The sequence below is a fragment of the Bradyrhizobium sp. CCGUVB14 genome (assembly GCF_024199935.1).
GTDB lineage: Bacteria > Pseudomonadota > Alphaproteobacteria > Rhizobiales > Xanthobacteraceae > Bradyrhizobium.
Genome location: NZ_JANADS010000001.1, coordinates 4,882,756 through 4,938,624 on the forward strand (window position 1 = coordinate 4,882,756; position 55,869 = coordinate 4,938,624).

Consider the following 55,869-nt stretch of genomic DNA (forward strand, 5'->3'; position numbering starts at 1 on the left):
GCTCAACCAGGAGCACACGCCGGCGAAGGGCGACAATCCCGTGTTCGGCGGCTACGAGGTCGGGATCGGTTTTTCGGGGACCTGCACGGAAGACAGCGGCGAGCTCGAGGGTATCGCACTCGCCGGCAAGCGCAGTCTGCGGCTGGCGGCCTCGCTCAGGCTCATGCGGCGGGCGTAGGGCGTCTCATCGGCTGTCGCGTCTGCTCTGCTAGAGCAAGGCGACGTTCGAGCCGTGCGTTTGGATGTTGGCCTTGGGCCAGACGCCGACCCCGCAACGGTGCGGGCGACGTTCTGTGGCCCCATGTCGATGGCGCAGATCGTCCTGCACCCTCCGAATTGCCGGTATCTGTATGCCGTGGTACAACCCTTAGCTGTAGGGACGGCATTTCCGTCCCGAATTTGGGAGGTACCCTATGCGACCGTCATTTGGCTTCGCCGTGCCGTCCGCCATCGTTACCTTGTCAGCTGTCTTGCTGTGCAGCAGCACGGCAATGTCACAACCCACACCAAGCTCCTCACTTCCCACCGTCTCGGTCGAAGCGCCGAAGGCAAGAACGACTGTTGTGCCGAGGCAGGGGCGAACGACCGTGACTTCCCACCACCACCGGGCAACCGGCTCATCGACCGCTCAAGGGCCGGTATTCGGACCGAATACGGTCTTGGGGAAGATCGCCAGGCTGGAGCGATCTGCCAGCAGCTGTAACGGTGGCTGCGAAACCAGTTACAGGGTCGGCAACGCTCCCTGGGTTGGATGTAGCATGGCTGCCGGAGGCGGGACGGGGGGAGCGATTGACGGCAGCAATTTCTCGTCAACGTGCACGGACACGCTCAGCTACAACACTTACGCGCAGTGCGTAGAGACCAAGGCTCTTCTTGGCGCGCAACCCAGAGAATCCCGGTGGATTTGCACCAGCCTGCTGGCCGGAGGCAAGTTGCCCGGCGAAAAGCGAGTCGCCGAAAGCCGCCACTAGTCGACGCCGCCCACTGACTGCATAGAGACACAGGACAGCATGGCTCGAAACCTTGAGCCATGCTCGTTGTCCGCTTCGGGTCACAAGCCGCCGACGACCACTAGACGCGGCGACTGCCGCTCTAGGCCCCGAAGCGGACGTTCGCGCGTACTTACCCTCGCGCCTCATCGGTGTGCGAGCAGGGGGCTCAAGTGACCGGGCGCACGCGTTCATGGGGGGAGGCCTGCGATGTGGCAAGCCCGATTGACCCGTTCGAGGTGTTCCGGGATGTAAAATTGGGCGAGCTTGGGAATGAGTGTGGAGATGCGCAGCGCCGGCCTCGCTTCGACTAGGCGTGCACTGATCATCCGGGCTTCCTCGACCCGTCCGGACATTGCGTGGCATGCCGCCAGAATAAATTGTGCGTTTAGATAGTTAGGGCGGTGCAACACAGCCGACTTGGCCCATGATGTCCCGTCCTCGTATCGATCTGCCAAGAAATGCGCGAACGCTATTCCGGTCTGCATCAAGAAAATAAACGGATCCATGGGGCTTAAGCGCCCCCCGGCATGGAATTGCTTAAGTGCCGCGTCTAGGTTGCCGCGGCGAATGTGCTCCCAGCCGATCGTATACTGTGCGAGAGCCAGGCTTGGGTTAAGTTCATGCGCTCGGAAGACGAGGGCAACGCCTTCGTCGATCTCATATAGTACGGCGGCAATTGCCTGCCCAACCCTCACGAGTACGGTTGGATCGTCCTTATCGAGTTCAATCGCGCGCCTTGCAAACAGTCGGGTATCATTTCGTTCCTGATCCGCATCAACCGTCCAGCCGAAGACCTTGCGTTGCAGGTAGCAATAAGCACCAAGCGCGTATGCTACCGCCAATCCGGGATCGATCTTGACTGCAAGCCGGGTCAGTCTGAGGGCTTCAATGTTTTGCTCGCGGGTGAATTGATAGAAGCTCGAGAGTGCACGAAGATAGTAGTCGTAGGCCTGAAGATTTTCGGTTGGCTTGCGCTTTGCGCGCTCTATCTCGGCACGCTCCAAGTGAGGAAAAAGTGCGCTAATCACGCTGCTCGTCACTTGGTCCTGTAGATCGAAGATGTCGTTGAGTTGGCTGTCGAAGCGGTCTGCCCAAAGATGGGCACCCGTCGTGGCCTCGATCAGCTGCCCGATAATGCGAACTCGGTCGTTGGATTTGCGCACACTGCCTTCGAGTACATATCGAACCCCTAGCTCGCGTCCGACCTGCCTGACGTCGACAGTCTTGCCCTTGTAGGTAAAAGTGGATTGTCGCGCGATGACGAACAGCGATTTGGATCGTGAGAGGCCGGTAATGATGTCCTCGACCATGCCTTCGGCGAAATACTCCTGCTCTGGATCGGAACTCAGGTTAATAAACGGGAGAACGGCTAGCGACGGTATGTCGGGAAGCGTGAGGGCACCCTTGGCCGTTTCTCCTTGGATTTCGGTTACTACCCCTGTGGAAGCGTTGTGAGCTTCTTGCACAGTGCCGATAAAGCGATAGCCTTTCCTCGGCAGCGTCTTGATCAACCGCTGCTTCTCCCCGGAATCGCCAATCGCGGAGCGAGCGGCATTCAGCCGGGTCGTCAGCGCGGCATCCGACACGCATCGCCCCTTCCAAATGGCTGCGATAAGATCGTCCTTGCAGACGACGCGCTCGCGGTTGCGGATGAGGTAGTCAAGCAGGTCAAAGGCTTGTGGCGTCAGGGCGACGACTTTTGTATCGCGGTATAGCTCGCGGCGGCCGGAATCCAGTTCGTAGTCTTCGAAGAGATAGCGCACGACGCGAAATCCCTTAAGCCGTCCCCGGTTAGGCTCGGCAACATTTGGAGGACGGAGAATAAGCTGCCCGTAAGGAAAATGTAAGCGACAGATTAAGCGTTCCGGGTCGGATCCTGGCAGCTTGCCTGGGTGGAAACAAGGCACCCGAGGATGCTGCAATGAACACGTTTTACCAGACAGCGGGCTTGGTCCAGACGACAGCGCAGCGAGGCAATGTCAGCGCTCTCAAGAATTGTTGGGACGCTTTTCAAGAGTGGCGGAAATGGGAGCGGCTGCGGCACGATCTTTATAATCTAAGTGATCGAGAGCTTATGGATATCGGGATCTCGTATGGCGAGATCGACTACGTTGCCTCGAATCGAAATACTGACCCGCGAGGAATACGTTCCGGATCATAAGCCGTTGATGCTGCGATTTTCACGTGGCCTCTAGGAAGCCGACGCATGGTGACTCGCCGCCGCGCCCCCATCACGGCGCCGGGCACGCCGCTCCCGTCTTCACCCAGCTCGTAGGATGGGTTGAGCCCTTGCGAAACCCATCGCCAACCTGACGCCTCTCGCCATGGCGAAGACCGCCTTCAGGCTGATCGCCCGCCCAGTCCATCGGATCGTGACCAAGTTCGGCGCGACGGTGAAACGAAGAGTATGCTTGACCGGGGTGGTACGCGGTCATGACGGAATGCCATCACAAGACGATAGCGATGGGTTTCGCAAGGGCTCAACCCATCCTACGAACTATCCTCCCTGTCGCAGCGCCTCGACGGGGTCGAGCCGCGCAGCGCGCCACGATGGGTAGAGCGTCGCGAGAAACGACAGGGTCAGTGCCATGGTCACGACTGCTGCGGTCTCGACGAGATCGATTTCCGCCGGCAGCTTCGACAGAAAGTAAAGCTTCGGCGGAAACAGGTCGGTGCGCGTCAGCCATGACAGGAGTTGTCGGATCTGTTCGATATTGGCGCAGACGAGGAGTCCGACGGCGAAGCCGACCAGCGTTCCCGCCACCCCGATCGAAGCGCCTGTTATCATGAAGGTCCGCATGATCGCGCCTTGCGAGGCGCCCATGGTCCTGAGGATGGCGATGTCGCTGTCCTTGTCTTTCACCAGCATGATGAGGCCGGACACGATGTTCAGTGCGGCCACCAGAACGATCAGGCTGAGGATCAGAAACATCACGTTGCGCTCGACCTCGAGCGCACCAAAGAAGGTCGCATTGCGCTGCCGCCAGTCGACCAGGAAGACCGGTCGACCAGCCGCTTCCGCGACCGTCTTGCGAAACAGGTCGATCCGATCGGGATTGGCCGTAAACACCTCGATCGCAGTGACATCCTGATTGCGATTGAAGAAAGCCTGCGCTTCCGTGATCGGCATGAAGATGACACCTGCGTCGTATTCGGACATCCCAACCTCGAATATCGCCGCCACTTGATATTTCTTGACGCGCGGCATCATGCCCATCGGGGTGACTGCGCCGCGCTGTGCAACGATCGTGATGCTGTCACGGACATGGGCGGAGAGTTGATCGGCAAGGCCCTGACCGATGGCGACGCCCTGGCCCTCGTCAAAATGCTCAAGCGACCCATGCTTGATGCCGCCGGCGATCGAGGGCAGCTCGTTGAGGTCAGCCGCCCGAATGCCGCGCACCAGGACGCCGGAGGCGTTGGACGACGATGCCAGCGCAGGGCCGTCGACGACCGGGACCGCCAACCGGACACCCTGCGCCTGGCTGATGCGCTCGGCGACATCCTTCCAGTCCGTCAACGGCGTTTCCAGCGGCTGCACCACAAGATGCCCGTTGAACCCGAGAATCTTGCCGAGAAGTTCTGTGCGAAAGCCGTTCATCACCGCCATGACGATGATCAGGGTGGCGACCCCGAGCATGATGCCCAGAAACGAAAACCCGGCGATGACCGAGACAAAGCCTTCCTTGCGGCGGGCCCGCAGATAGCGTGCAGAAAGCATCCACTCGAATGGTGCGAAGGGTCCTGCTTGTGGCGAATCCATCACCCTCTCATCCGTCATTCCATAGGATGGTCATTCTCTCCCGTTGCGGCCGGATTGGCCATAGGGAGGTATAGCTCCATGGCCGGCGTTGGCCGTTGATGGATGCCAACGTCGGCACGTCTGCAGGTCGGCCTTGGGCGGGAGGATTGAGATATGGGCCTCAGATTTGGTCTAGGAGAAGATCTTCATAGCGGTGGATACTCAATCGTCGATCGTCTATTTCTTGCCAAATAGATGGAGAAAGACTGAATGCGAGCGGAGGCATGGAGTGACATCGTTCAAGCTAATGCATCGAGCTATGGAGGGATCGTCGTCGGCATCGATCCTTACCTGCCGGATGTTCCCGCGGCTTTCGAGCAAGAGGGGAGCAGCGCTGATTGGCTGACCCGGTACCTCGATTTCGTCCTGGATAGAACCATTGGTCGGGTCGGCTTTGTGAAATTCCAAGCCGCTTACTTCGAGGCATATGGACTTGCCGGCCTCAACGCCTTGTCGTTGGCAATGAAGCGTGCCCGGAGTGCGGGCATGGGCGTGATCCTGGATGCGAAGCGCGGTGATATCGGATCAACCGCAGCTGCGTATGCTCGAGCCTATCTCACACCTGCGAATGCTGGTGGCAGCGGCGACTTTGAGGCGGACTGCCTGACCGTCAATCCAATGATGGGACCGGATACGCTGGAGCCATTCCTCGATTGTGTTCGCAGACATGGCAAGGGCTTGTTTGTCTTGTGTCGCACCTCGAATCCCGGCGCAGGCTGGTTACAAGACCGCATGACGGGAAATCGCTTTGTTTCCGACCGGCTCGCTGACTTGATCACGACTGTTGGCAAGGATTGCCTTCAGGGGGCGCACCTCAATCCAGTCGGTGCTGTGATAGGTGCAACAGTTCCACAAGAAGGAAGGCGGCTTCGCAGCCTCCTACCGAACGCCATTATTCTAGCTCCAGGGCTTGGGCCGCAAGGAGGAGATGCGACGGCATTGGACGCATTGCGGGGCACTCACTTGGGTGATCTTCTGGTGCCGGTCTCTCGCGGACTACTTCGTGTGGAAGATAGATCTATTGCACTGGACAAATACGAACAGCTCATCGAGGAACGTCTCGAACTATTCAGGACGATGATTGCAACTCCAGCGACCTTGAGTGCGACTGGTTGAAGGTCATGGGAGTTGAGATGGCCGCAACGAGCATCAGCCGCCGATAACCACGACCTGGGCGACATGCACTTCCCCCGGGAAACCGACGTTGACGAGTCTTCCCCCCACCGCCTACATCACGGCGCCGGGCACGCCGCTCCCGTCTTCACCCAAGCTTCCACCAATGCGCCGGCCTGCTCCTGTGTGCCCGGTGCGGGCGCGCGGCCGAAGCCGGGCTTCCAGGCCCAGCCGACCAGGGTGTCCTTGCCGATGTGGTCGATCAGCGCTTCCACCTTGCGGCCGCCGTTGCGCACGGGGTCTCTGATCTGCTCGCAGATCTCGCCGACCGTCTTGCCTTCCCAGGCCATCTCGCGCGGGGCGAGGTGCCATTCGGGATGGCCGGGAATGCGGCCGGGCTCGAAATTGGCTTTCTGGTGGCAGGTGTGGCAGCGCATCGCCTCGAGGCCGTGGCCGTCGGCGCCGCGCGTCACCGGCGGCTGATGGAGGCGGGGATTGTCGCCCTGGCGCGGGCTGTCGCCGGCCGGATGGCAGTTGGTGCAGCGTGGATGCGTCAGCACCTTGCCGAGTTCGGTGAAGATCGCGGCCGAGCGTTTTTCGGTGTCTGCGATGTTCGCAAAGCTTTCGGGCGAGGCGAGGGCGTGGCTCGCCGTGTCAGACGCGGCGTAGCCGGCGCACAGGCTGCTCGTCAGCGCCGCCAACACGGCCATGATCTTGACGCGCGTGGTGATCATCCCTTGCGCACTCATTTGGTGGCGACGAGATAGCGGCTGGAATCGGCGAGGATCACGTCGCGCACCGCCTCGTGATATTTGATGTAGCCGGTGCAACGGCAGAGATGCCCGTCGAGCGCATCCGCAATGGTCTGCTCCAGTGCCTCGCGGGCGACAGGCGCGCGCGACAGGCGTTCGAGCAGCACCTGGCCCTCATTGAGGAAGCCGGCGGTGCAATAGCCGCACTGGAAGGCGAAGTGATCGATGAAAGCCTGCTGCAGGGCCGAGAGCTGGCCGTCCCTGGCGTGGCCTTCCACGGTGCGGATCGACTTGCCGTCGAAATTCACCGCCGGCGCGACGCAGGTCGGGCTGGTGTAGCTCGTGCCATCCGGCTCGTCGACGATGATGGCGCAGCTCAGGCATTGCGCGGCGCCGCAGCCGAACTTGGTGCCGGTCATGCCGAGCATCTCGCGCAGGAAATCGTTCATCGAGAGATCGTCGCGGACATCCATCGGGCCATGTTTCTGGCCGTTGATGGTGAGGCTGAGGGTCGTCACGCGAGCACTCCCTTCAGGAGGTTTGCAGTCACCGGCAGCGCGCGGAAACGGTGGCCGGTGGCGTCGTGGATGGCGTTGATCAGCGCCGGCACGATCGGGATCATCACGACTTCGGCCATGCCCTTGGGCGCCTCGTCCGGGCTGAGCGGCTTCAGCATCTCGATCTCGAGGTCGCGCAACGGCAGGTCGGAGCCGCGCGCAACGAGGTAACGGCCGAGATTCCACTCGCCGTTGCCGGGGCCGCCTTCGAACGGCGGCAGCGTTTCCAACAGCGCGTAGCCGACACCCATGGCGAAGCCGCCATGCGACTGGCCCATCACCACCTCAGGCACCAGCGCCGTGCCGCATTCGAACACGCTGTAGGCCTTGGCGATGCGAAGTGCGCCGGAGGCACGTTCGATCTCGACGCGGACGAGCGTGCCGCACATCGAGGTGTAGGCGGTGCCGATGCGGTTGTTGTCGGTCGGCGGAAATTTGACGCTGATGCGGTTGATCCGCTCGAATTTGTTATTGCCGCGGCGGATCGCGAGCGCGTCGATCTCGGCGCGGTATTGCTCGCCGAACAGGGGGAAGCGCGCCCGCGACCAGGCCCAGCGCGAAAAACTATGTGCGACCGCACCCGTGACGAAGCCGCGCGCATGTGCGGTCGCGGCGAGCGCCGGCAGAGCCAGCGGTTCGAGGCCGGGCATGGTGAGCTGGCCGTTCTGCCAGCTCGCATTGGCCCATTGTTTGGCGCGCGGATCGGTCCTGGGAATGCGCCACAACTCCAGCGCCGCGGGCCACAGGCCGAAGCGGAAGATCACGCGGGCGGCTTCCGCCGACGAGTGCGTGCCGACATGGGCGCCGATCGAGGCCGATGTGGCCGAGGAGATCGAGGGCACCCAGCGCGGATTGCGTTCCGCGGCATCCTGGGTCTTCTGGTCCATCGTGTAGGGATCGCCCGAGGTGACGAGGCCGAGCACGTCGTAGCTGTCGACGCGGGCGACCGAGACCTCGTCGGCGATGGCGCCGAGATGGACGGCGACACGGTTCGCCAGCGCCGTGCCGATGCCGTTGCCCATCTCGACATGGTCGCAGAAGATCGCGATCTTGCCGTCAGCGCCGAGCTCGACGCGGCCGAGCGAGCAGTCCGCGCCGGAGCCATAATCCTTGGTGACGCAGGCCACACCCGTGCCGACCAGCCGGTCGCCCGAGGTTTGCCTGAGCTGGGCGCGCTGCCGCCAGATCGGGTGCTTTTCGAGCTTGTCGAGAATTTCGGGCGTGCGTACCGAGACGATGTAGGGATTGCCGGTCATGGTCCGGCCGTTCTGCTTCAGCGCATTGCGGCGGCGGAATTCGATCGGGTCGAGCTTGAGCTCGCTTGCCGCTTCATCGATCAGCGCTTCGAGCGCGGTCATGGTCTGCAGCGTGCCGTAGCCGCGCATCGAGCCGGCGGTGACGCCGCGCGAATGCAGCGCGATCGTGGTGACGTCGACCTTGGGGATGTCGTAGATGCCGATCGCGCCGGTCGCGGCAACCACCGCGACGTTGGCGGAGAAGTTCTGCAGGCCGCCGCCGTCGAGCAAATGATCGGCGGCAAACGCCTTGATCAGGCCGGTCGAACGGTCGATGCCGATCCGCGAGCGCATCTTGATCGGGTGGCGTTTAATGCCGCCCTGGAATTGCTGGTAGCGGTCATGCGCCAGCCGCACCGGCTTGCCCGGGAAGCAGATCGCCGCGAGCGCGACGTAAAGGATGAACGGCGTGTGGTCGCGGCCGCCAAAGCCGCCGCCGACATGGGCGAACTGCGCGTTGATGTGCGAGGGCTTGTAAGGCGCGTGCGCTTTGCCGAGCAGATGCGCGAGGGACTCCGCGGCCTCGTAAGGCGACTGCACGCCGAGCACCAGCTCGAGATTGCCGCCGCGGCCAGCGTACCAGGCGAGCCCGCACTCCGGCTCCAGAAACATCGGGTCGACCGACTGCGTCTCGAACTCGCGGTCGAGCACGAGGAGAGAGGCGTTGTCCGCAGCGAGCTCGCTGCGGATCTGGTCGCCGAGCTTGGCCGCCTTGACGTAGTCGGCCGGCATGTCCTTGGCGAGCGGCGACCACACCGGCAGTGCGGCGTTCTGCACCTTCTTGGGCGAGACCCAGCCGGCCTGGATCGGTGAATAGATATCGGGCTTGTCGGGCGAGGCGCCCGCGACGCGGGTGAAACGGTAGGAGCCGTAATCGGGCGCGATCACCGGGCCGGTTTCCTCGCCGAACCTGACGAAGGTGCCGTCACGCAGCACGAGGCGCGCCTGGTCGTAGGCGTCGAATTTCTCGAAGATCAGCAGCGCGACCGGCTGGCCGAGATAAAGCGGCGTCTTGCCGAGCGGGCAGAACAGATCGCCGGCATAGAATTCCGGCACCTCTGTGCCGATGCGGTCGAGATCGCTGGCGGTGACGACGACGGACGGCTTCAGCGGTCCCGACAGGCGGGCGAGGTCCATGCCGGCATAGACATGGGTGGCGTCATTGGCGCGCACCAGAATCGCGTGCGAGGTGGTCTGCGGCCAGCCGGGCATATCGTTGGCGCGGAAATCAGAGGCGTAGAGCTTTGCGCCGGTGACTTTGGCGACGCCGTCGACGCGGCCTGCGCCTTTTGTTGCTGGATTGAAATGTCCGCGCCCGGGCAGCGTCTCGTGCGACGCAAAGGGCGCGTTCGCCGCCGTCGCCATATGCGACAGGCTGACCGAGATGCCGCCCGCCGATAACCACTTCACGAACTCGCGTCGCGAAGGCCGCATGATCTCATCCTTGTACAAGGTCTTTCGGGGCTCACGATGCTGACGGCATCGCGACCACAGCTACGCGCCAACGCTGGCGTGAGGCTGTCATGATTCGCCCATGGGCGAATAGAACAGGGCGGCCGTTTACGAGAGGTGAAGGCGGCTGCGGCGAACGCAGCCGCCTCTCATCTGGCGCAACATCAAGCCTTCACTTGAGGTCGGCGATGGTCGCGGGCCCGGGGCCGGGCGTGACCAGGGTCGGCCATTGCTTGGAGCCGAACGGGACCAGCGGCGGCAGGAACGGCGTCATGCCGCGCTTTCCTGTTTCGGTGATGATCGCGGCGCGCGCGTCGCCTCCCATCAGCTCGTAGTCCATCAGATGATAACTGCCGAAGAACAGTGCGCCGACCGAGCGATCGGCGATGATCCGCGTCAGCGATTCCAGCATGTCCGCCGGCGTCGTGGTGAACGAGACCGTCTCGATCAGCAGCAGGCGCGTGTTGATCGCGTCGGGGCCGAAGAACTGGGCGAGCACGCTGAAGATCACGTTGTTCTGCCGGGCCACGTAGATGGTGTTGCTGGCGGCATAGGTCTTCTCCCAGTCCGGACCGAGCTGTGCCTTCCAGTCGGCCAGCACGCCCATCCAGTGCGCGACCTGGGTCTGGGCCGCCCATGCGACGTTCCTGGCGAGGAACGGAGCCTGCTGCTTGCCGAAAGCCTCCAGCCTGGCGAACGGAATGACGCCGCTCGCAAGGCACTCGTCCATGAAGGCGATGTTGTTCTTCAGGATGGTGCGGTTGTTGTCGCGCCAGTCGGCCTGCATCGGCGTGGCGTCGAGGCTGTCCAGCGCCGACTGCATCCGGCTGCGGAAGGCCAGCATCGCGCCGCGCCAGGATTTGTTGTCGGGATTGTCGACATAGGGGCCGACGACCTCGGCCAGCGCCATGGTGCTGTGGCCGACCGATTTCAGTAGCTGATAGACGATCGGCACCTGCGGCGCGTCGAGCGGCGGCTGGCCCGGCCGATAGAGGATCAGCCGTCCGCCGGCGCCGGAGAACAGGCCGAGGATCACCGGGTGCTTGCCGAGGATGTTCTTCTGGAACACCTTGGCAGCATCGCCATAGAGCTCGAACATCGCCGTGTTCAGCGCGAGCACGTCCCCGGTGGCGACGTCGCCCGGCGCGGCGTTGGTCTTGCCGGAGATCGGCGCCATGTAGTCGGGCAGGGTCTGGGCGGTTGCGGCGCTGCCGCCGAGCATCAGTACGGCGGCCATGGCCAGGCCAAAGCGAGTTCTCATCGGTCGTCCCCCGGGTCACATCTCAGCTCTACGGACGCCCGTCGGAATCGCCGGGCGTCGCCACCCGCGCTTTTGGCCGAAAATTGCTAAGGATTTGTCAGGAGGGAACAAAACCCGGGCCCGGCCGGGCTTCCTTTGGCGGCCCGCATGGCCTATTACGCCGCAACGCAATAATTCCCCCAAAAGACCTCATGATCCGCCTCGACAACGTCAGCAAGCAAGCCGGCCACCAGATCCTGTTCATCGAAGCCTCCGCCGCCCTTAATAAGGGCGAGAAGATCGGCCTCGTCGGCCCGAACGGTGCCGGAAAGACCACCCTGTTCCGGATGATCGCCGGCGAAGAGCTGCCCGACGAAGGGCAGGTCTCGACCGATCGCGGCATCACCATCGGCTATTTCAACCAGAACGTCGGCGAGATGTCCGGTCGCAGCGCCGTGGCCGAGGTGATGAATGGCGCCGGTCCCGTCAGCGAGGTCGCGGCCGAGCTGCGCCAGCTCGAAGCCGACATGGCCGACCCCGACAAGGCCGACCAGATGGACGAGATCATCGCCCGCTATGGCGAGGTGCAGCACGCCTTCGAGGAGCTCGACGGCTACGCGCTCGACGGCCGTGCGCGCGAAGCGCTGTCCGGCCTCGGCTTCAGCCAGGAGATGATGGACGGCGACGTCGGAAAACTCTCCGGCGGCTGGAAGATGCGCGTGGCGCTGGCCCGCATTCTGCTGATGCGTCCCGACGTCATGCTGCTCGACGAGCCGAGCAACCACCTTGATTTGGAAAGCCTGATCTGGCTGGAAAAATTCCTGCACGATTACGAAGGCACGCTGCTGATGACCTCGCATGACCGCGAGTTCATCAACCGCGTGATCTCGAAAGTGGTTGAGATCGATTCCGGTTCGCTGACGACGTACACGGGCAACTACGAGTTCTACGAGCAGCAGCGTGCGCTGAACGAGAAGCAGCAGCAGGCGCAGTTCGAGCGCCAGCAGGCGATGCTCGCCAAGGAGATCAAGTTCATCGAGCGCTTCAAGGCGCGCGCCTCGCACGCCGCCCAGGTCCAGAGCCGGGTCAAGAAGCTCGACAAGATCGAGCGCGTCGAGCCGCCGCGCCGCCGCCAGTCGATTGCGTTCGACTTCCTGCCGGCGCCGCGCTCCGGCGAGGACGTCGTTGCGCTCAAGGGCGTACACAAGGGGTATGGCAGCAAGCGCATCTATGACGGGCTGGATTTCATGATCCGGCGCAGGGAGCGCTGGTGCGTGATGGGCGTCAACGGCGCCGGCAAGTCGACGCTGCTCAAGCTGATTGCCGGCGCAAGCGAGCCGGACCAGGGTACGGTGGCGGTCGGCGGCAGCGTCAAGATGGGCTATTTCGCCCAGCACGCGATGGATCTGCTCGACGGCGAGCGCACCGTGTTCCAATCGCTGGAAGACCAGTTTCCGACCGCGGGGCAGGGCTCCTTGCGCGCGCTCGCCGGCTGCTTCGGCTTCTCCGGCGACGACGTCGAGAAGCGCTGCCGGGTGCTCTCAGGCGGCGAGAAGGCGCGGCTTGTGATGGCGAAGATGCTGTTCGACCCGCCGAACTTTCTGGTGCTGGACGAGCCGACCAACCATCTCGACCTCGCCACCAAGGAAATGCTGATCACGGCGCTGGCGGATTTCGAAGGCACGATGTTGTTCGTTTCGCATGACCGCCACTTCCTGGCGACCTTGTCGAACCGCGTGCTCGAGCTGACGCCGGAAGGCATCCACCAGTACGGTGGCGGCTACACGGAATACGTCGCGCGGACCGGGCAGGAAGCGCCGGGGTTGCGGAGCTAGCCGGGATGGGCGCCGATCGGCGCCCATCCGTGTCGCTCTCAATCGCTACCGCAAAATCTCGTTCAGCACTTCGCCGTCGACCCCGTGCGGCCTGACGCCCAGGATCTGCATGATGGTCGGGGCGACGTCGAGATTGTGCATGCGGCGGATCGTGGTGTTGTCGCGGATGCCGGGGCCGGCGGCGATGAAGGTCGCGCTCATCACCGGCAGCTTGGGATCGTGGCCGTGGGCGCCGTAGAAATTGGGCATCGATAGCGCGGTGGTGGCCGCGCTGAATGCGGCATCGCCGAGGCGGGCGACGCCAGGGTTCTGGATGCCGTCGAAATTGTAGCCCGGCGCCATCAACGCGAACACATCGCCAAAATCCTGGCCGATGGTCTTGCTGGTGCACTGCCCGAGCCCGGCCTCGCATTGCGCGGGACGGGTCTCGACCACGGTGAAGATCTTCCCGTTGTCGAGCGAGAAGTTGAACTTCGGGTTGGGGTCGACCGCGTTCTGCACGGCTGCGGTGATCTGCGCCAGCAGCGCCTGGTAGGTGGCGGGATCGACGGTGCCGCCTTGCTCGCGCTGCTGCAGGTTGATGTAGATATTGGCTGCGGGACCTGAGGTGCGGATCGCCACTTTGGTGGTGTCGATGCCGGCATTCCTGAGGATGTTGGTCATGCTGACCGAGGTGTGGAACGGCGCAAAGCCGTGGTCGGACACGACGATGACGTTGCTGTCGGGGCCGGCCGCATCCGCGATCCGCTTCACCGCCTTGTCGGCGGTCTGATAGGCGAAGCGGATATAGGAAGCGTAGCGCGCGACCTTGGCCGGGTCCTGGTTGGCGCCGATCGAGTTCGGGTCCTTCGGGTTGGTACCCTGACGGGGATCGGTGAGCAGGAACTGGTGCTCGGAGCCGTCGGGCTGCTCGATATAGACCATCACGAGGTCGGCGTCGGGATGGTTCTGGATCGCGCGCTCGCCGATCTCGGCCTGGTAGCGCACGAAGGTTTTCACCATGTCCTCGAACATCGCCTCGATCTCGACATCGGGGAAGTTGGTGAAGCCCGGGCTCAGCCGCTCCGGAATGCGGAAATCGGCCTGCGGACGCCAGAACCCGATGCTGTTGTTGATGTCGTCGACATCGGCCAGCACCGGCGCGTTGCGCGGAATGTAGTTGGCGCCGTAGCGGGCAAAGCGCACCACCGAGAGATCAGGCGCGAGCTGCGAGACGAAGTACGCAGCGCCAACCTTCGCCCCGCTGCCGTCGAAAAAGAAAGGCGCGTTCTCGCCGCCGAACTTGACGTAGGCCGGTCCGGTCGCCGGCGGCGCGAACGGTCCCGCCGTGATGCCGCGCGTGGCGTCGAAGAACACCAGCGTGTCGTAGTTCGCGACGTTGTCGTTGGTGGTGTCGAGCGCGGCAACGCGGATCGCGTATTTGAGGTCGAGCGTCGCCGCGCTGGTGCAGGTCGCGGTCGAGGCCGACGCGCAGGAGAAGCTCTCGATCGGATTTGTCGTCGCCAGCACCGGGCTGAACGAGAAGCGGCCGGCCGCCTGCAGCGCCGTGGCCACCGCCGGATCAGGGGCGAAGTCGGCCCGGGTCAGCGAAAAGCCCTGGGCACCAAGTCCGCCGAAGGCACCGAACGGCACGGTGTAGTCGGTGACGCGGATCGGCTGGGCCGGTTGCACCACGGTGCCGTTGATCGAGATGTCGGCGCCGTCGCCACCCGGCCATGTCGCGGTGACGACCTTCTTGCCCTGCTGGCGCAACTGCACCCACAGCGGCGAGGCCGTCGGCCGTGACGTGGGGCCGAGCGGGCTCTCGCGATAGCCGCCGATCGGCGCGGCGAAGCCGCTGAGGCTCGAGGTGGATGGGCCGACGATCGCCTGGAAGGTGTTGGACGGGATGTCGTTGTGAACGGCGGTCGAGCCGGTCGCGATCTCGATATGCGAGACCGCGGTAAGCGAGGGCGAGGCCGTGATGTTCTGCACGGCAATCGCGCCATGGCGGCTCAGTCGCGCCAGCCCGCCGTCGCGCGGCAGCACGCCTTCCGCGATGAATTGCTGAATGAAATCGGGCTTGGCCCCGTCGAGCGAGATCAGCACCACCGGCGGCGAGCGATGCCCGTGATACCTGCCGTGATCGTGGTCACGCGAATTGTCGGAACCGCGGTCGCGGTTATCCTCGTCGGCATGGGCAGGCATCACCGTGCCGGCCAGCGATGCCGCGAGCGAGAGCGATGAAATCAGCGAGAAAACTTTCTTCTTGTCCACGTGCAGCCCCGTGTTTTTCTTCGCGCAATCTGTGCGCGTTTCACCTGGAATGACACGTGGAGTATCGAGTGCGGCCGACGACGCGCGTGTGACGCTTGAGCGACGCGTACGCGTCGCTGCGCGGATGTTGTCGCAAGAGTCCAACCCGATCTCCGTCGCGCGCGCGAGGGGAACTCGGCAACGCAGGCCTGCGCGCACGCGCCTTGAACGCTGCGAACCCGTTCGTTACGCTTGAGGAAAGCCAGGAGGGGCGCGTGAAGCAGTTGAGGATCGGCGACATCACCATCGATGCGGTGATCGAGCGGGAAGGGCCGTGGCGGCGGCCGCAAGATTTTTTCCCGGCTTATGACGACGGCGTGTTCAAGCACCATCTGCCGACGATGGAGCCGGAGGTGTTCGACGCCGCGCGCGGCATGATGGTCATCACCTATCAGACCTTCGTCGTGCGCACGCCGCGCTACACCATCCTGGTCGATACCTGCACCGGCGAGGACAAGGGCCATCCACCGCCGTTCGACTTTCCCGGCAAGGAGCGCTGGCGCAACGAATTGTTCGCGCTCGGCATTAGCTTCGAGCAGATCGACTACGTCTTCTGCACGCATCTGCACATCGATCACACCGGCTGGAACACCACCTTGCGCGACGGTCGCTGGGTGCCGACATTCCCGAACGCGAAATACGTCTTCCACAAGGGCGAGTACGCGGCCTGGGAGGCCGAGAATGCCAAAGGCAACAACCCTCCCGGCACGGTGTTTCGTGACAATTGTCTGCCGATCGTCGAGGCGGGGCAGGCGCTGCTGGTCGACGACGATTATGCGCTCGACGACACCGTGACGCTGACCCCGACGCCCGGGCATTCACCCTGCCATTGCTGCGTGAATATCTTGTCGAAGGGCCGGCGCGCGGTGGTCGCCGGCGACCTCATGCATCACCAGATCCAGTGCCGCGAGCCGGACTGGTCGGCGAAGCCCGATTGGGATGCCAAGCAGTCGGCGGTGTCGCGACGGAAGTTTTTCGCCTCCGTCGCGGACACCGATACGCTGATCCTGCCGATCCACTTTCCGGCGCCGACGGTCGGCCTGATCAAGCCGCTCGGCGCCGCGTTCGATTACCGCTTCAAGCGGGAGTAGGGCTTTCCGCCGTTAGTCGGGGCGTAGCCCGGATTGCGCTTCGCTCCATCCGGGCTACAGACCTCACCGGATGCTCTAATACGAGTAGAACATCCGCTGGATTTCCTTGGTGTCGGTCGTCTTGGTCAGCGCCAGCATCAGCAGGATGCGCGCCTTTTGCGGATTCAGCGTATCCGAGACGACGAAGTCGTGTTCGTCGTCCTTGGCCTCGCCATTGCGCGCAACGATGCCGTTGCCGACGCGGCTGCTGCGAACGATCACGACACCCTTCTTGCGCGCCTCGTCGAGAGCCGGCTCGACCGCGGGCCGGGCGAGGCTGCCGTCGCCCACGCCGGCATGCACGATCCCCTTGGCGCCGGCGGCGACGAATGCGTCGACCGCGACCCGGTTCATGTTGGCATAGCCGTAGACGATATCGACCTGCGGCAGCGTATCGAGGTTGGACACGTCAAACTCGGAGTCCGCCGTGTTCCGTCGCGTCGATTGACGATAGAAGTACGGCTTGTTTCCCTGCATGTAGCCGAGAAAGCCGAGCTCAGGCGTGCGGAAAGTGTCGGCCGTGGAGGTGTTGTTCTTGGTGACCTCGCGCGCCGCATTGATCTGATCGTTGAGAGCAACCAGCACGCCCTTGCCGACCGCTTCCTCACTGCCTGCGAGGATCACCGCATTGAACAGGTTGATCGGTCCGTCCGCGCTGATCGCGGTCGACGGCCGCATCGCACCGACGATGACGACGGGCTTCTTGCTCTTGACCACGAGATCCAGGAAATAGCTGGTCTCCTCGATCGTATCGGTGCCGTGCGTGATAACGATCCCGTCGACGTCGTCCTGCGCGAGCAGCGTGTTGACGCGCTTGGCAAGCTTCAGCCAGTAGTCGTTGTTCATGTTCTCGCTGGCGATCTGGAAAACCTGCTCGCCCTTGACGTTGGCCACCGTCTTCAGTTCGGGGACCGCGTTCAGCAGGGTCTCGATGCCCACCGTGGCCGCGGTGTAACCGACCACGGTCGTACTGCTTGCCCCGGTGCCGGCGATGGTGCCGCCGGTTGCCAGAACCATGACGTTGGGCAGACCGACGCCCCTCGCGTTCGCGACGTCAAAGTTGATGAGCAGCGCGAACAGCAAGCTCGCTGTCGCTATGATCGGATGATGCACTCGAAGTTGCCACATCTTGACGTCCCTTTCCTGGAAAGCCTGGTCGATGCGCCCCATTTCGCTCAGCACGCCATGATCCGTCAGCCGACGGCGTCTGTCTAGGGTTGTAATGTCGAGGGATGATTTGATTGCGGTGCGCGGCGCGCACGGAGAGGCGGCCTTGGCGTCATGTCGGGCAGAAGCGCGAAGACGCGCTTCGCGCTTCTGCCCGGACATGACGGAGTTCGTTTGCAGACTGCCCGCTAAAGCGGCAGCGAATTCGTAGCGCCTTACGCGCCCATCTCGCACTTCTTCATGAAGCTGTTCTTGGCGGCGCCGGCGAGCGCCTTGCCGTCGGAGCCGACGGCCTTGGGCGTGCAGGCGTCTTCCTTGCACTTCTTCATGAACGAGGTCTTGGCCGCTCCGGCGAGCGCCTTGCCGTCCTTGCCGACCGCCTTGCTCTCGCAGGTGTCGTCCGCAAGGGCCGAGCCTGCTGCAAAGGTGGCAACGATCGCAGCCAGGAAAATTCGCTTCATCATGGGTGTCTCCCTAAACCAAAAAGATGGCGCTGCGAATTGGAGCGCGGAATCGTGGCGCAATCAAGCAGGATCGCGGTGCGGTATCGGTCCTCGCTTCATTTTTTCCAGCGGTCGAGGATGCCGGCGGCCCTGGCGAGGGCATCGTTCATGGCCGCCTGATTGCCCAGCGCGGATTGCCGGCGCGACGACGGCTCGTCGAAATCATGGGTGGCGCCGGGATAGAGGGTGACGTCGACGGGGCTGCCCGCCTGCCGCGAGCGCTCGGCGACGCGCTGGCAGATCGCGGGCGAGACCTCCTCGTCGTCGGCGCCCAGGAACATCGCGATCGGCGCCGTGGTCGAGATGGTCGATGCGAGCAGGGCGGTCTGTCCGCAGCCCGGATAAAACACCAGGGCGCCGCGATAGCCCGGCTGATTGCCCTGCTGGCTTGCTTGCCGGATCATCACGTTCAACGCGGTGCTGCCGCCATTGGACCAGCCTTGCAGATAGATCCGGCCGGCAAGGACGTCGCTGCGGCCGCGCAGATAAGCGAGCGCGCCTTCGGCGTCGAGCGGGCGCACATCGGTCTCGTTGACGTCGGCGCGGTCGGGGTCGCCATGGGTGAAGCGGCCAAAGCCATAGGCCTTGCCCCGCGGGCCAAAACTGTCCGGCAGCAAGGCGAGGTAGCCGCGCGCCGACCAATATTCACCCCACATCGCATGACGCTTCGACAAGGTGTTCGCATTGCAGGGCGAGGTGGTGCCGGCGCCAACGAAGGTGCAATCTTCATTGTCATTGCTGGAGTACGGTCCGCCGCGCCCGTGCAGCATCACGATGGCGGGCCAAGGGCCGGGCGTGCTGGGCTGGAACAGATAGCCGGTGAGCGCCGTGCGGCCGTCGGCGCTACGAAAATAGACGGTCTGGGGCGCGGCCGCGACCGCGTGTATCGACAGCAGCAGGGCTGCGATCAGGCTGACGATGCGGACCAGATGAGGTCGCAATTCGAATCCGTCGGGCCGCAACGCGATCAGACCCCGCGCGCGAGCAATGCCTTGAAGTCGGCGCGTGCACGCTGTGCTTCGGCACGGGCGACCTCGGAGGCGTCCCCGAGCCCGAAATAGCCATGGATCAGGCCGGCACCCTCGTGATGCTTCACCCGTACGCCGGCCGTCTCCAGCGCCTGTGCATAGGCTGTGCCTTCGTCGCGCAGCGGGTCGTACCAGGCGGTGGTCACGATCGCGGGGGCGAGGCCTGCGAGCGAGGCGGCACGCAGCGGCGAGACCCGCCAGTCGGCGGCGTGACCGGCATCGGCGAGATAATGGCCGGCGAACCACTCCATGACGGCACGCGAGAGGAAGTAGCCATCTGCATTTTCGGCGCGCGACGGAAAGCGCGCGTTCTCGCGCGCGTCGGCATAGGAGCCCACGACATCGGTGACGGGATAGACCAGGAGCTGAGCGGCGAGCTTGATGCCGGAATCGCGGCAGGCGATCGCAGTGGAGGCCGCGAGATTGCCACCGGCACTGTCACCGGCAATGCCAAGACGCCTGGCATCCCCACCAAATTCCGCAACGCGGTTGAACACGTCGCTCGCAGCATTGAAGGCGTCGTCGAAGGCGCCAGGAAAGCGTGTCTCCGGCGGGCGGCGATAGTCGACGGAGACCACGACCGCGCCGGTCTCGATCGCGAGATTGCGTGCCTGTCGGTCGTGGGTCTCGAGGTCACCCGCAACCCAGCCGCCGCCGTGGAAGAACACAACGGTGGGCGCGGGCGCGCTGCCGACGCGATAAACGCGCGCATCGAGCGGGCCGGCGCCGCCCTTCACCTTGATATCCTGCACGGCATCGACGGGCGGCGGCGGGACGGCGGCACGTGAGGCAGCCAGTGCGCGCAAGGAATCGCGGGCGCTCTGTGGCGTCATCGTCGTGGGATCGCGCAGCGGCAGCAGCGGAATGATCTGGGCGATGACGGGATCGAGCGGCGCGGCCATGGTGGGGTCCTTACAGGGTTTTTGGTCTTGCTTGCGGGGTAGCATAGATTTCGCGCGCCGCATCGGCAACCGGAGACGTGTTGCAGATGTCATGCAGATGAATGAACGGGCAGGGAGGTCCTGAGGTGGAATTCGAAACGCTGGTCCAGTCGCGCCGCAGCGTGCGCGGCTTCAAGCAGCGGCAGGTATCCCGCGCCGTGGTCGAAGCGATCATCGAGAGCGCCAAGCGCGCACCGTCGTCGATGAACACCCAGCCCTGGCATGTTCACGTGCTGACCGGCGCGCCGCTGGAAGAAGTGCGCCGCCGCAACATGGAGGAGATGGTCGGGGGCGCAAAGGTCAAGCGCGACATCATCAGCTATGGCGAGTATCAGGGCATCCATCGTAGCCGCCAGGTCGACATCGCCAAGAAGCTGTTCGGCGCGATGGGGATTGCGCGCGACGACAAACCGATGCGGCAGGATTGGGTGCTGCGCGGCTTCCGCCAGTTCGACGCGCCGGTCTCGCTGGTGCTCACCTATGACCGCGTGCTTGATCCCGGCGCCGTCTGTCATTTCGATCTCGGCGCACTCTGCTACGGCATCGTGCTGGCAGCCTGGGACCGCGGGCTCGGCTCTGTCATCAACGGGCAGGGCATCATGCGCTCCGACATCGTGCGCGAAGTCGCAAAGATTCCGGAAGACGAAGTCATCATGACTTGCGTTGCGATGGGCTATCCCGACGACAACTTTGCCGCGAATGCCGTTCGTTCGGATCGCGAGGGTAATGACGAGTTCGTCCGCTACGTCGGTTTCGCCGACTGACATCGAGAGGTCGGAAGAGATTATTCCGTCACGAAATTTTTCGTGCGGACTCGTTACGGCCTCTTGCAATCTCTTCCGTGCAGGAGGAACAATATGCGGACTCAAAGGTTTGTTGCTGGCGCGAGGGAACTGACATGCGGCGGCTGGCTAGCCTGGTTCGATGGTTCTTCGGCCCGCGGGTGCGTGGTCCGATCGATGATGATCCCAGCCTTCCCTTCACTCCTGAAGAGTTCAGCAGGCTGGTTCGCAGTGGCCGGCGCGAGGATATGAAGCTGCTTGCCGAAGGGTTGGCCTCTCGTTCAATTCCGCGCCGCATCAAATACCGCGCTACGCACTGAAGCGCGTTGAGATCGGGATGAATCGCCGTCGTCCTTCGGGTTGTTGGGCGCGCGCTCAGCGTGAGAGTGCGACCTCCTTGAAGGATGTGACCAGCGCCTTTTCCAGCTTTCCGGTCATGCCGCAGAGAATTTGATAGGCCTCGTTGCGCGGCATCGTCGGCTTGTAGTGCCGGTGCTCGATCAGCGCGGCGAAGATGTCCGAGATCGTGAGAATACGCACGATATCGTTGATGCTCTCGCCGGCTAGCGCATCCGGATAGCCGCTGCCATCGAGATATTCATGGTGATGGCGGACGGCATCGAGAATTTCCGGCGTGATCTGCTCGTGATCCTTCAGGAACTCGTAACCCGCCGCCGGGTGGGTTTCGATCATGGTGCGTTCGTCGGGATCGAGACGGCCGGGTTTGTCGAGGATCGCAAGCGGGATCTGCGCCTTGCCGATGTCGTGGAACATGGCGGCCGTGTACATGCGCTCCAGATCCATTCGTCCGACGCCGAGACTGAGTCCGAAGTCGATGGCAACGCCGGTCACGAGCAAGCAGTGCTGATAGGTTCCCTCATGGTGGCGCCGTACCGTCGTGAGCCATTCCGTCAGGCCATGCTCGGTGATGCGGTCGGCAATCTGACGTCCAGCTTCCTTGGTGCCGTTGACGTCAAGGGGCTGGCCAAGTGTCACGGCCGTGAACATCGATGCGATCGCGGTGGCAGCTGTCTCGACGGCGTTGTCCGGCCGAGGCGAACCGCCCGATGAGTCCGCGGCCGGCTCGACCGGATCGACCAGCGCCGCCAGCAGCTTGGTCTTGTTGAGCGGACCGGGAAGCACGAGCGTCGCGCCGAGCGCATAGGCTTGCGAGATGCAGACATGCGAGGAGTGCTCGACGAGGAAGATGCGCTTGGCGGCCTTTGCCAGCCTGGCGGACCGTTTCTTGATCGCCGCGATATTGTCGACGTCGCGCAACTCCGCGCGGATGACGATGGCGAACGGCGCTTGAGACAGCTTGGCTTCCGCGTCGAGCCGTTCGCCCGCAACGGCGAATTGCTGTTCGAGCGCCGAACAGATGCCCGACAATTTGTCGGAGGAATCCGCCAGCACATGCACGAAGGGGCGCGCCGATTGCGCCGTTCGGATGCCGCCGTCGCCTTTGATGGGGCTGGTGATGGGTCGCGCGTTCTGCACGGGTGACATGGACTTTACTGAGGTACTGGAATTGAACGAGCGTGATGATCTCTTGAACTGGTTGGCCTACTTGGCCGGTGCGACGTCCGCCTTCGCACTCGTCAGCTTTTTCTTTGTATCGCCATTGATGAAGTGAACGCCGGCCATTGTGCCGTCGATCCAAACCAGCTCGCAGCGCCGATACGCCAGCCCCGTCGACGACAGCACCAAGAAAAATTCCTTGGCTTGCAGCACGTCGAGTGTGCCCTCGACCTCGATCTTGGCGCCGGTGTTCGATACATCGAGCAGAACGCAACTGCGCCGCCAGGTGCCGTCCGAACCCATCAAATTGACGGGTTGCCGGTGGTCCATTTTCACACGAGAGTCCTTGCGGCCATCGAACTTCATCGGCTAACCCCCATTTTTGCGCCGCGATGTCCCGGATCGCCTGTGTTGGCGCTTGCTGCGATTTCCCCCCAGCGCACCGTCCATTGGCTGGTCGACAAGAGAAGCGTTTCGAACATCAGCTGCGCGCGTTCGCGCTGGGCAAAGGAGAGCCGGGGGCCGTTGCGATTGCTCAAGATCGCGAGCGTGGTCGCCCAGTTCAGGCGCGACGCCCGGCAGGCCATCACCAGGCCCTCACAATCGTCATCGCTCATGACATGTTCGACGATCTCGATCGGCGCGCCCGACAGCACCGACAGGGCGGTGAAGAGATTGGCGGTCTCGCCGCGGATCGCGAAGCGATTCACGGTGGAATCGTTGAGCTTGCCGACGCGGCTTAACGCAACGATCTCGGGTCTGGCGCTTGCATAGTCGGCGGAGGAGGGCGGCTTTGGCGGGGCCGCGACGACTGCCTGCACGGGAGCAACGGCGGAGGCATTGGGCTTGGCGGGGGCTGCCCGGACGGGCGCCGGCTTGGCGGGTGCGGTCGAGAGCAGCTTCCGCACGATCAAGTCGGGGGTACCCGGCCGCAGCACCAGCGCTTTCGCAATTTCGCCGTCCTGGTCGGCCCCGGCGAGGGTGGCGTAAGCGGCCTCGGAGAATTTTGTTCCAGGGTTCTTAATCAGCGCATGAAAGAGATGCGCGCCGCGCTTGATCAGTGCCTCGGTCACATCAGGCTCGATGCAGTCACGCGCCGCGATGGCGCGTTGGTGCCGCTCGCCGCATGAGGTAGCGATTGCCGCCAGATCGGCCGTGGCAAGTGCCTGCGATCTCTGCAGCACGGGACATGCGACGTCCGCGTTGTCGTGGGAGGCAAGGCGCCGCAATGTCCGTGGCGGTGCGACCTTGAGGTCGGCAAGCGTCGTGGTGAGCTCAATCAGCGCGCCGACCTCGACCCGTTCCGTCAGGCGCAACAGAACGCCATCGACCACACCGCAGAGCAGTTCCTGAGATCGGTCGCGGCTGCCAGTGAGCAACTGCAAAATGCCGGAAAGAATGCGAGCGCAACGGTCAAGCGGACACGTTGCGACCGCCGCTTCCAATTCGACCAAAATATCAGCAGGCGAATTTGCCATCATGGCAGGGGCCTGTACTCAAATAAACTTCGACGAACTAACGCCCCTCATTCCGCCAGACATGCGTTAATTTGAAATTTAGGCCTCGCCCTCCCGGGGTATCTGCGCACCGCCTACCGCGCTGGAAACGCTATCGAAATTTGGCAGGAGGCGAACGCTCCGCTTGTCCTTTGCGCCGGACACTCGCCAACTGAGCGGGAGGGGCTCGGATGAGTCCTTCGCGCGAATGGGGGTTCACAGGAGGAATTCAGATCGGCGTATTGCCGGACACGCGCCGTTTCCTGGTGCGGTTTTTTATTTGTCATGAACAACAGTGATGCTGCGCCAGCGCTGGCGCCAAAGATATTTCGCTTCTCCGACGTTGACGAGTTTCGCAGTTCGATCCGCGGCCTGGATTACGAGTTCACGCCGTTCGTCCGAAGCATTGCGGCCGAGCAGATCATTCTGCAATTGCCCGGCTGCGACGTGAACATGACGCGGTCATTTCCGCGCGTCGTGGACGCGCAGCTCGTCGCCGATTGCACGGCAGTGGGCTTTGCGATGGACGAGCTCGAAATCCCGATCCGCTTCAACGGCGCGCAGCGCGACCGCGCCGTCATCGTCATCGGCAGCAGCGGCGCGGCCTACAACACGATCGAGGAAGTGCAGCGGCAGATCGCCTCGGTCGTGTTCCGGCCCGAGGTGAAGGATCGCGGCTGGCCCGTGACGAACTCCAGCTTCAAGATTTTCGAGACCAGTCCGTCGGCGCTGAACTGGCTGCGGAAGGTGGTCGGGGAAGTGCTGGCGGCTGCGGCCGAGCCGATCGATCCAGCCGAGGTGCCGTTGAAGGCGGCGGCGATGAAGGAATCCCTGCTCGCTGCGGTCGATGCCGCGTTCGCCGACATCGTGCAGGCGCGCTGGACCCAGCGGCCGAATGACGAGCGGCAGTTCAAGCTGTTCCAGGACATCCGCGCGCTGTTGTCAGACGACCTCTCGCAGCCGATCTACAGCGAGGAGGTCGCGCGCAAGCTCGATCTCTCCGTCCGAACCTTGCACGATGTCGTGCGCCGCTATCGCGGCATGAGCCTACATCGCTATCTGCGCCTGCGCCGCCTGTGGCTGGTGCGCCAGCGGCTGCTTGCCGGTGCCGACAGCGTCAAGGCCGTCGCGCTCGCGTTCGGCTTCTGGCACCTCAGCGATTTCTCTCGCAGCTATCGCGATCAGTTCGGCGAGACGCCGTCGGAAACGTTGGAGCGCGGCCGCAGGCGATAAGGGGTTGGGACCGGAGTCCGGTTTCGTGTTAGCCTGCCGGCCATGAGCAATCGCATCCTCGTCCTCTACGGTTCCTACCGGGCCGACCGCATGGGCATCCGCCTGGCGAATTTCGTCATCGATCGCCTGCGCAAGCGTGGCGAAGACGTCGAGTTCATCGACGCCAAGGCGATCGGCCTGCCGATGCTCGACCGCATGTATAAGGAGCACCCGAAGGGCAGCGCGCCCGAGGCGCTGGAGAAGCTCGCCGGCCAGATTCGCGGCGCCGACGGTTTCGTCTTCGTCACCGGCGAATACAATTGGGGCATTCAGCCCGGCCTGAAGAATCTCACCGACCATTTCCTCGAAGAGTGGTTCTGGCGGCCGGCCGCGATCGTGAGCTATTCCGCCGGCCGGCTGTCCGGCGCGCGTGCTTCGACCGCGTGGCACGGCACATTATCGGAAATGGGCATGGTGGTGATCTCAAGCACCATCGGCGTCGGTCCGATCGCCCAGACACTGTCGGCCGAGAGCGAGCCGATCGGCGAGGGCGGCAAGGCGCTGGAACGCTCGTTCCCGCGCTTCGCCGACGATCTCTTGTGGTGGATCGAAGCGGCCAAGGCCCAGCGCGCGCGCAAGGCGCCGCCTTATTGAGCTGCGCGCGTCTCTACGCCGCCCTGACTTCGCCGAGGAAGCGGTCGAACTGGCCGGCGAGATCGCGCGACTGCGTCGAGAGCTGTTCGGCGGCGCCAAGCACTTCCTGGGCGGCCGCTCCGGTGTCGTCGGCGGCGCGCTGCACGCCCGTGATGTTGGTGTTGACCTCCTGGGTGCCGCGAGCGGCTTCCTGGACGCTGCGGGAGATCTCCCGGGTCGCCGACCCCTGTTGCTCGATCGCGGCCGCAATCGCGGTGCCGATCTGGTCGATCTCGGCGATGACGTCGGCGACGTTGCGGATCGCAGTGACGGTCTCGTCGCTCGCGGACTGGATCGCATTGATCTGTTCGGAGATCTCGGTGGTGGCCTTGGCGGTCTGGCCTGCCAGCGACTTCACCTCGGAGGCGACCACGGCAAAGCCGCGGCCGGCGTCGCCGGCACGGGCGGCCTCGATGGTGGCGTTGAGCGCCAGCAAATTGGTCTGTTCGGCGATGCTCTGGATCAGCGTGACGACATCGCCGATCTTCTGCGCGCCGTCGGCGAGTGCACGCGCGGTGTCGCCGGTACGGCGGGCGTTGTCGACGGCGCGGGCCGCGATCTCGGTCGATTGCGCGACCTGACGGCCGATCTCGGCGATCGAGGAGGTCAGCTCTTCCGTCGCGCTTGCGACCGTCTGCACGTTGGTCGAGGTCTGCTCGGAGGCGGCGGCCACGACCGCGGCCTGGCTGTTGGTCTGGGCGGCCGTCGAGGTCATCGACTGCGCCGTGGTCTCCATGGTGGAGGAGGCCTGCGACAGGCCGCCGACGAGCTCGGTGACCTTGGCCTCGAAGGCGCGGGTCAGCTCGTCGAGCGCCTGGGCGCGGCGCATCTTGCCGTCGTTCTCGGCCTGCTTCTCGGCTGCGAGCCGGTCGGCCCGGATCATGTTGTCCTTGAACACCTGGACGGCCGCGGCCATCGCCCCGATCTCGTCGGAGCGCTCGGCGCCGGGGATCTCCTGCGCGACCTCGCCGTCGGCGAGCCGCGACATCCGGGTGGTCAGGCTGACGATCGGCGCGCAGACGCGGCGGCGGACCATCACGATGAGGCCGGCGCTGGCGATCAGCACGGCGAGGAGACCGACGAGCGCGATCGTGAAGCTGGTGCGCGCGGCGGCGGAGGCGCCGGAGAGGATCTGCTCGGCGTTGTCGTAGAAGGCGTCGCGGACGCCGATGATCGAGCCGAGGCCTTTCTGGGAGGCCACGTAGAAGGTCTCGACATCGTGCTCGTACTTGCCGCTGAGCGCGCCGTCCTTGACGAGCTTCATCTCGCGGCCGAATTCCTCGACATAGCTCGCATTCATCGTCTCGAGCGCCGCGGCGACGTTGGATGGCGTTGCCGGATTGCCGCGCAGTTCCATCAGCGACATCACGATCTGGTCGTTGCGGCCCTGCATGCGGGCCATGTCGGCCTTCTCGGAATCGTTGGCGACCTTCTTGGCGCCGACAAGGTTCTTGTGCACGCTGGAATTGAGGCCGCCGATGTCGCGCAGCGTCATGGCGATGTTGGCGTAGTTGGACTGGCGATAGGCATCGCCGTTGAGGATCGCCATGCGGCGGACCTGCTCGTTGAGCAGCGCGGTCACGCCGGCGTTGAGCACGGCATTGTCGGCGACGATCTTCTTGGCCGCGTCCTTGCGCGTATCCGCAGGTCCCGCGATCGCCTTGTCGATGGCGTCGCGCAGTGCGGTGAATTTCGAATTGATGCCGTCGATGTTGCTGCCGATCGCGTTGCCGTCGTCGAAGGAGCCGGGCAGCTCCTTGCGCAGCGCGTTCATCTTGTCGCGCGCGCCGTCGGTCTGCTTGCGCAGCTTGTCATGCTCGGTGAGCTGCGCGGGGTCGACGGTCGCCGGTCCGTACATGATGTTGGTGGCGAAGCCGCGCTCGGGATTGAGATAGCGCGGGATGTCGCTGACGGCGCGGACGATCGCGAGCCGGCCCTGCGCCTCGGCGATCCTGTCCATCGTCTGGTATTTCGTGACCGCGACGTAGACGGCGAGGCCGCCGCCGACGGTCGAGAGCGAGACGATGGCGGTGGTCAGCAGCGTACCGATTTTCATGATTCGTCCGGCAATTGCGCAGGTGGAGAAAAAAATTCTGCGCGAACGATAGGGGCGTCGTCTTAATCGCCGGTTTACGCTGCCGCCCGGCATGCTTCACCTGCATGCGTCCATTCGGCTAGGTGTAGGCTGCACTCACGGTTCCGAACGGACCGAAATCGGCGACATAGGTCTCGCCCGCCTTCGGTCGCAGCATGCCCGTCAGCGTGCCGGTGCTGATCGTCTGCCCGGCCTTGAGACCGATGCCGGTCCGCGACAGCTCGTTGGCGAGCCAGGTCAGTGGCACCAGCGGATGATCGATTGCCTCCGCTGCGCTGCCGCGGCGCCTCTCGACGCCGTTGCAAGTGAGCACGACCTCCCGGGCCGCGACGTCGCGGCTGCGCCAGTCGGCGATGGGGTCGCCAAGCACGATCGTTCCCGAGCCCGCGCCGTCGGCCAAGATCGCCGGCATCGGTGGAAACGCCGCGTCGTGGGCGAACCGGCATTCGGCGAGTTCGATGCCCGGATGCAGGGACGCAACGGCATCGCCGACCTCGTCGATCGCATATGGCTGCGCGCGGGGCGGCAGATCGGCGCCGAGGCGCACCTGGTACTCCACTTCCGGAATCGGGCTGCATTGCCGGGCGTGCTCCACGCGCGCGGGCGAGACCTTGATCAGCGGCGCGAACACGCGCCCATAGATCGGCGAGGAGGTGCGAAGCTGGCGTTGCAGCCCGGGCTTCATGCCGGCGATCTTCCAGCCGACGACGTCCCAGCCCAATTCCTCTTCGACCATGCGCGCAATGCGATACGCGGTGTCGGCATCCGGCGGCACCAGCCGCTCATCGAGGCCGCTTCGCTGCCGGGCGTTGCGACGCAAATCGGCGAGGTGGCGGGCGAGCTCGCGTTGCCGGGACACATCCATCGGTGCCTATCCAATCTATCTGGTGGTGCGGGCGAGGGCGGCGGACAGGACTGTCTCCAGCTCCTCCTGAACCTGATCGAGCGCGTCCGCGCTGCGGCTTGCGCGGCACAGCGCAACGGTGCCCTCGATCGAGGCGACGACGAGCGTTGCGAGCCGTTCCGCGCGGTCCGCGGCCAGCCCTTCGCGCAGCAAGGCCGCGTGCATGATCCGCCGCCAATCGGCGAACACCCCGTCGGCGAGCTCGAGCAGTTGCTGCTGCGCCGTCTCGTCGTCCTTGTCGGAGGCTTCGCCGACATAGCGGTCGACGGCGACGGCGAGCACCGGACAGCCGGCCTCGAAGCCGGTCGCTTCCAGCCGGCGGCGCCAGGATGCGGCGAAGGCCCGCAAGCCGCCGATCACGCCGCGTTCGCTCATGGCCTTCTCCAGGGGAATCGACACCGCCTTGCCGGCGAAGGTCACGGCTTCGGTGATCAACTGCCGCTTCCCCTCCGGAAAATGATGGCTGATCGAGCCGCGCGGCGTCGCCGTGTAGTGGACGACGTCGCGCATGCTGGTGGCATTGACGCCGCGGCGGCTCATCAGGTCGGCCGCGCCGGCGATCATTTTGTCGCGTGTGGTGGTCATGCCGCGAATATGACAGTTGACATAGTCGAGGGCAAGCTCAAATATGACGTGTGTCATACTCAAGGGGTGCGGGCAGAGAAGCCGCGCCGGCAGCATCAGGGAGACCCGCCATGACATCCGAAGGTCAGATCCGCACCGAGGTGCACGACCACGTCTTCAAGATCATCATCGACAATGTCGCGAAGAAGAACGCGTTCACGCCGGCGATGATGGAGCAACTGTCCGATGCGCTCACCGAGCTGCACGACAACGAGGCCTATCGTGTCGGCGTGATCTGCGCCGAGGGCAGGGATTTCACCGCAGGTCTCGACATGCCGAAATTCTTCGGTCCGACCGCGGAGAAGCGCAACACGAAGGAGGGCAATGTTGATCCGTTCGGCCTTGCCAAGCGTTGTCGCAAACCCGTTGTCACCGCCGTGCAGGGCATCGTCTTCACCATCGGCATCGAGCTGATGCTCGCCGGCGATATCGTGGTCGCGGCTTCTGATGCGCGCTTCTGCCAGATGGAGGCCAAGCGCGGTATTGCGCCCTTGGGCGGTGCGCATTTCCGCTTTCTCTCGCGCGCCGGCTGGGGCGATGCGATGTATCATCTGTTCCTGTGCGATGAGTTTTCCGCCGAGCGCGCTCAGGCGATCGGGCTGGTCCAGGAGGTCGTGGCCCCCGGCGAACAGGTCGCGCGGGCGATGGCACTTGCCGCCATCATCGCGCGCAACGCGCCGCTCGGCATCCAGGTGACCAAGGAGGCGGCGACCAAATATATCGAAGGCGGCGAGGCGGCTGCGATCGCCTACATCCCGAAAATTCGCGATCGCGTGCTGTCCAGCGCCGATGCGAAAGAGGGCATCCAGTCCTTCATCGAACGTCGCGCAGCCGTCTTCCAGGGCCGCTGATCTCGGGCGCTTACTGTTGCCGGTCGCGTTTCGACAGGATCTCCAGCGTTGCATCGTCGCGCTCGCCGCCGAAATATTTGGCGAGCGCCTCGTCGAAAACGGGCTCTTCGGAGATCGCATCGAACAGCGTCATCGACGAGCGGAATTTGGCATCGTCAGGTGCGCCGAGGATCGCGTTGATGGTCCGCCCGTCGACGGCAAGCACGAGGCGGGTGCATTCGATCAGGCGCGGGCCGAGCACGGGGTGGGCGAGGTAGGCCGCTGCCTCGGCGCGCGAGCCGATGGCGTAGCGCTGCGACATGGCGCTGAAGCCGAGGCCGGCGACCTGCGGGAAGACGAACCACATCCAGTGAGTCCGCTTCCGGCCTTGGCCCAGCTCCCCCAGAACGTCGCGAAAAACCGGGTCCTGGGCCCTGAGGAAGCGCTCTAGATCGAAAGGATCGGTCATTGGATACCTTACGGGGTCCTGACGGCCGCGATTATGCCTAACTTTTGGCTCCCAATGTGGTAGCTGGTATAGAGTCTCCGGGTGGGGGTTGGGTCCCCCGGGGGTCGATTTGGGGATCTGATGGTTTCCGACCGCGCAAGCGCCGAGAGGCTGTTGCCGCGCCGCCGAATTGGGCGAGCCGAGGCAATACTGCTGTCTATGGCTGCCGTCGCGCTGGCGCTCGGCGCCGCCGCGTGGGTCGCGGATATCGGCGATTCGACTCCGCTGGTCACCGCCGCGCTGCCGCCGGCCAATTCTCCTTCGTTCGACGACCGTTTCGCCTCGCTGTCCGGCAATCCGCCGGCACGTGAGCTCGGCCTGCGGACGATGGAGCGCTCCGCCCTGAGTGCGGTCCAGCTCAAGCTGCGCGATGCCAAGGCGATGCTCGCCCAAAAGCTCCAGGGCGATGACTGGCGTTCGACCCTGGCCGACAACGACCAGCAGCCTGCTGCCGAAGAGACGACAAAGCCCTCGCAGCGCGCCGACGCCGTTCCCATGCCGCGTTCGCGGCCGGTCCAGGCGGACCTCTCCGCGCAGATCGCCTCGAGCCAGTCCTATGCCGACACCAATCCCAGGGTCGACAACCGCAACTTCTTCGAAAAGTTCACCGACAAGATCAAGCTGGCTTCTCTGACGCCTGATAGCGGCCTGTTCGCCAAGGCGCCGGATCTGGCCGCGCTTGGCTACGATTCACGGACGGCGGTCTATGACATCTCGGCCAAGGCGCTCTATTTGCCGAGCGGCGTCGCGCTTGAGGCCCATTCGGGCATGGGCGCGCTGATGGATGACCCCCAGCATGTCGACCAGCGCATGGTCGGCGCGACCCCACCTGCGACCTACGATTTGAAGCCCCGCGAAAAACTGTTCCACGGCGTCCGCGCGTTGCGCTTGACGCCGACCGACGGCACCAGCGCACTCGGCCGCGTCGGCCTGCTCACCCACACCTACATGCTCGGACCGCGTGGTGATTCCAACGGCTGTGTCTCGATCAAGGACTACGATCGCTTCATGAAGGCCTATGACAATGGCGAGTTCAACCGCCTTGTCGTGGTGCCGCGCCTGGGCAGCCCGGCAACTGTCGCGCAGCGCGCCAGCACCGATTCCTGACATTCGTCAGACGGTGGGGCTGCCGTTTTCCCTTCGTTAAGCCGTTGTCGTCCAGAAGCAGCCCATGAGTGATCCAGCAAGCTCCGAGACCCCGCTGCGCACGACGTTCAAGATCAAGCTGAACGGTGACACGCTGGCGATCGCGACCGTCGGCCAGGCCTATCAATTCCTCACCAACTTCAAATCGGTCGAGTGGATGGAATTCCGCTCGCTGCACGACGATGCCGTCCAGGCGCTGGAGGGGGCCGCCGAAAATGCCATCCTCGTGGTGCAGGCGACCAACGCGGTGCGCGCGCTGTTCGTGAGCGCGAAGCTGCTCTAAGCGAACATTCTTCTCCTCGAACCGGCTCCTCGGCTGCTGCGACGAAGCCATGGCGCGCGCACGCGCCGAGGAGAGAATGCATGGACATTGCTAAATTCATCGCGGACGTCGATAGCGCCGCAGGTGAGCCGCCGACCGAAGCCGCGCTCGCATCGTTCGAGACGGTGCTGGGGTGTCGCCTGCCGGACGACTATCGCCAGTTCCTGCTGGCCTGCGCCGGCGGTTATGTCCAGGGCTCGGCCGAGTTCAACTGGCCGCAAGGGCATTGGGCCGGCGCGATCCAGGAGGTGCTGGGATTGCGGGGCGATGAATGCTCGCTGGCGCGGACGCGCGAGACGCCGCAATGGCCGACCGTCGATGAGCTCCTGTGGATCATGAGCGATCACGGCGGCAATCCGATCTGCATGACGATCGACCAGGCGCATTTCGGCAAGATCTGGTTCATCGATCACGAGGTCGCCGAATATGAGAAGCCGTGGACGCTCGCCGAGGCGATGTCCGACAATTGGGGCTACGTCCTGCCGCTTGCGCCGACATTCAGCGACTTCATCGCGGGCGTGTACGAGGAGGCCAAGGCCGCGTGAGGTCTGGTCGTGTCCCGAACGCGCCGCAGCGTGCAACGCTGCTGCGCAGAGCCGGGCCCAGAAATCACAGGGTCAGCGGAAGCGTGGGCCCCGGCTCTGCAGCGCACCGCTGAACTCGACGATGTTCGCATCGCCAGGGAAGCGCTGCGCTGCGTCCGGGGCACCAGAACGTCAGTGCCCGTCGCCGCCGTGGCCGTCGTCATCGTCGTGGAAGTCGTGGTCGCCGCCGCGGCCGAAGCCGGGATCGACGCACGCAAAGCTTGCCGCATCGCTGGTCAGGCCGCTGCCCTTGTACGCGGGAATCCTGGGATAGACGCAGAGCGGCCGCGTGCCTCCGGTCGGGAAGTTCTGGGCAATGCGCGGGTCGAACACGCCGCCGGTCGGGTAGGGCGAGGTGGTGTTGGTATTGGCCGCGATGATCCGTTCCGGCGCGATGCCGTTCTCGACCCAGTCCGTGATCGCCTTGAGCTCGTTGGTGGCGAAGCTAGTGGTCGCTGCGCCGCCGCCGCAATGGGCCATGTTGGGCACCATGAACAGCCGCGCGAAATCGGTCGCGTGATTGTCCATGCGCTGGTTCATCTTGCGATACCAGCGGGCGATCGCGGCGCCGGAGAAGATGCCGTCATTGACCGAGGACGAGATGATCAGCTTGCCGCCGCGCGACCTGAACGGACGCAAATCGGTTGCGACCGCCGCCATGAAGTCCATCGAACTCTGAGGATAGGCCGCGGTCTTCGTGAAGATCTTCGGTGCATCCGTGTCGAAGTTGAATTTGAACACGAAGGCTTCCTGGCCGGTCGGTCCGTTGACGGGCGTGACGACGGGCGGCGTCTGGAAGATCATCGGGATCGCGCCGGCGCCGAGCGTCAGATTGATCGCGGTGTTGACGCCAGGCACCGGAGCGGTGACGACGTTCCAGAATTGCCAGCCTGCGCCCGGCGCGGTCGGCGGCGTCCAGATGCCGGCATCCCAGAACCAGTTCGAATAGAGCCGCTCGCCCTTTGAATTGACCGGTCCGGTGTAGATCTTCTTCAGCGCATCGACCTGTGCGCCGGTCAGGCAAGTGCCGCCGTGCGGCGTGCTGCCGTGCGAGCCGGTGCCGCAGGTGTAGCTCGCGAGTGCCGGATACACCTTCTTCGCCGTACATGCGTGGTAATTGTCGATGATGCCGTCAACAAGGCCGTCGAGTGCGTCGCAGGCGCTCAGGATCGCAGCCGATGCCACCTGAAGGTCCTGCTGCGGGAACGTGTCGGGAATATAGGGCTGGCCGTTGACGTCCTTGCTGGTCGACAGCGTGCCGAGCACCTGCTCGTTCCAGGCTTCGGCGAGGCCCGCCTGCGGTAGGTTGAAGCCCGGGTTTTGCGAGATCACGCCGTCGAACAGCCAGGGCGATCGTTGCGAGGCGACCATCGCGTCGCGGCCGCCGTTCGAGCAGCCCATGATGTAGGAATAGACGGTCTCGAGGCCGTAGAAATCGGAGATGATCTGCTTGGCGGTGGTCGCGGTCTTCTCGATGCCGTTATAGCCGTAGTCGCGGCGTGCCTGCGCATCGATCGCGAAATGCGCGGAGCCGCCGGCATTGGCGTCGTCGTCCTGATGGCCGCCGACCACGTTGGTCGCGCTGTCCTCGTGGCCGCCGTCGTCGGCCGCCACCGCCCAGCCCTGGCCGAGCTCGACGCCGGCCGCACCTTGCGGGTCGGCATTGAGGCTGCCGTCGGTGCCGCCGCCGCCCATCATCTCGAAGCGGCCATGCCAGGTGTTGGGCAGATTGAGCGCAAAGCCGATGCCGTAGGTGAAATGATCGGGGTCTTGCGTGGAGACGCGCTTGTTGATGATGCCGACCACGTTGCAATAGCCGGACTTCTGCGTCGCGCTCAGTATCTGCGTGTTCGGCAGAGTGAGCCCGGTGAGGGCGGTGCAGGACGAGCGCGGGGCCACGCCGCTCGGCGGCAGCCCGCGTGCCGTTGCCTGCGGGCCGAGCGACGCCCACGTGGCGACGATCGTCGAGGCGAGGAAAAATCGTTTCATGTCATGCCCTCCCGGTTTCAACGTTGATGATTGAACGAATGCACGCGACGCATCGCGAACCGGCGAGGTGTCGGGTGGTCGGAGACGTTTTCTGAATCGTTATGGGGAGAGATGAGTGTTCGCCGGCGATGCGCCGCGACGCAGTTTCATTCACGCGCAAAACCGCTCCGCCGCGATGCGCCATGGCATGCGGATCGGTGCCCACCCCTGATGACGGCACGGACGTTCGCTCCCCTTGAACCCACTCGCGGTGCGGCAGGCTTTCACGATCCTTAGGCGAGCCATGTTGTCGTGTCAACATGACGCATTGCGCGATATTGCTGTGCAACTTGTCGTAGAAGCTGTACGCGCCGCCGCGATGGTCCGCGCGGCTTCTCGATCCGACCGCGTTGCGTTAGACTCGCTGTCCGAATCCTCGAGATGCAGCCGGATGCGCTTGCACCGGCTTTGCGAAAGATGCACGTCGATGCAGCCAGGCAAGGCACGGATCAGGAAGCGGATCGCGCGACCGCAGCGGGCGGCGCGCGTGACAAAGCCGTCGCGACCGGCGCCGCGCGTCGTATCCGGCACGAAAACGGCCAAGGCGAAACCGCTTGACCTCGGCGACCTCTCGCAACTGCTCGGCTATTCCATTCGCCGGGCGCAGCTCTGGATCTTCAAGGAATTCAGCCGTCAGTTGGCGGCCTTCGAGATCAGTCCCGCCCAATTTTCCGTGCTCTGCGTGATCGACGCCAATCCCGGCGTCAACCAGCTGGCGGTCGCGCAGCTTCTGTCGATCGAGCGCGCCGGGCTCGGCAGGCTGGTGGATCATCTGGAGGGCCGGGGCCTGGTGCGGCGCACGGCGTCGGCGATCAACCGCCGCTATTACGTGCTCTATTTGACCGAGGCGGGCACCGCGCTGCTGGGCGGGCTGAGGCCTGCGGCGGCCGAAAGCGACAAGGCGCTCGCGGCCAAGATCGGACCGCGCGCCTACAAGGAATTGCGACAGGCGCTGTCGGTCTTTGTCGGGGACGCCTGACCGCGGCGGCAGCGCTGATTGGGCAGGGCGCCCCTCCTTTATCATGGCTTGAACTGGGTGGCGGGAACAGGCAAACGGTCCGCGACGACCGTGGCTTACGCCACCCATTTCAAGCCTGACTGAGAGGGAGAGACCCCAACATGAAACGCCGTACATTTCTCAAGGGCGGCGCGGTCGCCGGCGCGACGACGCTGGTTGCGGCCCCTGCGATCGCGCAAAGCGCGCCCGAGATCAAATGGCGCCTGACCTCGAGCTTCCCGAAGTCGCTCGACACCATCTACGGCACGGCGCAGACCTTCGCGAAATACGTCGCTGAAGCCACCGACAACAAATTCCAGATCCAGACCTTTGCCGCCGGCGAGCTCGTCCCCGGTCTGCAGGCGCTCGATGCCGTCAGCGTCAACACCGTCGAGATGGCGCAGACGCCGCTCTACTTCTACATCGGCAAGGAGCCGGCGCTGGCCTACGCCACCGGCGCGCCGTTCGGCATGAACCATCGCCACCAGGAGTCCTGGTGGTACTTTGGCGGCGGCGCCGAGCTGACCAACGAGGCGCTGAAGCCGTTCAAGACGCACGCCATTCTCTGCGGCAATTCCGGCACCCAGATGGGCGGCTGGTTCCGCAAGGAAATCAAGACCGTCGACGATCTCAAGGGCCTGAAATTCCGCATCGCCGGCATGGGTGGCCACGTGCTGGCGCGGCTCGGTGTCGTGCCGCAGCAGCTCGCGGGCGGCGACATCTATGCGGCGCTGGAGAAGGGCTCGCTCGACGCGGTCGAATTCGTCGGTCCCTATGACGACGAGAAGCTCGGCTTCCAGAAGGTCGCCAAGTACTACTATTTCCCCGGCTGGTGGGAAGGCGGCGCCATGCTGCACATGATCGTCAATGACGAGAAGTGGGCGAGCCTGCCGAAGCAGTACCAGGCCATCGTCAACCAGGCCGCGTCCGCGGCCGGCGCCTGGATGCTCGAGAAGTACGACAGCGTGAACCCGGCGGCGTTGAAGCGGCTGATCGCGAACGGCGCGGAGCTGAAGGCGTTCCCGCAGCCGGTGATGGAAGCCAGCTACAACGCGACCCAGGAGCATCTGAACGAGCTCGCCGCCAAGAGCGACCTGTTCAAGCGCACCAAGGAAAGCCACGACGCGTATCAGAAGGAACTGCTGTTCTACACGCAGATCGCGGAGAACTATTACGACAACTATCTGCTCAGCAAGATGCGGAATAAGAGCTGATCGCGAGGAGGGCGCGGTTGACTAAGCCGCGCCCGGCTCTCGTAGGGTGGGCAAAGGCGCATTTGCGCCGTGCCCACGATCTGTTTCCGTTTGAGAGAGGCGGTGGGCACGCTTTCGCTTAGCCCACCCTACGAGTTCCGAGCGTGTGGCCGGGACGGAGGGCCGCGCAATGCGATGCATTGCTGCAACATCCTGCCGGAAAACGATAGGCAGGGACGTCGCCCGGCGTTTCTCAACCTTACGGTTGATGTGCGAATTTCGCCATTCCTCCAGACCTTGCGCAACAGGGAATGGAGTCGAAAATGGCCTCACGGAACAGCATTTTAGGGACCGCTAGGCGCCCGATCGCCTTTTGTTTGGCGATCCTTCTCGCGACCACATTCCTTCACACCGGATCCGCAATGGCTGCCGACTACGCGGCCGGCGGTGGCGTCAACAACGCGCCATCCGGCTTTGCCACGGCGGTCGGGCCGAGCGCGACGACACAGGGGATATTCGCCGCTGCCTATGGCTACTCATCCACCGCAACCGGCAATACCGCGATTGCCATCGGCGGCTTGTCCAATGCGACCGGCGATAACGCAACCGCGATCGGTACCGGCACCACGGCAACCGGACTATCGGCCAGCGCATTTGGCGACAATTCCACCGCGACCGGCGCGGGCGCCACGGCAGCTGGTACCCACTCCAGTGCCATTGGCGACAATGCCGCTGCGTTCGGAGGCAACGCCTTCGCTAGCGGGCTGAATGCCACCGCGACCGGCGCCAGCAGCTTGGCATCCGGCGCGGCGGCGACCGCAACGGGCGCGAGCGCGAGTGCCATCGGCAACAACGCGACCGCAACCGGCGCCAGCAGCTTCGCCAATGGCGACACCGCAACGGCCACGGGCCAGAACAGCAGGGCGAGCGGCCAATACGCGACCGCGACCGGTGCCAACAGCTTCGCCAACGGCGGTGCGGCCAGTGCCTACGGCCAGGGCAGCATCGCGACGGGTACCCGGGCCACGGCGATCGGCGAGACCAGCACCGCCACCGGCAGTTTCGCGACCGCACTCGGCAGCAACGCCATCGCCACCGGCAACACGTCGACGGCGGTGGGTACTTTCAGCAACGCCAATGGTGAGGGGACGACCTCGGTCGGGACCTCCTCCAACGCGACCGGGATCAACGCCACCGCGCTTGGCGCAGGTGCGACTGCATCGGCAGCCAATTCCGTCGCGATCGGCGCGGGCTCGGTCGCAACCGCCGCCAACACCGTGTCGTTCGGCACGGCCGGCAACGAGCGTCGCCTCACGAACGTGGCCGCCGGCGTCAACCCGACCGATGCCGTCAACATGAGCCAGCTATCCGGCATCACCTCCGGATTTCAGTCGCAGATCGGCTCGCTCCAGGCGCAGATCGGCAACAACCTGACCGAAGCGCGGCGCGGTATCGCTGCCGCTGTTGCGGCCGCCAGCGCGCCGATGCCGTCCGCGCCGGGCAAGACCACCTGGCAGGTCCGCGGCTCCACGTTTCACGGCGAGGGCGGCTTCGGTGTTGGTTTCGCCCATCGCCTCAACACCGCCATGCCGTTCACCGTCGTGGGCGGCTATGGCAATGGCGGCGGCACCGAGCACACGGCCTATCTCGGCGTCGGCGGAGAATTCTGAGCCTTCGTCTCAGGAGGAGCCCAGCCCGAGTTTCGCGTAGATCCGCCGCGCATAGGCGCCGAACGCATCAGTCGTCTTGAGCGGAAGATCGCGCGGGAAGGGCAGGTCGATCGGGAAGTAGTCGGCCATCTTGGCGGGGCCCGCAGTCAGCACGGCGCAGTGCGAGGACAGGAACACGGCTTCCTGGATCGAATGCGTGACGAAGATGATGGTCTTGCCGCTCTCGCGCCAGATCCGCAGCATCTCCAGGTTCATCTGCTCGCGCGTCAGCGCGTCCAGCGCGCCGAACGGCTCGTCCATCAGGATCAGCTTCGGATCGTGGATGAAGGCGCGCGCGATCGCCGTGCGCTGCTGCATGCCGCCGGAGAGCTCTCGCGGATATTTCTGTTCATAGCCGGCAAGGCCGACGAGGTTGAGCAGATCGCGCGCCCGCTCGCGCGCGGCCTTGATCGGCAGGCCGACGATCTCGGCCGGCAACAGCACATTGTCCAGGATGGTGCGCCATTTCAGCAGCAGGGCCTGCTGGAACACCATGCCGATGTCGCGGGTCGGATCGAACGGGCTCTCGGCATTGCCGATCGTCACCGTGCCGCCGTCTGCGCCGTGCAGGCCGGCCAGGATCTTCATCACCGTGGTCTTGCCGCAGCCGGACGGACCGACCAGCGAGACCAGCTCACCTTCCTGCACGTCCATGGTCACGTCGGACACCGCGAGGAACTCGGTGCCGCCGCTACGATAGACCTTTCGGACGCCTTGCAGGCTGATGAAGGGTTTTGAGCTCATGCCAGCCATTTGCTCAGATTGTCGGCCACGAAAGCATCGTCGCTCAGATCAGCATGCTCGCGCGTGACGCGGTCGATCTCGTCCTTCTGGCCGGGGCTCAGACCCTCGTTCGGATCGAGGCACCACAGGCCCTGCATCAGGCCCTGGCGCCGCAGCACCTCGTGACAGCCGGCGATGCAGCCGTGAAAATTGTTGGCGACGTCGAAGAAGGCGCTGTTGCAATCGGTGACGCGGGCATCGAGTGCGAGCAGGTCGGCCGGCACGCTGTCCTTGTGCCGCGCCTGCTTGCAGCGTTCGAACTGCTGTATTGCGCTCGCCGTCCACACCGACCAGTGGCCGAGCAGGCCGCCTTTGAAATAGGTGCGCGTGGTGACGCCCTTGTCGCGCAAGTCGAACGGCAGCATCAGGTCGAGCAGGATGTGATCGTCGTTACCCGTGTAGAGCGCGACGCGATCGAGCGCGCCGGCGGCCGCGACGCCACGTAGCACGTCGAGCGTGCGATAGCGGTTGAACGGCGCGATCTTGATTGCGATCACGTTGTCGATCGAGGCAAAGCGCTGCCAGAACCGGCTCGACAGGATGACGCCGCCGACCGCCGGCTGAAGGTAGAAGCCGACGAGCGGGATCTCGGCAGCAACGGCGGTGCAGTGCGCGATGATCTCGTCCTCGGAGGCGCTCTTCATCGCGGCGAGGCTGAGGAGGCCCGCGTGATAGCCGATGTCGCGCGCGGTGCGGGCTTCGGTGACGGCCTGTGCGGTCGGGCCGGCGAGGCCCGCGACCATGGCCAGCGGACGCTTGGTCCAGGTCGCGGCGGTCTCTGCGGCGAGCTCGAGCACGGGGCGGTAGAGGCCGACGTCGCGGATGGCGAATTGGGTGGTGTGCACGCCGACGGCAAGGCCGCCGGAGCCGGCGTCGATATAGTAGCGCGTCAAGGCGCGCTGATGTTTCTTGTCGAGCTGGCGCTCGGCGGTGAGCGCGAGCGGATGCGCCGGCAGCACGGTACCCTCGGCAATGAGCTTGCGGACGTCGGCGTTGATCTGGCTGTGGTGCATGATGTCCTATCCGAATTCGGGGCCGGCGACGGCGAATGGCATTTCTTCGCTCGCGGTGGTGGCGGGTCCGAACCGCATGCGCTGGAACGGGCGCTCGATGGTCCAGCCCGATGCGGTCAATCCTTCGAGGAACGCAGCCTGCGGCGCGACCGCGTCGAGCAGGAGCGGGCCGGTCTCGGAGCGTACGATCGCATGAACCAGCGCCAGCGCTGCCGCGGCATTGTCGGCGAATAACGGGCCGATGTGGCGGGCGGTCCGGCCATCGCGCACCAGTGCGATGGCTCCGTTGGCCGAGACGATGCGCGAGCCGGAGCGCTGCGCGAAGGCTGACAGCAGCGCGGTGCGATCGAGCCCGGTGGCCCGCCGGTCGCGCGCGCGAAGCGCATCGATGCTCGCGGATGACAATGGCGGCGCTGCGGCACGCGCGGGTGTCGCGAGCTTCATCCGCCGCAATTGCAGCGTCGGCGTGAAGCCGAGCGGCCCGTAGACCGCAACCCCGTCCGGCGTGGCATCAAGCCAGCTTGTCAGGCCGTTCTTGCGCGCGGTTTCCAGGCAGGCATCGACGAGGCGCGTGGCGAGGCCGCGGCGGCGGTGGCTTGCCGTCACCAGCACCATGCTGATCCAGGCGTTGTTGCCGGAATAGGGCAGCAGCGCGGCCGTCGCGACCAGCAGCACGCCGGTGCGAATGCCGAACACGACGCCGTCGCGCAGGAAGACGCGCCAGTCCTCCTCGGTCTGGTTCCAGTGCGCCTCCGTCGAGAGCACGAGCCCGGCCATGGCATCGTCCAGGCCGAGCTTGATGACGGGAGGCCCGTCAGTAGCGGCCATCGCGCACCTCATATTTGGTCGGCTTGCCGAGGCTCGGCATGGCCCGGGAGACCCAGTCGGCGGTCCAGGCGATCAGCTGCTCAGTGTCGACGACCGGCAGGCCGAACAGCTCCACGGCTTTCGACGTGTCAGTCAGCCACGCCGTCGGTTCTTCCTTGCCTGTCAGCACCGGCGCGCGGCCGAAGCGGGCGCCGAATTTCTGTGCGAGATCGCGCACCGCCAGAATCTCGTGGCCGCTGACATTGATCGGCGTGGTCGGCGCCGTGCAATGCGCCAGGCACCGCAGCGCCTGCGCGGATGCATCGCCCTGCCAGATGAAATTGACGTGGCCGAGGCTGACGTCGATCGATGTGCCCGTCAGCACTTTTGTCGCGATGTCGTGCAGCACGCCGTAGCGCATGTCGATCGCGTAATTGAGCCGGAACAGCCGGCCCGGTGTTGCGAATTTGTGCGAAAAATACTCGAACATGCGCTCGCGACCGACGCAGGACTGGGCGTATTCGCCGGGCGGGTTCGGCGCCATGTCCTCGGTCGAGCCTTTGCCGTCGACGCCGACGAACGGATAGACGCAGCCGGTCGAGAACGCCACGATCCGCGACGACGGGAAGGCCTGCGCCACCAGCGCCGGCACATGCGCGTTCATCGCCCAGGTCAGCGACAGATCGCCCTCGGCGCCGAACTTGCGGCCGGCCATGAAGATGATGTTGGGCGCCTTCGGCAGCGCCTTGATCGCTGCGTCATCGAGCAGGTCGCAATTGATGGTCTCGACGCCGCGCGCCTGCAGCCAGTCCTTGACACTGGCGTCGCTGAAGCGGGCGACGCCGATGACACGGCGGTCGGGGGCGGCGGCCTTCGCCAGCCCCGCCAGCGTCGGCCCCATCTTGCCGGCGACGCCGAGGATCATGATGTCGCCTTCGACCCTTTTGAGATCGTCGATCAGCGCCTGCGTCGGACGGCAGAGGAGATCGTCGAGGGCCGCGATATCAGGGATCGTCTTCGGCAGCGTCTGGCGGGTGAGGAGCATCGATTGGTCCTTCAGGTTTGCCGTTTTCAGGTTTGTTCGTTTTCAGGCTTGTCTTGCATCGCCCACGACGAACATGCGTTCGAGCACGAGCACCAGGCCGTAGAGGGCGACGCCGAGCAACGTCAGCAGCACGACGGCCATCACCATCGCGGGCGTGTCGAGCGACGACTGCACCTGGATCATGAGGTAGCCGAGCCCGCGCTCGGAGGCGATGAACTCACCGACGATGGCGCCGGCGACCGCAAGGATGGCGCCGACCTTCATGCCGGAGAACACATAGGGCAGCGAGCCCGGCAACTGGATCTTGCGAAACAGCGTCCAGCGCGAGCCGCGCAGCGATTTGACGAGATCGAGCAGGTCCGGCTCGACCTCGCGCAGGCCGCGCGCGGTGGTGAGCAGGATCGGGAAGAAGCAGATGCTGAAGGCGATCAGGATGTTCGGCAGGATGCCGTAGGAGAACCAGACGATGAAGAGCGGACCGAGCGCGACCTTCGGGATCATGTTCAGCGTGACGAACAGCGGCAGCAGCGCGAGGCTGAGCAGCGGCGCCCAGCTGAAGATCACCGCAAGCGCGACGCCGACGAAAGCGCCGAGCGCGAAGCCGCCGAGGATCTCGACCGCCGTCACCAGCGTGTTGGCGCCCCAGGCATAGCTGGCAGTTCCCAGCGTCTGCACGGTTGCGAGCGGCGAGGGCAGGATGAATTTCGGCACGTGGAAGGCATCGACCGCGACCTGCCAGAGCACGAGCACGGCCAGGTGCACGATCAGGACGATCGCAACGCTGCGCGCCGGACTGCTGGCTCCGCCACCTGCCACCGTCTGCTCCCTGTTGCCTCGGCATCACTACCGCAACGCCGAGCTTAACCGTCCCGGCGCCAAGTTTCAACCAGTTGGTTGATTACGGCCGGAGCGACTGCAGCACGAGATCGGCGACATGCCGGCGGCGGGCGCGGCGAGCGGTGCGGCTCGACAGGTCCTTGCCGAAGATCGCCGACAGCGTCGGCGTGTTGGAGAAGAAGAAATAGCTCAAGCCGGCGATGGAGATGTAGAGCTGGACCGGGTCGATCCCCTTGCGGAACAATCCGGCGCGCACGCCTTCGTGCAGGATGTGGGAGACGCTCTTCACCAGCGGCGAATGCATCGCCTCCAGCCGCGTCGAGCCGCGGACGTGGCGGGCGCCGCCGCGGTTCTCGTCGTTCAGAAGCACGATGAAATCGGGGTTTTCCGCCAAATGATCGAACGAGGCCTCGATCAGCCGGCGGATCGCCTTGTCCGGCGGCAGGCCCTCGAGATTGAGCTTGCGCTCCTGCTCGCGGATGTCCTCGTAGACCCATTCGAGCACGGCGAGGTAGAGCGCGTCCTTGTCGCCGAAATAGTGGTAGACCAGCTGCTTGTTGACGCCGGCGCGCTCCGCGATCTCGTCGACGCGGGCGCCCGCAAAACCGTGCCGGGCGAACTCCAGGCGCGCCGCGGTGAGCAGCTTCTTGCGGGTGGCGACGGGGTCGCGGCGCTGCGGCACGGTGTCGCCTGATCGTTTTGCGGGCATTTCCAACCAAACAGTTGACAAGTGGAGGACGGGCTTGTTGCATTGGTAGCCTCACGCGGGGAGAGCGACAAGCCGGGTGCGGCAATGGGGAGACAGACGATGAAACGTTTGCAGGCGGCTTTCGTGGCTCTGGCGCTGGGTTTGCCGGCAATGCCGGCGAGCGCGGGCGAGGCGGTCAACCTGATCCTGAACTGGACGCCGACCGCCGACCATTCGCCGTTCTATTACGCCAAGGCGCAGGGCTGGTACGAGAAGGCCGGCATCGACCTGACCATCGAGGTCGGCAAGGGCTCCGGCGTATCCGCCGCCAAGGTCGGCTCCGGCGGCTCGCCGTTCGGTATCGCCGATCTCGCCACCATGCTGGTCGCCAAGAGCAAGGGCGCCGACGATGTGGCACTGATGAGCATCTACGCCAACACCGGCCAGACGTTCTACTGGCTGAAGAGCTACGGCGTGAACGGCGTAAAGGATTTCGCCGGCCACAAGATCGGCAATCCGCCGGGGGACGCCTCGCGCGTGATGTGGCCGGCCTTCGCCAAGGCCGCCGGTCTCGCGCCCGACTCCGTCAGCTTCGTCAATATCGGGCCGACCGCGAAGATCGCTGCGCTGAAGAGCCACACCGTCGACATCATCAGCGATTTCTACAACGAGCACGATCTGAAGGTGATCGAGTTCGGGCAGGACCTCGGCTACGTCAACTGGAAGGACATCGGCCTCAACCCCTACGGCAATTCGCTGATCGTCAACGGCGCCTATCTCCAGAAGAATCCGAAGCTGGTCGAGGCGTTCGTGCGCATCTCGCAGAAGGCCTTTGCGGCCTGCGTCGTCGACGTCACGCCGTGCCTGAAGGCGCTGCTCGACCAGGTCTCCGGTCTCGACAAGGAGAACCAGGAGCGCCAGTGGGAGCGCATCAAATATCTGATGACCGACGAGTTCACGACCACTAAGGGTCTCGGCTGGATCGACGGCGAGCGGATGAAGAAGGATTACGAGCTGGTCCAGACGTATCTGGGCATGGAAAAGCCGTTCGACGTGACGACGGCGTTCTCGACCGGGATGCTGGATCCCGCGATCAAGATGGATGCGAGCAAGGTGAAGAAGTAGGGTTACGGCTTGGCCGCGGCGTCGGTCTTCGCGGCTTCCTCGTTTGCTTTGATCTGGGCCGCGTAGACGACGTAGTATTTGTAGATATTGCCGATATAGCCGACCGTCTCCTGCCCGACGATCGCCGCCGCTCCGTTCTCGACGTTGCCGAACCAGCGGTTTCGGTCGAGGCCATGCTTACTGGCAAAATCGCGAAATTTCTTCAGATTGCCGGGGCCCGCATTGTAGGCCGCGAGCGCCATCAACACCTGTTCGCGGGCCTCGACGGCGGGTTCGGCGATGTAGGTGTCGGCGAGGAAGCGGAGATATTTTGCGCCGGCGTGGATGTTGTCCTCCGCACGCGAGGTAACATCGTTGATGGCAATCTGCTTCTCGTGCGCCGTGCTCGGCTTGATCTGCATGATGCCGACCGCGCCGGAGCTGTTTCGCATCTTCTGGTCGAAGCCGGACTCCTGGTAGCCTTGTGCCGCGAGCAGCATCGGATCGATGGCGTATCGACCGCCATACTCCGTGAATGCCGCGACCAGCGCCTGGAGCTTTCCGGCGTCGGCAATCGCATTCTTGATGGCCTTGGCGTTGGTCACGTAACGCGCTTTGAGGTTGTTGCCGAACTCCGTTCCGAGCCGGTGGCCGGCGACGAACTCGTTGAGCTCCTTGGTCAGGAGCGGGCTGTCCTTTCGTAGAGCCCAAGCCAGCTCACCGCCGTCGTTGATCGTGATGTCCTCCCGGACCTTGAGTCCCTTGAGCAGGCCCGACCAGGCGACGGCCTTGTGACGATCGACGACCACCCACGGCAGCAGGCCGCCACCCACCATTTCGAGCAGATCCTCGTCCTGGAGATTTTCGTCGGCGGCATCGAGCTTGATCGGCGCCTTTCCCGACTGCTTGCGCTGTTCGTTGATCGTCTTCAGATGCGTGAAATAGCTGCTGGAGAGCCTCGTTGTCACGCCGGTTGCGGCGAGATCGTCGAGCCCTGCGATGGCTGGCGCCGCGGGTCCCGTCACAAGGACTTCCTTGACGTTCGTCGCCCAAGGCGCTGCGAAATCGACGAGGCTGGCGCGCTCCGCGGTGATGGTGAGATTGCCGGCGGCGATGTCACCTTTGCCCGCTCGTAGTTCGTCGAACAATCGATCGCGCGGCGTCGGTATGAAGACCACGTTGATGTGATAGGGCTTCTTCCCGTAGCGCTTGTTCAGCCAGGTCTCGAACTCCTGACCAAGCTCGGCTTCGAAGCCGAAGGCTTCGCCCTTGTCGAGAAAGAACGACGTCCTGCTGAAGGGCACCAGGATGCGAACGAGCTTGCGGTCCTTCATCCCGTCGAAATCGCCGGTCCAGACGGGGACCGCGGGAAGTCCGATGATTCTTACCGGTTGGTCGGCAAGAGCCGGGGTGATGTGCGCGCCAATCAGAGCCGCGGCGAGAAGCGGCAGCAATGGACGAATGACCCGTGCTCGCCGGACTTCGCCCGGCCGATGCATCGTCGGCATGATGTTCTCTCCACGACAGCCGAATGTTGCGAGCCGCGGGGCGACGCGCTTGGCGAGAAGAGCTCGCGGGGAGAGTAGGTCGATGCCGGCGAACCAGCTATGCAGTTTGTGCCAATAGCGCGCGAACGGCGTGCGACACGATTGCCAGTAGAGCGCGGGGAAGGGGCGAGGCCCACCGGCAGCCAAATCCGCCCACGTACCCGTCGCAAGGAGAAATTAACCGGCCATTAACCATATCGGCGGCATCGTTAACCATTCAATAACTGGGAACGAGTCGGCCGCCATGGAGGCTGAAGCAAAAATCCAACGCCAAATGGTGCGCCTGCGCGGGCGCTCCTACGTGGCCTTCGTGTTCGTGCCGACGGTTCCGATCCAGGACTGGCTCCAGGAGATCGACACCACCATCGCGCGCTCGCCGGGCTTCTTCGCCGGTCGGCCCGTCGTGGTCGATCTGTCCTCGGTCGATCTCAGCCAGGCCGGCATCGGTCATCTCCTCACCAGCCTGCAGGACCGCAACATCCGCGTGCTCGGTATCGAGGGTGTGGAGGAGGCGCGGCTGACGCCGTCCATGCCGCCGCTGCTCTCGGGCGGGCGAAGCTGCGTGATCGAGCCCAGCGCGCCCAAGAAGCCTGAGGCCAAGGTCGAGACCAAGCCGACCTCGCTGCTGCTCGAGGCCCCGGTGCGCTCCGGCCAGACCGTGATCTTTCCCGAGGGCGACGTCACTATTCTGGGCTCGGTCGGCTCGGGAGCCGAAGTCGTCGCCGGCGGTTCCATCCACATCTACGGCGCGCTCCGCGGCCGCGCCATGGCGGGCGTGAACGGTCACACCAGCGCGCGCATCTACTGCCAGAAGATCGAGGCTGAACTGCTTGCAATCGATGGGTTTTACCAGACCGCCGACGATATCGACGCCGACTTGCGCGGCAAGCCGGCGCAGGCCTGGCTGCAGGGGAATACCATGCGAATTACAGCACTGAACTGACCAGCAAAGGAGACATTTCAGATGAGTAAGGTACTGGTCGTGACATCAGGCAAGGGCGGGGTCGGCAAGACCACCACGACCGCCGCATTGGGAGCTGCGCTCGCGCAACGCGGCGACAAGGTCGTCGTCGTCGATTTCGACGTCGGCCTGCGCAACCTCGACCTCGTGATGGGCGCCGAACGCCGCGTGGTGTTCGATCTCATCAACGTCGTGCAGGGCGTGGCCAAGCTGCCGCAGGCGCTGATCAAGGACAAGCGGCTGGAGAACCTCTGGCTGCTGCCGGCCTCGCAAACCCGCGACAAGGACGCGCTGACGGAAGAGGGCGTGGGCAAGGTCATTGCCGACCTGCGCAGCCGTTTCGACTGGGTGATCTGCGACAGCCCTGCCGGCATCGAGCGCGGCGCCTCCATGGCGATGCGCTTCGCCGACGAGGCCGTGATCGTCACCAATCCGGAAGTCTCCTCAGTGCGCGATTCCGATCGCATCATCGGCATGCTCGATTCCAAGACCGTGCGGGCCGAGAAGGGCGAGCGCGTCGAGAAGCATATCCTCATCACCCGCTACGATCCTTCGCGCGCGGCGCGCGGCGAGATGCTCACCATCGACGACATCCTGGAGATCCTCGCAACGCCTCTGCTCGGCATCATCCCCGAGAGCCAGGACGTGCTGAAGGCCTCCAACGTCGGCACGCCGGTGACGCTGTCGAACGCCCACGGCGCGCCCGCGCGGGCCTATATCGACGCGGCGCGGCGGCTGTGCGGCGACACTGTCGCCATGCATGTGCCGACCGAGCGCAAGGGCTTCATGGATCGTCTGCTGCGACGGAGGGCTGCATGAGCATGGGTCTGCTCCGGCTTCTCCGCGGCAACAAGGCGTCCGCACCCGTCGCTCGCGAACGGTTGCAGATCCTGCTTGCCCATGAACGCGGACTGCGTGGCCAGCCCGATCTGCTCGGCGTGCTGCGTGAGGAAATTCTCGCCGTCGTGTCCAAGCACGTGACGCTGGATCCGACCAAGGTCATCGTCCGGCTCGAGCGTGGCGACGAGGTCTCGACCCTCGAGGTCGACATCGAGGTGCCCAACGATATCGAGCGCAAGAAGGTGGCTGTCGCGTAGGGGACGCGACCGCAGACTTTGGGGTGGGTGAGAAGGCGGTCCGCCGGGCACGGCGGGCCGCCTTTGTCTTGCGTGCATGCCGGGAACCACGGTTTCGCCCGATTCCGTCTCGACGCTGGATTGTCATTGCAGGGCGTTGCGCGTCCTGCTGGTTCAGGAAGGGAATGCGCCATGCCGTCGGGACAGCCGATCCATCAACGCATCATGGCCGTGGCGCTCGCCGCAGCGATCGCAGCCGCGCCATCGGTCTCGCTGGCCTGCACGCGTTTCGTCTATCACGGCGCAGGCAATCAGGTGATCACGGCGCGCTCCATGGACTGGAAGAGCGATGTTGCCACCAATCTCTGGATCTTTCCGCGCGACATGGCCCGAACCGGCGAAGTGGGGCCCAACTCGCTCAAATGGACCTCGAAATACGGCAGCGTGATCGCCTCGGGCTACGACATCTCGACCACCGATGGGCTCAACGAGGCCGGCTTGATGGCCAACGTGCTGTGGCTGGTGGAGTCGGAATACCCCAGGTTCGACCAGAGCAAGCCGGGCCTGACCATTGCGGCATGGGCGCAATATGTGCTCGACAATTTCGCTACCGTGCAAGAGGCGGTCGACGTGCTCGCGAAGGAGCCGTTCACGATCGTCACCGACAACGTGCCGGGCGAGAAGCGGCTCGCGACGCTGCACCTGTCGATCTCGGATGCGACCGGCGACAGCGCCATCGTCGAATATATCGCCGGCAAGCAAGTCATCCATCACGGCCGGCAATACCAGGTGATGACGAATTCGCCGACCTTCGACGAGCAACTCGCGCTCAACGCCTATTGGAAGCAGATCGGCGGCACGGTGTTCTTGCCCGGCACCAACCGCGCTTCCGACCGGTTCGCGCGCGCCTCGTTCTACGTCAACGCGATCCCGAAGGACGAAAATCCCGACCGCGCGCTCGCCAGCGTCTTCAGCGTGATCCGCAACACGTCCGTGCCTTTCGGCATCAACACGCCGGATGAACCGAACATCTCGTCGACGCGCTGGCGCACCGTCGCCGACCACCAGCGAAAACTCTATTTCTTCGAGTCGGTGCTGACGCCGAACACGTTCTGGGTCGATCTCAAGAAGGTCGATTTCTCGCCGCAGACCGGAAAGGTGAAGAAGCTCGATCTCGGCCCGGACCAGGATCACACATTTGCGGGTGATGCGACCGCCAGCTTCCGCGAGGCCGAGCCGTTCAAGTTCCTGGGCCTGCCGATGTGATCGGTAGCGTGCGGAACGGGAGCTACGGCAAATCCGTTATCAGAAACCCGCGGAGCGCCGAGCCGGGCGCCGCGGTTTCCTTCAAACGGGAGTGCGCCCATGATGTCCGAGATCCAGCTCCATACTGTCGCGCGGCAAATGCTGGAAAGACACGGTTTCGCTGCGATTGCGAAGGCCGCCGAACAGGCGCAGGCTTGCGAGGGCCGTGGCGAGGCCGACGAAGCCAAGGAATGGCGCCACATCGCCGACGCCATGAAGATCATGCGCGGTCCGGCCGTTAGCTGATTCGCCGGAACCGGATTCGTCAGCTTGGTCCGGTTCCGTCCTTGATCATATCGAGCACGCGGCCCGCCAGCGCCTCGACGACGAACGGCTTGGTCAGCACCTGCATGCCGGGCGCGAGCTGGCCGTTGCCGATGATCGCGTTCTCCGCGTAACCGGTGATGAACAGCACCTTCAACGTCGGCTTGGTCGCGCGCGCGGCATCCGCGAGCTGGCGACCGTTCATGCCGCCGGGCAGGCCGACATCGGTGATGAGCAGGTCGATGGTCGCATCCGATTGCAGGATCTTCAGTCCGGTTGGGCCGTCATGCGCTTCGATGACGTCAAAGCCGATCTCTTCCAGCGCGTCCGTCAGCAGCATGCGGATCGAGGGCTCGTCGTCGACGATCAGGATGGTGTGGCTTGCCTGCGGGCGTACGGGGCTCTTGGTGGCGAGTGCTGACGGCTTGTCTGCCTCGTGGCCGTAATGGCGCGGCAGATAGAGGCACATCGTGGTGCCTTGTCCGACCTCGGAATAGATGCGCACCTGTCCGCCGGACTGCCGCACGAAGCCATAGACCATCGAGAGGCCGAGGCCCGTGCCCTGGCCGATCGGCTTGGTGGTGAAGAAGGGATCGAAGGCGCGATCGATCACATCTGCGGCCATGCCGGTGCCGGTGTCGGTGACACAGAGCGAGACGTATTGCCCGGGTTCGAGATCGCGTTCGCCCGCGCCATGTTCGTCGAGCCAGCGATTGGCGGTCTCGATGGTGATGCGGCCGCCCTCCGGCATCGCGTCGCGCGCATTGATGCAGAGGTTGAGCAGCGCATTTTCGAGCTGCGAGGCATCGATCAGCGTGGCCCACAATCCGCCTGCGGTGACGACCTCCAGCGCGATTTCGGGGCCGACGGTGCGGCGGATCAATTCCTCCATGCCCATCACGAGTCTATTGAGGTCGGTGGGCCTCGGATCGAGCGTCTGCCGTCGCGAGAAGGCCAGCAAACGGTGGGTGAGGGCGGCTGCGCGCCGGGCCGCGCCTTGCGCCGCGGTCACATAGCGGTCGATCTCCTTGACGCGGCCCTGGCCGAGCCGTGTCTGCAACAGCTCCAGCGAGCCGGTGATGCCGGTGAGCAGATTGTTGAAATCGTGCGCGATGCCGCCGGTGAGCTGGCCGACCGCTTCCATCTTTTGCGATTGCCGCAACGCCTCTTCGGCCTGGCGCAGGCGCTCCTGCTCTCTCAGCCGTTCGGTGACGTCGTAGACGAACTGATAGGCGCCGGCGATCCGGCCATCGCCGTCGCGCAGGCAATTGAAGCGCATCTCGTAGGAGCGCCGGATTCGGCTGGGGTCGCCGAATTCGCCGATCTCGACAAATTCCTGCCCGGAGAGCGCCTTCGCCCAGACGGAGCGGATGGCGTCCCGATGCTCGGGCCGATCCTCAAGCAGCTCGAGCATATTGTCACCGACCTGCGGCATCACCCCGTAGATGCGGAAGAATTCCCGGGCCGATGCACCGTTGATCGCAAGCCAGCGGAAGCTTGGGTCAACCACCTGCACGAAGGCGTTGGTGCCCTCGACGATATCGGCAAGCAGCTTGCGTTCGGCCAACGCCGCGACCACGCGCGCCTCCAACGTCTCGTTGAGCTGCTGCAGATCCCGCTCGGCGCGCTTGCGCGGCGTGATGTCCTGGAACAGCACCGCAACCTGCTTGCGGCTGGCCGGCTCGACCCGGAAGGCGGCGAGCTCGAGGTGGCGCCCTGTGGCCATCAGCTCGCGTTCGAAGCGAATCGGTACACCGGTACGCAGGACGTCGCCATAGAGCTCGACCCAGCCGCCAGCTTCGGTCGGGACCATCTCGCGGACCTTCTGGCCGACCACGTTCGGAATGCCCGCATGCTGGGTGTAGGCGGGATTGGCCTCGACATGGATGTAATCGCTGAGCGGGCCGTGCGGTCCGTCGAAGAACTCGATGATGCAGAAGCCTTCGTCGATCGAGTTGAACAGCGTCCGGTAGCGCTCCTCGCTTTCGGCGAGTGCGGACTCCGCCCTTTTTCGCTCGCCGACAACGGCGATCCCCTGGGCCTTGAGGCGTGCGTTTTCCTCCTCAAGCGCCTTCAGGCGGCGTTGCAGGTCCTCAAACTCGATCGAATCCACAAGAGCTCGCGGGGTTGGCGTTTCCAGCAGCTGATCCTCAGCCCTGCCCACGGCACCTTAGCTGGCCTATGCACCGCGGCAAGCCGACAACCCGGTCGAGGCCGCCCGGTTCCCGCTCTGTCGGGTTGGTCTAACGTTCGCCTTGCTCGGCACCTTGCGTTGCCGGCTTGTGCTGGGTCTGCGGCTGCGCCCGCTCGCCGGTCTCCTTGCAGGGGAGCTGCTCCCAGGATCCGTCAGCCGCCTGCTGATAGGCGCTGCAGGATGACGAGGTCGCCTTGTCCTCGCCCTTCCGGGAATCGGAATTCTTCGCCAGCGCGGGCGCTGTCAACACGGCGCTCGCCGCGAGCAGCCCGGCGAAGACGAGATGAGTGATCCGCATGGGGTTCTCCAGTTTGAAGACGCCTCGCATGCTGGCCAGGAATGTGACGATTATGGGCCGCGACGAGGGTTCCGTCGCGGCGTGCTTAACGATGCGGGGAAAGCCGGTTAACCGCCCTTGTTTCGGATCAGTCCGGCAAGGTTGGTCTTCTGCTTTTCGCACCAGCTGGTCATGCCGAGCCGGCGCTGGTCGAGGTCCGTCGTCTGGGTTGCGACCGCGACCTCCGCCATGATGTCGTCGGACTGCTTCTCGCCCATCTTGCCGCCGGTGTGCATCCAGGCAATGGCCTTGCGCACCTGCTCGGTGGTGCCGTCGGGAAGCTGCATCTGCTGCGCCTTCTGCACCAGATCCTGATAGGCGACGTCCGTGTTCGGGCATTCGACCTTGGCGGCGAAGGCCTGCAAGACCATCGTCACATAGTTCGAGCGCGTATGGTCGTCAGCTGCCTGGGCGGGCGCGGCGAGCAGCAACAGGCCTGCCATCAGGAACGGGTAGCGCATCCTTGGGTCCTCCTCGTTTTTTGGGGAGGCTAGCGTCCGGCGGGCCGCTTCGCAATGGTTGGCGCGGCTGATTGTCGCCCGTTTGTGGGGCACGCTAGATTGGGCCCGACCTTGCCCCCGGAGAGCGACATGAGCCTGTTCAGCACACCGTTCGATCCCGCACGCGACAGGGCGCTCGTCACCGGTGCGGGCAACGGTATCGGCCGCGCGATCGCGCAGGGCCTGGTCGGCGAGGGCGTGCGGACGCTCTTTGCCGATGTCAGCGCGGAGCGGGTCAAGGCCGCCATTGACGCGAGCGGGTCGCCTGATCTGGCGCGGCCCTGGGTCGGCGATCTCGCCCGGCTCGAGGCGTGCGACGAATTGCTTGCGGCCGCCGATGCGGCGCTTGGCGAGGTCACGCATTTCGTGCACAGCGCCTCGCCGCCGCGGCGCGAGGCCGATCATGCGCTCGCGGTCGATCGCCGAACCTGGCAGGAGATGCACGCCGTCAATCTCGATGCCGGCTTTCATCTGGCCCGCGAAATCGCAAAACGGCTGATCGCGGCGAAGCGGCCCGGCTCGTTCCTGTTTCTCACCTCGCTGCACGCGGGCACGCCGCGCAACCTGCCGCACTACTCGACGGCAAAGGCGGGGATGGCGATGCTGGTGAAGGAGCTCGCGAAGACCTTCGGTCGTCACCGCATCCGCGTCAATGCGCTGGTGCCGGGTGCGATCGCGGCCGGAGGGTTCGTTGCGGATGCCTCGCTGGCGCGACGCATTCCGCTCGGGCGTCTCGGCGAGGCCGACGACCTCGTGCCGATGGCGCTGACCGTGCTCTCGAACAAATTGTCAGGCTACGTCACAGGCGCGGCCTTCGTCGTCGACGGCGGCTTGTCGCTGACGAACTGGTTCGAAGCGCCGGTGCTGGACGACTAGCTAGCGACGCCAGGCCGGCACGGGATCGAGCGGCGTGCGATAGACCTCGTTGTGATCGCGATCGGTGACGCGCACCGAGCAACCTTTCCGCTGCAGCTCCGGCTTCACCTGCGACAGCTCGGTGGCGAGCTGAACGGCGCGATCGGAGGCAACCTCGATGTCTTCGAGGATGATTCCACCCTGGTTCTTGAACTCTTCACCAACCACGAGATCGAAGGAATAGTACGGCATCCGAATTCCCCGGTGTGACGATCCAAATTTCCAAAAGAAGCCTTCAAACGGACGGCTTCGAAACATGAGAGATCGTACCACTGAGTCGATATTTATCCGATAAACGGATCGCGTAATCTCTGCGCTTATGGCGCAGAAATGATGTGCAAGGCTCCAGTGCTTTAAGATTTTATTAAATATGTCGGCGTGATCATAAGACATGGAATTGCAGCAGAACCGGGCTCCGGGAACCGGCAGCTGCAAGAGAAGGCCGGCGGCATAGATCCCGACGGCCTTTTCTCTTTGTGCGCGTTGGCGCATCACCGTAGTTGCACGGACTCACATCATCGCATCGAGTCAGCCAGCCTGCGTTGGTCGTTTGATGCGGCGCTAGTGCACCGGCATCGGCGGACGCACGACAGGTCCGTCATCATCGGCAACGGCTTGCGTCGTCGCGATCGGTGCTGCCACCGGCGGCGGGACCGCGGCAGCCTGTGACGGCGGGGGCGCGATCGGCGGCGGCGAATAAGCCGGCGTGTAGCTGTGCGACACGATCGGCTTCGGCTTGCGAACCGGCGGCATCGGCGCCGAAAGGCGCGGCTGCAGCGCAGACACGCGCGCACGCGGATCGATCGGCGGTTTTGTCTCGGCGACCGGCTTTGGCGCTGATGACTTCGCCATCTCGCGGACCATCTGCTCCTGACTTGTCTTCAACTCGGCGATGTTGGCCTTGAGCTGCTCGATCTGCTGCGCCATCGCGGCGATGTCGCGCGTCATGGACTCCACTGTTTGCGAGGCATCGGCTTGTGTCGGGGCAGGCGCGGCGGCGGCGGTGACAACCGGTGCTGCGGGCGTCGCCGCAGGTTGGTCGGTGGCGGTGGCCTGATCCTGTACGGCGGGCGGCGCGGCCTGCGCGGCTGCGACCGGCGCTGTCTTCGACGTCGAAGGCAGCAGCGACTGCAAGACCGGTGTCCATTCGGCAAGCATCTGCTTCGCAGTGTCGCCGTGCTTCTCCCAGCCGATGGTGGCGGCGGCGCTGCCGCCAGCCAACAGGGATGTGAGGAACGCGCCGCGCAACCACCTGCCGGCGGTCGATCGCTTCGGCCGGCCGCGACTATCGCTGGCCGTGACGCGCACGGCGGTGTCGACCGCGGGCGTTGCCGCTTGCGGCTCCAGGACCGGAATGAATTTCGGCTCCGGATGAATTTTGGGCTCCGGCGCGAATTTTGGCTCCGGACGGGCGGTGAACTCGGGTGCCAGCGTGGGCGCTTCGCCGGTCACGCGCGAAGCCCGCACCACGTCAGGTGAAATCTGGACGGCATCGTGCGGATCGTTGTTGCTGACCGTGTCCTTCACGATCTCGTCGACGATCTGCCGGCTGTTCAACGTTGCGAGCATCGCAGCTCCTTTGACCCCTTGGTCGTCCGCATTCGCGCGAGCCGATCTGTTGCGTGAGCTCAACCAAATCCTGGGGTTGGCCTGATGTCGCACGAGTCCAGCCGGGTTTGACCAAAGCAAGGCAAGGCGATGGAGACATCGCGACGGTCTTCTGTCGTTTGTGGTGATGGAACCAGCCGTG

Annotated in this window: 54 protein-coding genes (1 of these 54 only partly in view); 23 read left to right on the plus strand and 31 right to left on the minus strand. The window is 64.5% G+C overall.

Annotated elements, in window-relative coordinates; genetic code table 11:
• Positions 1-178: the 3' portion of a hypothetical protein gene (locus NLM32_RS22545; protein ID WP_254135392.1), read on the plus strand. 530 nt of this gene lie to the left of the window's left edge; only the last 178 of its 708 coding nucleotides appear in the window; its start codon lies off the left edge, out of view; it ends in the stop codon at positions 176-178.
• A 1,002-nt stretch (positions 179-1,180) separates the two neighbouring features.
• Here NLM32_RS22545 and NLM32_RS22550 read toward each other — a convergent pair.
• Positions 1,181-2,755: a winged helix-turn-helix domain-containing protein gene (locus tag NLM32_RS22550; protein ID WP_254131077.1), complete on the minus strand. Its 1,575-nt coding sequence runs from the start codon at positions 2,753-2,755 to the stop codon at positions 1,181-1,183.
• A gap of 158 nt (positions 2,756-2,913) precedes the next feature.
• Between NLM32_RS22550 and NLM32_RS22555 the strand changes: the two genes are divergently transcribed.
• Entirely contained in the window at positions 2,914-3,153 is a 240-nt protein-coding gene (locus NLM32_RS22555; protein ID WP_254131078.1) for a DUF1127 domain-containing protein, read from the plus strand.
• Between the two features lie 336 nt (positions 3,154-3,489).
• Here the strand turns inward: NLM32_RS22555 and NLM32_RS22560 are convergent, their stop codons facing one another.
• Entirely contained in the window at positions 3,490-4,755 is a 1,266-nt protein-coding gene (locus NLM32_RS22560) for a lipoprotein-releasing ABC transporter permease subunit (protein ID WP_254131079.1), read from the minus strand.
• 249 nt (positions 4,756-5,004) lie between these two features.
• Here NLM32_RS22560 and pyrF point away from each other — a divergent pair, with 249 nt between their 5' ends.
• The gene (gene pyrF, locus NLM32_RS22565; RefSeq protein ID WP_254131080.1) at positions 5,005-5,910 is read left to right on the plus strand and encodes an orotidine-5'-phosphate decarboxylase; all 906 of its coding nucleotides are present in this window, start codon (positions 5,005-5,007) and stop codon (positions 5,908-5,910) included.
• Between the two features lie 116 nt (positions 5,911-6,026).
• On the opposite strand, the gene NLM32_RS22570 is transcribed toward pyrF, so the two are convergent.
• From NLM32_RS22570 to NLM32_RS22585, 4 genes are all read right to left on the minus strand, one after another.
• A complete protein-coding gene (locus NLM32_RS22570; protein ID WP_254131081.1) occupies positions 6,027-6,641 on the minus strand; it encodes an Isoquinoline 1-oxidoreductase subunit in 615 nt (204 codons plus the stop codon).
• Positions 6,642-6,652: 11 nt separating this feature from the next.
• On the minus strand, positions 6,653-7,177 hold the full coding sequence (locus NLM32_RS22575; RefSeq protein ID WP_254131082.1) for a (2Fe-2S)-binding protein: 525 nt from the start codon (positions 7,175-7,177) through the stop codon (positions 6,653-6,655).
• The gene (locus NLM32_RS22580) at positions 7,174-9,945 is read right to left on the minus strand and encodes a xanthine dehydrogenase family protein molybdopterin-binding subunit (protein WP_254131083.1); all 2,772 of its coding nucleotides are present in this window, start codon (positions 9,943-9,945) and stop codon (positions 7,174-7,176) included. The genes NLM32_RS22575 and NLM32_RS22580 overlap by 4 nt, the downstream gene beginning before the upstream one ends.
• 190 nt (positions 9,946-10,135) lie before the next feature.
• Positions 10,136-11,224 carry a hypothetical protein gene (locus tag NLM32_RS22585; protein ID WP_254131084.1) on the minus strand — a complete coding sequence of 363 codons (1,089 nt, stop codon included), beginning with the start codon at positions 11,222-11,224 and terminating at the stop codon, positions 10,136-10,138.
• A 191-nt stretch (positions 11,225-11,415) separates the two neighbouring features.
• Between NLM32_RS22585 and NLM32_RS22590 the strand changes: the two genes are divergently transcribed.
• Complete coding sequence (locus NLM32_RS22590) at positions 11,416-13,038, plus strand: ABC-F family ATP-binding cassette domain-containing protein (protein ID WP_254131085.1); 1,623 nt, start codon at positions 11,416-11,418, stop codon at positions 13,036-13,038.
• 45 nt (positions 13,039-13,083) lie between these two features.
• On the opposite strand, the gene NLM32_RS22595 is transcribed toward NLM32_RS22590, so the two are convergent.
• Positions 13,084-15,294 carry an alkaline phosphatase family protein gene (locus NLM32_RS22595; protein WP_254131086.1) on the minus strand — a complete coding sequence of 737 codons (2,211 nt, stop codon included), beginning with the start codon at positions 15,292-15,294 and terminating at the stop codon, positions 13,084-13,086.
• Positions 15,295-15,548: 254 nt separating this feature from the next.
• On the opposite strand from NLM32_RS22595, the gene NLM32_RS22600 reads away from it, so the two are divergent.
• Positions 15,549-16,424 (plus strand): MBL fold metallo-hydrolase, encoded by an 876-nt coding sequence (locus NLM32_RS22600; RefSeq protein WP_254131087.1) that lies wholly within the window; start codon positions 15,549-15,551, stop codon positions 16,422-16,424.
• A 75-nt stretch (positions 16,425-16,499) separates the two neighbouring features.
• Here the strand turns inward: NLM32_RS22600 and NLM32_RS22605 are convergent, their stop codons facing one another.
• The 4 genes from NLM32_RS22605 to NLM32_RS22620 form a co-directional block, all read right to left on the minus strand.
• A complete protein-coding gene (locus tag NLM32_RS22605) occupies positions 16,500-17,591 on the minus strand; it encodes a type II asparaginase (protein WP_256568284.1) in 1,092 nt (363 codons plus the stop codon).
• Between the two features lie 254 nt (positions 17,592-17,845).
• A complete protein-coding gene (locus NLM32_RS22610; protein WP_148777798.1) occupies positions 17,846-18,094 on the minus strand; it encodes a hypothetical protein in 249 nt (82 codons plus the stop codon).
• A 95-nt stretch (positions 18,095-18,189) separates the two neighbouring features.
• Complete coding sequence (locus tag NLM32_RS22615; RefSeq protein ID WP_254131088.1) at positions 18,190-19,074, minus strand: dienelactone hydrolase family protein; 885 nt, start codon at positions 19,072-19,074, stop codon at positions 18,190-18,192.
• A gap of 26 nt (positions 19,075-19,100) precedes the next feature.
• The gene (locus NLM32_RS22620; RefSeq protein ID WP_254131089.1) at positions 19,101-20,063 is read right to left on the minus strand and encodes an alpha/beta hydrolase; all 963 of its coding nucleotides are present in this window, start codon (positions 20,061-20,063) and stop codon (positions 19,101-19,103) included.
• Positions 20,064-20,188: 125 nt separating this feature from the next.
• Here NLM32_RS22620 and NLM32_RS22625 point away from each other — a divergent pair, with 125 nt between their 5' ends.
• Together NLM32_RS22625 and NLM32_RS22630 are read left to right on the plus strand one after the other, a co-directional pair.
• On the plus strand, positions 20,189-20,866 hold the full coding sequence (locus NLM32_RS22625; protein ID WP_254131090.1) for a nitroreductase family protein: 678 nt from the start codon (positions 20,189-20,191) through the stop codon (positions 20,864-20,866).
• Positions 20,867-21,000: 134 nt separating this feature from the next.
• Complete coding sequence (locus NLM32_RS22630; protein WP_254131091.1) at positions 21,001-21,204, plus strand: hypothetical protein; 204 nt, start codon at positions 21,001-21,003, stop codon at positions 21,202-21,204.
• Positions 21,205-21,259: 55 nt separating this feature from the next.
• Here the strand turns inward: NLM32_RS22630 and NLM32_RS22635 are convergent, their stop codons facing one another.
• The 3 genes from NLM32_RS22635 to NLM32_RS22645 form a co-directional block, all read right to left on the minus strand.
• On the minus strand, positions 21,260-22,381 hold the full coding sequence (locus NLM32_RS22635; protein ID WP_254135394.1) for an HD domain-containing phosphohydrolase: 1,122 nt from the start codon (positions 22,379-22,381) through the stop codon (positions 21,260-21,262).
• A gap of 66 nt (positions 22,382-22,447) precedes the next feature.
• The gene (locus tag NLM32_RS22640) at positions 22,448-22,768 is read right to left on the minus strand and encodes a PilZ domain-containing protein (protein WP_254131092.1); all 321 of its coding nucleotides are present in this window, start codon (positions 22,766-22,768) and stop codon (positions 22,448-22,450) included.
• Complete coding sequence (locus tag NLM32_RS22645) at positions 22,765-23,883, minus strand: DUF2336 domain-containing protein (RefSeq protein WP_254131093.1); 1,119 nt, start codon at positions 23,881-23,883, stop codon at positions 22,765-22,767. Before NLM32_RS22645 ends, NLM32_RS22640 begins: the two co-directional genes overlap by 4 nt.
• Positions 23,884-24,183: 300 nt before the next feature.
• Between NLM32_RS22645 and NLM32_RS22650 the strand changes: the two genes are divergently transcribed.
• Together NLM32_RS22650 and NLM32_RS22655 are read left to right on the plus strand one after the other, a co-directional pair.
• A complete protein-coding gene (locus tag NLM32_RS22650; RefSeq protein WP_254131094.1) occupies positions 24,184-25,131 on the plus strand; it encodes an AraC family transcriptional regulator in 948 nt (315 codons plus the stop codon).
• Between the two features lie 42 nt (positions 25,132-25,173).
• Complete coding sequence (locus NLM32_RS22655) at positions 25,174-25,764, plus strand: NADPH-dependent FMN reductase (RefSeq protein WP_254131095.1); 591 nt, start codon at positions 25,174-25,176, stop codon at positions 25,762-25,764.
• A 13-nt stretch (positions 25,765-25,777) separates the two neighbouring features.
• Here the strand turns inward: NLM32_RS22655 and NLM32_RS22660 are convergent, their stop codons facing one another.
• From NLM32_RS22660 to NLM32_RS22670, 3 genes are all read right to left on the minus strand, one after another.
• Positions 25,778-27,859, minus strand: a complete 2,082-nt coding sequence (locus NLM32_RS22660) for a methyl-accepting chemotaxis protein (protein ID WP_254131096.1) — start codon at positions 27,857-27,859, stop codon at positions 25,778-25,780.
• Positions 27,860-27,977: 118 nt separating this feature from the next.
• Complete coding sequence (locus NLM32_RS22665) at positions 27,978-28,763, minus strand: 2-keto-4-pentenoate hydratase (RefSeq protein WP_254131097.1); 786 nt, start codon at positions 28,761-28,763, stop codon at positions 27,978-27,980.
• A gap of 15 nt (positions 28,764-28,778) precedes the next feature.
• A complete protein-coding gene (locus NLM32_RS22670; RefSeq protein WP_254131098.1) occupies positions 28,779-29,483 on the minus strand; it encodes a TetR/AcrR family transcriptional regulator in 705 nt (234 codons plus the stop codon).
• A gap of 14 nt (positions 29,484-29,497) precedes the next feature.
• On the opposite strand from NLM32_RS22670, the gene NLM32_RS22675 reads away from it, so the two are divergent.
• Positions 29,498-30,277, plus strand: coding sequence for a crotonase/enoyl-CoA hydratase family protein (locus tag NLM32_RS22675; protein ID WP_254131099.1), 780 nt, complete (start codon positions 29,498-29,500; stop codon positions 30,275-30,277).
• Positions 30,278-30,287: 10 nt separating this feature from the next.
• Here NLM32_RS22675 and NLM32_RS22680 read toward each other — a convergent pair whose 3' ends face one another.
• Entirely contained in the window at positions 30,288-30,725 is a 438-nt protein-coding gene (locus NLM32_RS22680; RefSeq protein WP_254131100.1) for a DUF1810 domain-containing protein, read from the minus strand.
• Between the two features lie 189 nt (positions 30,726-30,914).
• On the opposite strand from NLM32_RS22680, the gene NLM32_RS22685 reads away from it, so the two are divergent.
• The 3 genes from NLM32_RS22685 to NLM32_RS22695 all read left to right on the plus strand — a co-directional run bounded on the left by NLM32_RS22685 (position 30,915) and on the right by NLM32_RS22695 (position 32,777).
• Entirely contained in the window at positions 30,915-31,871 is a 957-nt protein-coding gene (locus tag NLM32_RS22685) for a DUF2778 domain-containing protein (protein WP_254135395.1), read from the plus strand.
• A 64-nt stretch (positions 31,872-31,935) separates the two neighbouring features.
• Entirely contained in the window at positions 31,936-32,193 is a 258-nt protein-coding gene (locus tag NLM32_RS22690) for a hypothetical protein (protein ID WP_254131101.1), read from the plus strand.
• 80 nt (positions 32,194-32,273) lie between these two features.
• Entirely contained in the window at positions 32,274-32,777 is a 504-nt protein-coding gene (locus tag NLM32_RS22695; RefSeq protein ID WP_254131102.1) for an SMI1/KNR4 family protein, read from the plus strand.
• 171 nt (positions 32,778-32,948) lie between these two features.
• Here NLM32_RS22695 and NLM32_RS22700 read toward each other — a convergent pair whose 3' ends face one another.
• Entirely contained in the window at positions 32,949-34,805 is a 1,857-nt protein-coding gene (locus NLM32_RS22700; protein WP_254131103.1) for a tannase/feruloyl esterase family alpha/beta hydrolase, read from the minus strand.
• A gap of 466 nt (positions 34,806-35,271) precedes the next feature.
• On the opposite strand from NLM32_RS22700, the gene NLM32_RS22705 reads away from it, so the two are divergent.
• The 3 genes from NLM32_RS22705 (at position 35,272) to NLM32_RS22715 (ending at position 38,704) form a co-directional block, all read left to right on the plus strand.
• Positions 35,272-35,823, plus strand: a complete 552-nt coding sequence (locus NLM32_RS22705) for a MarR family winged helix-turn-helix transcriptional regulator (protein ID WP_254131104.1) — start codon at positions 35,272-35,274, stop codon at positions 35,821-35,823.
• 140 nt (positions 35,824-35,963) lie between these two features.
• Entirely contained in the window at positions 35,964-37,055 is a 1,092-nt protein-coding gene (locus NLM32_RS22710) for a TRAP transporter substrate-binding protein (RefSeq protein WP_254131105.1), read from the plus strand.
• 401 nt (positions 37,056-37,456) lie between these two features.
• The gene (locus NLM32_RS22715) at positions 37,457-38,704 is read left to right on the plus strand and encodes a YadA family autotransporter adhesin (RefSeq protein ID WP_254131106.1); all 1,248 of its coding nucleotides are present in this window, start codon (positions 37,457-37,459) and stop codon (positions 38,702-38,704) included.
• Positions 38,705-38,713: 9 nt separating this feature from the next.
• On the opposite strand, the gene NLM32_RS22720 is transcribed toward NLM32_RS22715, so the two are convergent.
• From NLM32_RS22720 to NLM32_RS22745, 6 genes are all read right to left on the minus strand, one after another.
• Positions 38,714-39,496, minus strand: a complete 783-nt coding sequence (locus tag NLM32_RS22720; protein ID WP_254131107.1) for an ABC transporter ATP-binding protein — start codon at positions 39,494-39,496, stop codon at positions 38,714-38,716.
• Positions 39,484-40,539: a dihydrodipicolinate synthase family protein gene (locus NLM32_RS22725; RefSeq protein ID WP_254131108.1), complete on the minus strand. Its 1,056-nt coding sequence runs from the start codon at positions 40,537-40,539 to the stop codon at positions 39,484-39,486. The genes NLM32_RS22720 and NLM32_RS22725 overlap by 13 nt, the downstream gene beginning before the upstream one ends.
• Before the next feature lie 6 nt (positions 40,540-40,545).
• Complete coding sequence (locus NLM32_RS22730) at positions 40,546-41,367, minus strand: GNAT family N-acetyltransferase (RefSeq protein ID WP_254131109.1); 822 nt, start codon at positions 41,365-41,367, stop codon at positions 40,546-40,548.
• Positions 41,354-42,391, minus strand: a complete 1,038-nt coding sequence (locus tag NLM32_RS22735; RefSeq protein WP_254131110.1) for an NAD(P)-dependent oxidoreductase — start codon at positions 42,389-42,391, stop codon at positions 41,354-41,356. Before NLM32_RS22735 ends, NLM32_RS22730 begins: the two co-directional genes overlap by 14 nt.
• Before the next feature lie 42 nt (positions 42,392-42,433).
• Positions 42,434-43,207, minus strand: coding sequence for an ABC transporter permease (locus NLM32_RS22740; protein ID WP_254131111.1), 774 nt, complete (start codon positions 43,205-43,207; stop codon positions 42,434-42,436).
• Between the two features lie 82 nt (positions 43,208-43,289).
• Entirely contained in the window at positions 43,290-43,937 is a 648-nt protein-coding gene (locus NLM32_RS22745) for a TetR/AcrR family transcriptional regulator (protein ID WP_254131112.1), read from the minus strand.
• A gap of 99 nt (positions 43,938-44,036) precedes the next feature.
• On the opposite strand from NLM32_RS22745, the gene NLM32_RS22750 reads away from it, so the two are divergent.
• On the plus strand, positions 44,037-45,041 hold the full coding sequence (locus NLM32_RS22750) for an ABC transporter substrate-binding protein (RefSeq protein WP_254131113.1): 1,005 nt from the start codon (positions 44,037-44,039) through the stop codon (positions 45,039-45,041).
• Positions 45,042-45,043: 2 nt separating this feature from the next.
• On the opposite strand, the gene NLM32_RS22755 is transcribed toward NLM32_RS22750, so the two are convergent.
• Complete coding sequence (locus NLM32_RS22755) at positions 45,044-46,528, minus strand: lytic transglycosylase F (RefSeq protein WP_254131114.1); 1,485 nt, start codon at positions 46,526-46,528, stop codon at positions 45,044-45,046.
• Between the two features lie 283 nt (positions 46,529-46,811).
• On the opposite strand from NLM32_RS22755, the gene minC reads away from it, so the two are divergent.
• From minC to NLM32_RS22780, 5 genes are all read left to right on the plus strand, one after another.
• Positions 46,812-47,510, plus strand: coding sequence for a septum site-determining protein MinC (minC, locus tag NLM32_RS22760; protein WP_254131115.1), 699 nt, complete (start codon positions 46,812-46,814; stop codon positions 47,508-47,510).
• 21 nt (positions 47,511-47,531) lie between these two features.
• On the plus strand, positions 47,532-48,347 hold the full coding sequence (gene minD, locus NLM32_RS22765; protein ID WP_254131116.1) for a septum site-determining protein MinD: 816 nt from the start codon (positions 47,532-47,534) through the stop codon (positions 48,345-48,347).
• Positions 48,344-48,625 (plus strand): cell division topological specificity factor MinE, encoded by a 282-nt coding sequence (gene minE, locus NLM32_RS22770; RefSeq protein WP_254131117.1) that lies wholly within the window; start codon positions 48,344-48,346, stop codon positions 48,623-48,625. The genes minD and minE overlap by 4 nt, the downstream gene beginning before the upstream one ends.
• A 204-nt stretch (positions 48,626-48,829) precedes the next feature.
• Positions 48,830-49,870: a linear amide C-N hydrolase gene (locus NLM32_RS22775; RefSeq protein WP_254135396.1), complete on the plus strand. Its 1,041-nt coding sequence runs from the start codon at positions 48,830-48,832 to the stop codon at positions 49,868-49,870.
• A gap of 99 nt (positions 49,871-49,969) precedes the next feature.
• On the plus strand, positions 49,970-50,155 hold the full coding sequence (locus tag NLM32_RS22780; RefSeq protein ID WP_254131118.1) for a hypothetical protein: 186 nt from the start codon (positions 49,970-49,972) through the stop codon (positions 50,153-50,155).
• Between the two features lie 19 nt (positions 50,156-50,174).
• On the opposite strand, the gene NLM32_RS22785 is transcribed toward NLM32_RS22780, so the two are convergent.
• The 3 genes from NLM32_RS22785 to NLM32_RS22795 all read right to left on the minus strand — a co-directional run bounded on the left by NLM32_RS22785 (position 50,175) and on the right by NLM32_RS22795 (position 53,165).
• Entirely contained in the window at positions 50,175-52,286 is a 2,112-nt protein-coding gene (locus tag NLM32_RS22785; protein WP_254131119.1) for a PAS domain-containing protein, read from the minus strand.
• A gap of 130 nt (positions 52,287-52,416) precedes the next feature.
• A complete protein-coding gene (locus NLM32_RS22790; RefSeq protein ID WP_254131120.1) occupies positions 52,417-52,665 on the minus strand; it encodes a hypothetical protein in 249 nt (82 codons plus the stop codon).
• 107 nt (positions 52,666-52,772) lie between these two features.
• The gene (locus NLM32_RS22795; RefSeq protein ID WP_254131121.1) at positions 52,773-53,165 is read right to left on the minus strand and encodes a hypothetical protein; all 393 of its coding nucleotides are present in this window, start codon (positions 53,163-53,165) and stop codon (positions 52,773-52,775) included.
• 129 nt (positions 53,166-53,294) lie between these two features.
• Between NLM32_RS22795 and NLM32_RS22800 the strand changes: the two genes are divergently transcribed.
• Positions 53,295-54,080, plus strand: a complete 786-nt coding sequence (locus tag NLM32_RS22800) for an SDR family NAD(P)-dependent oxidoreductase (RefSeq protein ID WP_254131122.1) — start codon at positions 53,295-53,297, stop codon at positions 54,078-54,080.
• Here the strand turns inward: NLM32_RS22800 and NLM32_RS22805 are convergent, their stop codons facing one another.
• A complete protein-coding gene (locus NLM32_RS22805; protein WP_254131123.1) occupies positions 54,081-54,311 on the minus strand; it encodes a DUF6894 family protein in 231 nt (76 codons plus the stop codon).
• A 369-nt stretch (positions 54,312-54,680) separates the two neighbouring features.
• On the minus strand, positions 54,681-55,688 hold the full coding sequence (locus NLM32_RS22810) for a hypothetical protein (RefSeq protein WP_254131124.1): 1,008 nt from the start codon (positions 55,686-55,688) through the stop codon (positions 54,681-54,683).
• Positions 55,689-55,869: the final 181 nt, after the last annotated feature.

Excerpts from the sequence above, each read along its gene's own strand:
- NLM32_RS22580 (WP_254131083.1), bottom strand. The coding sequence starts at position 9,945 with ATGCGGCCTTCGCGACGCGAGTTCGTGAAGTGGTTATCGGCGGGCGGC.
- NLM32_RS22695 (WP_254131102.1), top strand. The coding sequence starts at position 32,274 with ATGGACATTGCTAAATTCATCGCGGACGTCGATAGCGCCGCAGGTGAG.
- NLM32_RS22705 (WP_254131104.1), top strand. The coding sequence starts at position 35,272 with ATGCAGCCAGGCAAGGCACGGATCAGGAAGCGGATCGCGCGACCGCAG.
- NLM32_RS22670 (WP_254131098.1), bottom strand. The coding sequence starts at position 29,483 with ATGCTGCCGGCGCGGCTTCTCTGCCCGCACCCCTTGAGTATGACACAC.
- NLM32_RS22755 (WP_254131114.1), bottom strand. The coding sequence starts at position 46,528 with ATGCCGACGATGCATCGGCCGGGCGAAGTCCGGCGAGCACGGGTCATT.
- NLM32_RS22585 (WP_254131084.1), bottom strand. The coding sequence starts at position 11,224 with ATGAGAACTCGCTTTGGCCTGGCCATGGCCGCCGTACTGATGCTCGGC.
- NLM32_RS22665 (WP_254131097.1), bottom strand. The coding sequence starts at position 28,763 with ATGGATGTGTCCCGGCAACGCGAGCTCGCCCGCCACCTCGCCGATTTG.
- minD (WP_254131116.1), top strand. The coding sequence starts at position 47,532 with ATGAGTAAGGTACTGGTCGTGACATCAGGCAAGGGCGGGGTCGGCAAG.
- NLM32_RS22610 (WP_148777798.1), bottom strand. The coding sequence starts at position 18,094 with ATGATGAAGCGAATTTTCCTGGCTGCGATCGTTGCCACCTTTGCAGCA.
- NLM32_RS22730 (WP_254131109.1), bottom strand. The coding sequence starts at position 41,367 with ATGGCCGCTACTGACGGGCCTCCCGTCATCAAGCTCGGCCTGGACGAT.
- NLM32_RS22745 (WP_254131112.1), bottom strand. The coding sequence starts at position 43,937 with ATGCCCGCAAAACGATCAGGCGACACCGTGCCGCAGCGCCGCGACCCC.
- NLM32_RS22645 (WP_254131093.1), bottom strand. The coding sequence starts at position 23,883 with ATGATGGCAAATTCGCCTGCTGATATTTTGGTCGAATTGGAAGCGGCG.
- NLM32_RS22640 (WP_254131092.1), bottom strand. The coding sequence starts at position 22,768 with ATGAAGTTCGATGGCCGCAAGGACTCTCGTGTGAAAATGGACCACCGG.
- minC (WP_254131115.1), top strand. The coding sequence starts at position 46,812 with ATGGAGGCTGAAGCAAAAATCCAACGCCAAATGGTGCGCCTGCGCGGG.
- NLM32_RS22735 (WP_254131110.1), bottom strand. The coding sequence starts at position 42,391 with ATGCTCCTCACCCGCCAGACGCTGCCGAAGACGATCCCTGATATCGCG.
- NLM32_RS22650 (WP_254131094.1), top strand. The coding sequence starts at position 24,184 with ATGAACAACAGTGATGCTGCGCCAGCGCTGGCGCCAAAGATATTTCGC.
- NLM32_RS22715 (WP_254131106.1), top strand. The coding sequence starts at position 37,457 with ATGGCTGCCGACTACGCGGCCGGCGGTGGCGTCAACAACGCGCCATCC.
- NLM32_RS22605 (WP_256568284.1), bottom strand. The coding sequence starts at position 17,591 with ATGTGGCAACTTCGAGTGCATCATCCGATCATAGCGACAGCGAGCTTG.
- NLM32_RS22805 (WP_254131123.1), bottom strand. The coding sequence starts at position 54,311 with ATGCCGTACTATTCCTTCGATCTCGTGGTTGGTGAAGAGTTCAAGAAC.
- NLM32_RS22555 (WP_254131078.1), top strand. The coding sequence starts at position 2,914 with ATGAACACGTTTTACCAGACAGCGGGCTTGGTCCAGACGACAGCGCAG.
- NLM32_RS22660 (WP_254131096.1), bottom strand. The coding sequence starts at position 27,859 with ATGAAAATCGGTACGCTGCTGACCACCGCCATCGTCTCGCTCTCGACC.
- minE (WP_254131117.1), top strand. The coding sequence starts at position 48,344 with ATGAGCATGGGTCTGCTCCGGCTTCTCCGCGGCAACAAGGCGTCCGCA.
- NLM32_RS22800 (WP_254131122.1), top strand. The coding sequence starts at position 53,295 with ATGAGCCTGTTCAGCACACCGTTCGATCCCGCACGCGACAGGGCGCTC.
- NLM32_RS22690 (WP_254131101.1), top strand. The coding sequence starts at position 31,936 with ATGAGTGATCCAGCAAGCTCCGAGACCCCGCTGCGCACGACGTTCAAG.
- pyrF (WP_254131080.1), top strand. The coding sequence starts at position 5,005 with ATGCGAGCGGAGGCATGGAGTGACATCGTTCAAGCTAATGCATCGAGC.
- NLM32_RS22790 (WP_254131120.1), bottom strand. The coding sequence starts at position 52,665 with ATGCGGATCACTCATCTCGTCTTCGCCGGGCTGCTCGCGGCGAGCGCC.
- NLM32_RS22810 (WP_254131124.1), bottom strand. The coding sequence starts at position 55,688 with ATGCTCGCAACGTTGAACAGCCGGCAGATCGTCGACGAGATCGTGAAG.
- NLM32_RS22750 (WP_254131113.1), top strand. The coding sequence starts at position 44,037 with ATGAAACGTTTGCAGGCGGCTTTCGTGGCTCTGGCGCTGGGTTTGCCG.
- NLM32_RS22700 (WP_254131103.1), bottom strand. The coding sequence starts at position 34,805 with ATGAAACGATTTTTCCTCGCCTCGACGATCGTCGCCACGTGGGCGTCG.
- NLM32_RS22780 (WP_254131118.1), top strand. The coding sequence starts at position 49,970 with ATGATGTCCGAGATCCAGCTCCATACTGTCGCGCGGCAAATGCTGGAA.
- NLM32_RS22710 (WP_254131105.1), top strand. The coding sequence starts at position 35,964 with ATGAAACGCCGTACATTTCTCAAGGGCGGCGCGGTCGCCGGCGCGACG.
- NLM32_RS22590 (WP_254131085.1), top strand. The coding sequence starts at position 11,416 with ATGATCCGCCTCGACAACGTCAGCAAGCAAGCCGGCCACCAGATCCTG.
- NLM32_RS22630 (WP_254131091.1), top strand. The coding sequence starts at position 21,001 with ATGCGGCGGCTGGCTAGCCTGGTTCGATGGTTCTTCGGCCCGCGGGTG.
- NLM32_RS22620 (WP_254131089.1), bottom strand. The coding sequence starts at position 20,063 with ATGGCCGCGCCGCTCGATCCCGTCATCGCCCAGATCATTCCGCTGCTG.
- NLM32_RS22795 (WP_254131121.1), bottom strand. The coding sequence starts at position 53,165 with ATGCGCTACCCGTTCCTGATGGCAGGCCTGTTGCTGCTCGCCGCGCCC.
- NLM32_RS22720 (WP_254131107.1), bottom strand. The coding sequence starts at position 39,496 with ATGGCTGGCATGAGCTCAAAACCCTTCATCAGCCTGCAAGGCGTCCGA.
- NLM32_RS22675 (WP_254131099.1), top strand. The coding sequence starts at position 29,498 with ATGACATCCGAAGGTCAGATCCGCACCGAGGTGCACGACCACGTCTTC.
- NLM32_RS22775 (WP_254135396.1), top strand. The coding sequence starts at position 48,830 with ATGGCCGTGGCGCTCGCCGCAGCGATCGCAGCCGCGCCATCGGTCTCG.
- NLM32_RS22725 (WP_254131108.1), bottom strand. The coding sequence starts at position 40,539 with ATGCACCACAGCCAGATCAACGCCGACGTCCGCAAGCTCATTGCCGAG.
- NLM32_RS22560 (WP_254131079.1), bottom strand. The coding sequence starts at position 4,755 with ATGGATTCGCCACAAGCAGGACCCTTCGCACCATTCGAGTGGATGCTT.
- NLM32_RS22570 (WP_254131081.1), bottom strand. The coding sequence starts at position 6,641 with ATGATCACCACGCGCGTCAAGATCATGGCCGTGTTGGCGGCGCTGACG.
- NLM32_RS22680 (WP_254131100.1), bottom strand. The coding sequence starts at position 30,725 with ATGACCGATCCTTTCGATCTAGAGCGCTTCCTCAGGGCCCAGGACCCG.
- NLM32_RS22655 (WP_254131095.1), top strand. The coding sequence starts at position 25,174 with ATGAGCAATCGCATCCTCGTCCTCTACGGTTCCTACCGGGCCGACCGC.